54 protein-coding genes (2 of these 54 cut by a window edge) are annotated in these 55252 nt (G+C 69.6%); 26 read left to right on the forward strand and 28 right to left on the reverse strand.

What is annotated here, in order from left to right; genetic code table 11:
- A protein-coding gene (locus BLTE_RS16910; protein WP_126401783.1) for a YeeE/YedE thiosulfate transporter family protein crosses the window boundary here: on the forward strand, positions 1–18 show its 3' portion. Its footprint begins 531 nt before the window's first position; 18 of the gene's 549 nt are visible here — the last part of the coding sequence; its start codon lies off the left edge, out of view; it ends in the stop codon at positions 16–18.
- Positions 19–28: 10 nt separating this feature from the next.
- A complete protein-coding gene (locus BLTE_RS16915) occupies positions 29–574 on the forward strand; it encodes a YeeE/YedE thiosulfate transporter family protein (protein ID WP_244600036.1) in 546 nt (181 codons plus the stop codon).
- Positions 575–746: 172 nt separating this feature from the next.
- Here the strand turns inward: BLTE_RS16915 and BLTE_RS16920 are convergent, their stop codons facing one another.
- Positions 747–1781 carry an aspartate-semialdehyde dehydrogenase gene (locus BLTE_RS16920; protein WP_126401784.1) on the reverse strand — a complete coding sequence of 345 codons (1035 nt, stop codon included), beginning with the start codon at positions 1779–1781 and terminating at the stop codon, positions 747–749.
- Between the two features lie 132 nt (positions 1782–1913).
- Positions 1914–2129: a hypothetical protein gene (locus tag BLTE_RS16925; protein WP_126401785.1), complete on the reverse strand. Its 216-nt coding sequence runs from the start codon at positions 2127–2129 to the stop codon at positions 1914–1916.
- A 182-nt stretch (positions 2130–2311) separates the two neighbouring features.
- Between BLTE_RS16925 and BLTE_RS16930 the strand changes: the two genes are divergently transcribed.
- Positions 2312–2614 carry a hypothetical protein gene (locus tag BLTE_RS16930; protein ID WP_126401786.1) on the forward strand — a complete coding sequence of 101 codons (303 nt, stop codon included), beginning with the start codon at positions 2312–2314 and terminating at the stop codon, positions 2612–2614.
- Between the two features lie 108 nt (positions 2615–2722).
- On the opposite strand, the gene leuB is transcribed toward BLTE_RS16930, so the two are convergent.
- From leuB to BLTE_RS16950, 4 genes are all read right to left on the reverse strand, one after another.
- The gene (leuB, locus tag BLTE_RS16935; protein WP_126401787.1) at positions 2723–3835 is read right to left on the reverse strand and encodes a 3-isopropylmalate dehydrogenase; all 1113 of its coding nucleotides are present in this window, start codon (positions 3833–3835) and stop codon (positions 2723–2725) included.
- 294 nt (positions 3836–4129) lie between these two features.
- Positions 4130–5377, reverse strand: a complete 1248-nt coding sequence (locus BLTE_RS16940; RefSeq protein ID WP_126401788.1) for a lytic murein transglycosylase — start codon at positions 5375–5377, stop codon at positions 4130–4132.
- Between the two features lie 95 nt (positions 5378–5472).
- Positions 5473–5955: a cyclic nucleotide-binding domain-containing protein gene (locus BLTE_RS16945; protein ID WP_126401789.1), complete on the reverse strand. Its 483-nt coding sequence runs from the start codon at positions 5953–5955 to the stop codon at positions 5473–5475.
- 15 nt (positions 5956–5970) lie between these two features.
- On the reverse strand, positions 5971–6669 hold the full coding sequence (locus BLTE_RS16950; protein ID WP_126401790.1) for a response regulator transcription factor: 699 nt from the start codon (positions 6667–6669) through the stop codon (positions 5971–5973).
- A gap of 148 nt (positions 6670–6817) precedes the next feature.
- Here BLTE_RS16950 and BLTE_RS16955 point away from each other — a divergent pair, with 148 nt between their 5' ends.
- The 3 genes from BLTE_RS16955 to BLTE_RS16965 are packed head-to-tail and all read left to right on the forward strand — an operon-like array spanning position 6818 to position 9335.
- Positions 6818–7366: a L,D-transpeptidase family protein gene (locus BLTE_RS16955; RefSeq protein ID WP_126401791.1), complete on the forward strand. Its 549-nt coding sequence runs from the start codon at positions 6818–6820 to the stop codon at positions 7364–7366.
- Positions 7363–8049: a phosphatase PAP2 family protein gene (locus BLTE_RS16960; RefSeq protein ID WP_126401792.1), complete on the forward strand. Its 687-nt coding sequence runs from the start codon at positions 7363–7365 to the stop codon at positions 8047–8049. The genes BLTE_RS16955 and BLTE_RS16960 overlap by 4 nt, the downstream gene beginning before the upstream one ends.
- A gap of 53 nt (positions 8050–8102) precedes the next feature.
- Positions 8103–9335, forward strand: coding sequence for an argininosuccinate synthase (locus BLTE_RS16965; protein ID WP_126401793.1), 1233 nt, complete (start codon positions 8103–8105; stop codon positions 9333–9335).
- A 291-nt stretch (positions 9336–9626) separates the two neighbouring features.
- On the opposite strand, the gene BLTE_RS16970 is transcribed toward BLTE_RS16965, so the two are convergent.
- Positions 9627–9848: a DUF1674 domain-containing protein gene (locus BLTE_RS16970; protein ID WP_126401794.1), complete on the reverse strand. Its 222-nt coding sequence runs from the start codon at positions 9846–9848 to the stop codon at positions 9627–9629.
- Between the two features lie 182 nt (positions 9849–10030).
- On the opposite strand from BLTE_RS16970, the gene htpX reads away from it, so the two are divergent.
- The 4 genes from htpX to purH all read left to right on the forward strand — a co-directional run bounded on the left by htpX (position 10031) and on the right by purH (position 15890).
- Positions 10031–10990 (forward strand): zinc metalloprotease HtpX, encoded by a 960-nt coding sequence (htpX, locus tag BLTE_RS16975; RefSeq protein ID WP_126401795.1) that lies wholly within the window; start codon positions 10031–10033, stop codon positions 10988–10990.
- A 101-nt stretch (positions 10991–11091) separates the two neighbouring features.
- On the forward strand, positions 11092–12429 hold the full coding sequence (locus BLTE_RS16980) for an RsmB/NOP family class I SAM-dependent RNA methyltransferase (protein ID WP_126401796.1): 1338 nt from the start codon (positions 11092–11094) through the stop codon (positions 12427–12429).
- Between the two features lie 153 nt (positions 12430–12582).
- Positions 12583–14286: a heparinase II/III family protein gene (locus tag BLTE_RS16985; protein WP_126401797.1), complete on the forward strand. Its 1704-nt coding sequence runs from the start codon at positions 12583–12585 to the stop codon at positions 14284–14286.
- A 14-nt stretch (positions 14287–14300) separates the two neighbouring features.
- A complete protein-coding gene (gene purH, locus BLTE_RS16990; RefSeq protein WP_126401798.1) occupies positions 14301–15890 on the forward strand; it encodes a bifunctional phosphoribosylaminoimidazolecarboxamide formyltransferase/IMP cyclohydrolase in 1590 nt (529 codons plus the stop codon).
- A gap of 48 nt (positions 15891–15938) precedes the next feature.
- Here the strand turns inward: purH and BLTE_RS16995 are convergent, their stop codons facing one another.
- From BLTE_RS16995 to BLTE_RS17005, 3 genes are all read right to left on the reverse strand, one after another.
- Entirely contained in the window at positions 15939–17324 is a 1386-nt protein-coding gene (locus BLTE_RS16995; protein WP_126401799.1) for an MFS transporter, read from the reverse strand.
- The gene (gene ppa, locus BLTE_RS17000; protein WP_126401800.1) at positions 17321–17863 is read right to left on the reverse strand and encodes an inorganic diphosphatase; all 543 of its coding nucleotides are present in this window, start codon (positions 17861–17863) and stop codon (positions 17321–17323) included. Before ppa ends, BLTE_RS16995 begins: the two co-directional genes overlap by 4 nt.
- 347 nt (positions 17864–18210) lie before the next feature.
- Positions 18211–18720: a GNAT family N-acetyltransferase gene (locus tag BLTE_RS17005; protein ID WP_126401801.1), complete on the reverse strand. Its 510-nt coding sequence runs from the start codon at positions 18718–18720 to the stop codon at positions 18211–18213.
- A 235-nt stretch (positions 18721–18955) separates the two neighbouring features.
- Here BLTE_RS17005 and BLTE_RS17010 point away from each other — a divergent pair, with 235 nt between their 5' ends.
- The 3 genes from BLTE_RS17010 (at position 18956) to typA (ending at position 23474) form a co-directional block, all read left to right on the forward strand.
- Positions 18956–20053 carry a site-2 protease family protein gene (locus BLTE_RS17010; RefSeq protein ID WP_126401802.1) on the forward strand — a complete coding sequence of 366 codons (1098 nt, stop codon included), beginning with the start codon at positions 18956–18958 and terminating at the stop codon, positions 20051–20053.
- Positions 20054–20243: 190 nt separating this feature from the next.
- Complete coding sequence (locus BLTE_RS17015; protein WP_126401803.1) at positions 20244–21350, forward strand: site-2 protease family protein; 1107 nt, start codon at positions 20244–20246, stop codon at positions 21348–21350.
- Positions 21351–21641: 291 nt separating this feature from the next.
- Complete coding sequence (typA, locus tag BLTE_RS17020) at positions 21642–23474, forward strand: translational GTPase TypA (protein ID WP_126401804.1); 1833 nt, start codon at positions 21642–21644, stop codon at positions 23472–23474.
- 120 nt (positions 23475–23594) lie between these two features.
- Here the strand turns inward: typA and BLTE_RS17025 are convergent, their stop codons facing one another.
- Both BLTE_RS17025 and BLTE_RS17030 read right to left on the reverse strand, forming a co-directional pair.
- The gene (locus BLTE_RS17025; RefSeq protein ID WP_126401805.1) at positions 23595–25574 is read right to left on the reverse strand and encodes a protein meaA; all 1980 of its coding nucleotides are present in this window, start codon (positions 25572–25574) and stop codon (positions 23595–23597) included.
- A gap of 105 nt (positions 25575–25679) precedes the next feature.
- Positions 25680–25937 carry a GlsB/YeaQ/YmgE family stress response membrane protein gene (locus BLTE_RS17030; protein ID WP_126401806.1) on the reverse strand — a complete coding sequence of 86 codons (258 nt, stop codon included), beginning with the start codon at positions 25935–25937 and terminating at the stop codon, positions 25680–25682.
- A 297-nt stretch (positions 25938–26234) separates the two neighbouring features.
- Between BLTE_RS17030 and ccrA the strand changes: the two genes are divergently transcribed.
- A complete protein-coding gene (ccrA, locus tag BLTE_RS17035; RefSeq protein WP_126401807.1) occupies positions 26235–27506 on the forward strand; it encodes a crotonyl-CoA carboxylase/reductase in 1272 nt (423 codons plus the stop codon).
- A 255-nt stretch (positions 27507–27761) separates the two neighbouring features.
- On the opposite strand, the gene BLTE_RS17040 is transcribed toward ccrA, so the two are convergent.
- The gene (locus BLTE_RS17040; protein ID WP_126401808.1) at positions 27762–28088 is read right to left on the reverse strand and encodes a hypothetical protein; all 327 of its coding nucleotides are present in this window, start codon (positions 28086–28088) and stop codon (positions 27762–27764) included.
- A gap of 614 nt (positions 28089–28702) precedes the next feature.
- A complete protein-coding gene (gene phaR, locus BLTE_RS17045; RefSeq protein WP_126401809.1) occupies positions 28703–29272 on the reverse strand; it encodes a polyhydroxyalkanoate synthesis repressor PhaR in 570 nt (189 codons plus the stop codon).
- Positions 29273–29643: 371 nt separating this feature from the next.
- Here phaR and BLTE_RS17050 point away from each other — a divergent pair, with 371 nt between their 5' ends.
- From BLTE_RS17050 to yddG, 3 genes are all read left to right on the forward strand, one after another.
- Entirely contained in the window at positions 29644–30822 is a 1179-nt protein-coding gene (locus tag BLTE_RS17050) for an acetyl-CoA C-acetyltransferase (RefSeq protein WP_126401810.1), read from the forward strand.
- Positions 30823–30958: 136 nt separating this feature from the next.
- A complete protein-coding gene (gene phbB / locus BLTE_RS17055; RefSeq protein ID WP_126401811.1) occupies positions 30959–31684 on the forward strand; it encodes an acetoacetyl-CoA reductase in 726 nt (241 codons plus the stop codon).
- A 156-nt stretch (positions 31685–31840) separates the two neighbouring features.
- Positions 31841–32722: an aromatic amino acid exporter YddG gene (yddG, locus tag BLTE_RS17060; RefSeq protein WP_126401812.1), complete on the forward strand. Its 882-nt coding sequence runs from the start codon at positions 31841–31843 to the stop codon at positions 32720–32722.
- Here the strand turns inward: yddG and BLTE_RS17065 are convergent, their stop codons facing one another.
- The gene (locus BLTE_RS17065) at positions 32723–33175 is read right to left on the reverse strand and encodes a cupin domain-containing protein (RefSeq protein ID WP_244600037.1); all 453 of its coding nucleotides are present in this window, start codon (positions 33173–33175) and stop codon (positions 32723–32725) included.
- Positions 33175–33942: a hydroxyacylglutathione hydrolase gene (gloB, locus tag BLTE_RS17070; protein WP_126402279.1), complete on the reverse strand. Its 768-nt coding sequence runs from the start codon at positions 33940–33942 to the stop codon at positions 33175–33177. Before gloB ends, BLTE_RS17065 begins: the two co-directional genes overlap by 1 nt.
- Positions 33943–34032: 90 nt before the next feature.
- Here gloB and BLTE_RS17075 point away from each other — a divergent pair, with 90 nt between their 5' ends.
- Positions 34033–34797: a class I SAM-dependent methyltransferase gene (locus tag BLTE_RS17075; protein ID WP_126401813.1), complete on the forward strand. Its 765-nt coding sequence runs from the start codon at positions 34033–34035 to the stop codon at positions 34795–34797.
- 210 nt (positions 34798–35007) lie between these two features.
- On the opposite strand, the gene BLTE_RS17080 is transcribed toward BLTE_RS17075, so the two are convergent.
- Positions 35008–36138, reverse strand: a complete 1131-nt coding sequence (locus BLTE_RS17080; RefSeq protein WP_160140654.1) for a DUF2336 domain-containing protein — start codon at positions 36136–36138, stop codon at positions 35008–35010.
- A 266-nt stretch (positions 36139–36404) separates the two neighbouring features.
- Here BLTE_RS17080 and BLTE_RS17085 point away from each other — a divergent pair, with 266 nt between their 5' ends.
- Entirely contained in the window at positions 36405–36947 is a 543-nt protein-coding gene (locus tag BLTE_RS17085) for a MamS/MamX family magnetosome protein (RefSeq protein ID WP_244600038.1), read from the forward strand.
- 33 nt (positions 36948–36980) lie between these two features.
- Here the strand turns inward: BLTE_RS17085 and BLTE_RS17090 are convergent, their stop codons facing one another.
- The 3 genes from BLTE_RS17090 to BLTE_RS17100 all read right to left on the reverse strand — a co-directional run bounded on the left by BLTE_RS17090 (position 36981) and on the right by BLTE_RS17100 (position 40069).
- Positions 36981–37952, reverse strand: coding sequence for a prephenate/arogenate dehydrogenase family protein (locus tag BLTE_RS17090; RefSeq protein ID WP_126401815.1), 972 nt, complete (start codon positions 37950–37952; stop codon positions 36981–36983).
- Positions 37945–39045, reverse strand: a complete 1101-nt coding sequence (hisC, locus tag BLTE_RS17095) for a histidinol-phosphate transaminase (protein WP_126401816.1) — start codon at positions 39043–39045, stop codon at positions 37945–37947. The genes BLTE_RS17090 and hisC overlap by 8 nt, the downstream gene beginning before the upstream one ends.
- Before the next feature lie 154 nt (positions 39046–39199).
- Positions 39200–40069: a chorismate mutase gene (locus tag BLTE_RS17100; protein WP_126401817.1), complete on the reverse strand. Its 870-nt coding sequence runs from the start codon at positions 40067–40069 to the stop codon at positions 39200–39202.
- Between the two features lie 144 nt (positions 40070–40213).
- On the opposite strand from BLTE_RS17100, the gene metX reads away from it, so the two are divergent.
- Positions 40214–41401 (forward strand): homoserine O-acetyltransferase MetX, encoded by a 1188-nt coding sequence (metX, locus tag BLTE_RS17105; protein WP_126401818.1) that lies wholly within the window; start codon positions 40214–40216, stop codon positions 41399–41401.
- Positions 41398–42075, forward strand: coding sequence for a methionine biosynthesis protein MetW (metW, locus tag BLTE_RS17110; RefSeq protein ID WP_126401819.1), 678 nt, complete (start codon positions 41398–41400; stop codon positions 42073–42075). Before metX ends, metW begins: the two co-directional genes overlap by 4 nt.
- Before the next feature lie 44 nt (positions 42076–42119).
- On the opposite strand, the gene BLTE_RS17115 is transcribed toward metW, so the two are convergent.
- Together BLTE_RS17115 and BLTE_RS17120 are read right to left on the reverse strand one after the other, a co-directional pair.
- The gene (locus tag BLTE_RS17115; protein ID WP_160140655.1) at positions 42120–43838 is read right to left on the reverse strand and encodes a mechanosensitive ion channel family protein; all 1719 of its coding nucleotides are present in this window, start codon (positions 43836–43838) and stop codon (positions 42120–42122) included.
- A 351-nt stretch (positions 43839–44189) separates the two neighbouring features.
- On the reverse strand, positions 44190–45221 hold the full coding sequence (locus BLTE_RS17120; RefSeq protein ID WP_126401821.1) for a DUF2125 domain-containing protein: 1032 nt from the start codon (positions 45219–45221) through the stop codon (positions 44190–44192).
- A 106-nt stretch (positions 45222–45327) separates the two neighbouring features.
- Between BLTE_RS17120 and BLTE_RS17125 the strand changes: the two genes are divergently transcribed.
- Positions 45328–45951: a gamma-glutamylcyclotransferase gene (locus tag BLTE_RS17125; protein WP_126401822.1), complete on the forward strand. Its 624-nt coding sequence runs from the start codon at positions 45328–45330 to the stop codon at positions 45949–45951.
- 58 nt (positions 45952–46009) lie between these two features.
- On the opposite strand, the gene BLTE_RS17130 is transcribed toward BLTE_RS17125, so the two are convergent.
- The 4 genes from BLTE_RS17130 to ftsE all read right to left on the reverse strand — a co-directional run bounded on the left by BLTE_RS17130 (position 46010) and on the right by ftsE (position 49193).
- Complete coding sequence (locus BLTE_RS17130; RefSeq protein ID WP_244600039.1) at positions 46010–46768, reverse strand: lysophospholipid acyltransferase family protein; 759 nt, start codon at positions 46766–46768, stop codon at positions 46010–46012.
- A gap of 57 nt (positions 46769–46825) precedes the next feature.
- Positions 46826–47506 carry a YdcF family protein gene (locus tag BLTE_RS17135; RefSeq protein WP_126401823.1) on the reverse strand — a complete coding sequence of 227 codons (681 nt, stop codon included), beginning with the start codon at positions 47504–47506 and terminating at the stop codon, positions 46826–46828.
- 74 nt (positions 47507–47580) lie between these two features.
- Complete coding sequence (locus BLTE_RS17140) at positions 47581–48531, reverse strand: cell division protein FtsX (protein WP_244600040.1); 951 nt, start codon at positions 48529–48531, stop codon at positions 47581–47583.
- A gap of 2 nt (positions 48532–48533) precedes the next feature.
- A complete protein-coding gene (gene ftsE / locus BLTE_RS17145; RefSeq protein ID WP_126401824.1) occupies positions 48534–49193 on the reverse strand; it encodes a cell division ATP-binding protein FtsE in 660 nt (219 codons plus the stop codon).
- A gap of 240 nt (positions 49194–49433) precedes the next feature.
- On the opposite strand from ftsE, the gene BLTE_RS17150 reads away from it, so the two are divergent.
- Genes BLTE_RS17150 through BLTE_RS17165 form a run of 4 tightly spaced genes read left to right on the forward strand, consistent with a single transcriptional unit; the run spans position 49434 to position 51769 of the window.
- Positions 49434–50525: a zinc-ribbon domain-containing protein gene (locus BLTE_RS17150; protein ID WP_126401825.1), complete on the forward strand. Its 1092-nt coding sequence runs from the start codon at positions 49434–49436 to the stop codon at positions 50523–50525.
- Between the two features lie 6 nt (positions 50526–50531).
- Positions 50532–51137 carry a hypoxanthine phosphoribosyltransferase gene (gene hpt, locus BLTE_RS17155; RefSeq protein WP_126401826.1) on the forward strand — a complete coding sequence of 202 codons (606 nt, stop codon included), beginning with the start codon at positions 50532–50534 and terminating at the stop codon, positions 51135–51137.
- A complete protein-coding gene (locus tag BLTE_RS17160) occupies positions 51134–51364 on the forward strand; it encodes a hypothetical protein (RefSeq protein ID WP_126401827.1) in 231 nt (76 codons plus the stop codon). Before hpt ends, BLTE_RS17160 begins: the two co-directional genes overlap by 4 nt.
- Before the next feature lie 33 nt (positions 51365–51397).
- Positions 51398–51769, forward strand: coding sequence for a response regulator (locus BLTE_RS17165; RefSeq protein WP_126401828.1), 372 nt, complete (start codon positions 51398–51400; stop codon positions 51767–51769).
- A gap of 369 nt (positions 51770–52138) precedes the next feature.
- Here BLTE_RS17165 and BLTE_RS17170 read toward each other — a convergent pair whose 3' ends face one another.
- Both BLTE_RS17170 and BLTE_RS17175 read right to left on the reverse strand, forming a co-directional pair.
- Positions 52139–54694: a TIGR02302 family protein gene (locus BLTE_RS17170; RefSeq protein ID WP_244600041.1), complete on the reverse strand. Its 2556-nt coding sequence runs from the start codon at positions 54692–54694 to the stop codon at positions 52139–52141.
- A gap of 172 nt (positions 54695–54866) precedes the next feature.
- On the reverse strand, positions 54867–55252 hold the 3' portion of the coding sequence (locus BLTE_RS17175; RefSeq protein WP_126401830.1) for a hypothetical protein. 316 nt of this gene lie beyond the right edge of the window; only the last 386 of its 702 coding nucleotides appear in the window; the start codon falls outside the window, past its right edge — the gene reads right to left on this strand; it ends in the stop codon at positions 54867–54869.

The following is a 55252-nucleotide window of genomic DNA, read 5'->3' on the forward strand; positions in this document are numbered from 1 at the left end:
TTCCGCCAGCCGCGTTGAGGAGGCGCCGATGTTCCCGATGACCGGTACTGCCGCCCTGGTTCTCGCCGTGGCGTTCGGCTTCGCCTTCGGCTGGCTGCTCGACCGCGGCCGGGTGACGCACTACGACACCATCCTCAACCAGTTCCGCTTCAAGGACTTCACCGTCCTCAAGGTGATGCTGACGGCGATCATCGTCGGCGGCGTCGGCGTGCTGGCGCTGGTCGATCTCGGCCTCGTCAAGATGGCGGTGCGCGACGCCAATATGGGCGGCGTGCTTCTCGGCTCGGCGCTGTTCGGGGTGGGCATGGTGCTCTACGGCTACTGCCCGGGCACGGGTGTGGCGGCGATCGCCACCGGCAGCGTCCACGCTTTGGTCGGTGCGGCGGGCATGCTGGTCGGCGGCATGCTCTATGGCTTCAACTATCCCTGGCTCAAGGACACGGTGCTGGCGTGGTGGAACCTCGGCCGGGTGACGCTGCCCGACATCACCGGCGTGCCGGCGCTGGTGTTCTTCGCAGCGCTGGCGGTGCTGGCGGTCGCCCTGTTCTCGGTGGTCGAGTCGCGGCGGCTGTGATGCCAGTTTATACTGCCGCCTGAACGACGAAGGGGCGCCCGAGGGCGCCCCTTCGCGTATCAAGCGTCGTCAATATCAAGCTCAGCAGGGCGGAATAGCGTCAGCGTCTTCCGCCGCATGCTTGGCGCAATACGATTCGCTATTGCGCCCTACGACGCTTTACTACGAAGCCTCATGCCGCCTTCTTCTTCGGCTCGATCAGCCGGCGGTTGATCAGCAGCTCGGCGATCTGGACGGTGTTGAGCGCCGCGCCCTTGCGCAGATTGTCCGACACGCACCAGAAGTTCAGGCCGTTGTCGACCGTGCTGTCCTCGCGGATGCGGCTGATGTAGGTGGCGTCCTCGCCGGTCGCCTCCACCGGCGTGATGTAGCCGCCCGGCTCGTGCTTATCGATGACGAGGCAGCCCGGCGCCTTGGCGAGCAGAGCGCGCGCCTCCTCGGCCGTCACCGGCTTCTCGAACTCGACGTTCACGGCTTCCGAGTGCGACACGAACACCGGCACGCGCACGCAGGTGGCGGTGAGCTTGATCTTGGGGTCGAGGATCTTCTTGGTCTCGGCCACCATCTTCCACTCTTCCTTGGTCGAGCCGTCCTCCATGAAGACGTCGATCTGCGGAATGAGGTTGAAGGCGATGCGCTTGGGGAACTTCTTGGTCTCCATCTCCTGCGCGGTGAACACCGCGCGGGTCTGGCTGAACAATTCGTCCATCGCGTCCTTGCCGGCGCCCGACACCGACTGATAGGTCGCCACCACCACCCGCTTGATGGTGAAGGCGTCGTGCAGCGGCTTCAGCGCCACCACGAGCTGCGCGGTCGAGCAGTTCGGGTTGGCGATGATCTTCTTCTTGGTGAAGCCCACCACCGCGTCGGCATTCACCTCCGGCACGATCAGCGGCACGTCGGGGTCTGTGCGCCAGGTCGAGGAATTGTCGATCACCACGCAGCCCTGCGCGCCGATCCGCGGCGACCACTCCTTCGACACGGCGCCGCCCGCCGACATCAGGCACAGATCGTTCGTCGTGAAATCGTGGTTCTCGAGCGCTTTGACCTTCAGCGTCCGGTCGCCATAGGAGACTTCCACGCCCAGGCTGCGGCGCGAGGCGAGCGGTATGACCTCATCGGCGGGAAAGCCCCGCTCGGCGAGGATCGACAGCATTTCGCGGCCCACATTGCCTGTGGCCCCGACGACTGCGACCGAGTAACCCATCCTTGACTCTCCGGCGAACATCCCGGGCCGCGGCCAATCGGCGGCAACCTGGGAGTCCAGGCCTTCTCCGGGAGCCTCGGCTTCTATTGCACAAGCGGCGCGGAGACAACACGCACGCGCGCGATCGCCGCCTCACACCGCCCGGCCGCGCAGCCGCCGCTTCGCCTGGGCCCGGGCCACGAAGGTGGCGAACGGCACCAGCAGTCCGCGCTCCTCGGCAAGGGCCGTCTGCGGCGCGCGCAGGCTGCGCGCCTTGCGCAGCGCCGCCCGCCGGTCGAGCCAGATCACCTGTCCGCGCTCGGGCGGATCCGCAAACAGCGCGTCGAACCATTTTCCGGGCTGATACATGCACGCGTTCCCTAAGTATTTACTGGCAACGCGATAGAGTTTGCGTGGTTCCGCGGGCGGGTCGCCGCAGGCCGTTGCGCCGATGCAACTGTGGGGCCCGATCGGCGTTGTCTTGAGCAATCCGCCCTGGCGGCGGCATGCGAAGGCCATTAGTGTGTGATCAAATCGGGATCGAGGGTGCCATGCGGCTCGCCAGTCTTCTTGCCTCCACCGCCGTGCTCGCCATCGCGGCGACCACCGTTCTGCCGAGCGCGGCCGACGCCCAGAGCCGGCGGGGTCCGTCGCGGATCACCGTGACGAAGGATCAGTCCTACCTCTATCCGGGCACGGCTGTTCCGGCGCGCACGGCGGCCGACTATGCGACCGACCTGCGCTTCCGCCCGGGCGTGCCGATGTCGTGGAATACCGGCCCCGGCGGCGATGGCGGCCAGTTCAACCTGCCGCAGCCGTTCGAGCTGGGCGGCATCCGGCCGCTGCAGTTCTGACCGGACGGCGTTGGACGTCGACTTCGACTTGGATTTGGACTTGGACTTCGAAACGAAACGGCCGGGCAGGTGCCCGGCCGTTCTGTTTTTCGGGGTGGTTGATGACGCTCAGCCCGCCAGCGCGTCGAGTTCGGCGAGAATCGCATCGCCCATCGCCGTGGTGCCGACCGTCGCCTGACCGGGCGCGGCGATGTCGCCGGTGCGCAGGCCCTTGGCCAGCACATTGGCGGTGGCCTGATCGAGCAGGTCGGCAGCGTCGCTGAGATTGAACGAATAGCGCAGCGCCATGCCGAACGAGCCGATCATGGCGAGCGGATTGGCGAGCCCCTTGCCGGCGATATCGGGCGCCGAGCCATGCACCGGCTCGTACATCGCCTTGCGCTTGCCGGTCGCCGGATTGGCCTCGCCGAGCGAGGCGGACGGCAGCATGCCGAGCGAGCCGGTCAGCATCGCCGCGATGTCGGACAGCATGTCGCCGAACAGATTGTCGCAGACGATGACGTCGAACTGCTTGGGCCGGCGCACCAGCTGCATGCCGCAGGCGTCCGCCAGCTGGTGCTCCAGCTCCACGTCGGGATATTCGCGCTTGTGGACGGCGGTGACCACCTCGTTCCACAGCACGCCCGACTTCATGACGTTGCGCTTCTCGGTCGAGGTCACCTTGTTGCGGCGCTTGCGGGCGAGGTCGAAGGCGACGCGGGCGATGCGCTCGATCTCGTAGGTGTCATAGACCTGGGAATCGATGGCGCGCTTCTGACCGTTGCCGAGGTCGGTGATGGTCTTGGGCTCGCCGAAATAGACGCCGCCGGTGAGCTCGCGCACGATCATGATGTCGAGGCCCTCGACCAGATCGCGCTTGAGCGAGGAGGACTCGGCCAAGGCCGGATAGCAGATCGCCGGGCGCAAATTGGCGAACAGGCCGAGATCCTTGCGCAGGCGCAGCAGGCCCGCCTCGGGGCGCACCTCATAGGGCACGCCGTCCCATTTCGGCCCACCGACCGCGCCGAACAGCACGGCATCGGCGGCATGGGCCAGATCCATGGTCGAATCGGTGATGGCGACGCCGTCGGCGTCATAGGAGGAGCCGCCGACCAGCCGCTCGTCATAGTCGAAGGCGGCGATGCCGCGCTTTTCGAACCAGGCGAGCAGGCGTTTCACCTCCGCCATCACCTCGGGGCCGATCCCGTCGCCGGGCAGAAGCAGGAGCTTGAACGAAGGCATGGCGCATCTCGCAGGGCTGTCAGCGGGTGTGTTGGCGTCATCCCGGCCGCAGCGAGGACATCTGGTCCGAGCGGAGAGCCGGGATCGTCAGCAGGTCATTTGTCTGCATGCGGTCCCGGCTCTCGGCTCCGCCTCGGCCGGGACGACGAGAATGAGACGATTCCTCTAGAAGCTCGCGGGGCGGGCCGCAAGTATCAGCGCGGGCTGCACGTCACCCAGCGCTGCGGCGGCCATTAAGATTTTGTTGGAGCATGATGTTATCGCAAAACCGGTTCCCACTTTTGCGCATCATGCTCAGCGCCCGCGGCGGAGCGCCTCCAGCACGTCGGCGGTGGCGCGGCCGGTGACCGGCAGGCCGTTCTTCTGCTGCACGGTGCGGATGGCGGCCACCGTCTGACGGCCGATGACGCCGTCGGCGACGCCGCCGATATCGAAGCCCGCCCGCATCAGCAGCGTCTGCAGCTCGCGCCGGCCGGCGCGGTCGAGCGGGCGCTCGGTCGTCGGCCAGGGGGTGGCGATCGGGCCGCCGCCGCGCAGCCGGTCGGCGAGGTGGCCGATCGACATGGCGTACACGATGGTGGGATTGTATTGGTAGAACGCCTCGAAATTGCGGGTGACCAGGAAAGCGGGGCCGCGCCGCCCGGCCGGCAGGATGATGGCCGACGGGGCATCCGCCGGCAGGCCGCCGCCGACCAGCGGCCGGCCGTCGACCCGCCGAACGCCGGCCCCGGCCCAGCTCGACACCGGCTTGCGGTTCAGCCGCCCGGTCTGGCCCTCGCCGATGCTGTCGGGCAGCTCGACCTCGACGCCCCAGGGCAGGCCGGCGCGCCAGCCGTTCAGGCGCACGAAATTGGCGATCGAGGCCAGCACGTCCGGCACCGAGGTCGCGACGTTGCGCCGGCCGTCGCCGTCGCCGTCCACCGCGACGCGGAAGAACACGGTCGGCATAAGCTGCGGCCCGCCGAACGCGCCGGCCCACGAGCCGTAGAGCGCGTCGTAGGGAATTTCATTGGTGGCGGCGACCTTGAGCGCCGCGATCAGCTCGGTGCGGAAATAGTCGCGACGCCGGGGCGCGGTGCAGGCCAGCGTCGCCAGCGAGCGCACGATGTGGCGCAGCCCCACCGTCTTGCCGTAGTCGCTCTCGATGCCCCACACCGCGACGATGGTGGTGGCCTCGACGCCGTACTTCGCCTCCAGCCGCGACAGCAGCGCGGCGTGCTCCTTCAGCAGCCGCTTGCCGTCGGCGATCTTCTCGTCATCGACCAGGGCGGCGACATAGTCCCAGGCCGGGGTGCGGAACTCCGGCTGGTTCTGCAGGAAGCCGACGACGGAAGCGTCGGTCAGCAGGCCGCGGAATGCGCGATCCAGCACCGCCTCGGGCACGCCCTTGGCGCGGGCCTCGGCCTTGACCCCCTCGATGCAGGCGGCGGGCAGCGGCGGGCCGTCGACCGGGCCGACCGCGCGGGCGGGCGTGGAGCCGAGGAAGGTCGTGCCAAGGAGGGCGGCGAGGGCGAGCGAGGCGATGGGCGCGATTCGAACCATGCCCGCCAGTGTAGCGGACTGCCGGCGCTCTGCCGATCCTGGCGTGTGAGGCTGGCGTGTGATGGAACGTCCGGTTGGACCGAGTGGAAACCGGATCACGCCGGGCGCGGCTGGCCGGTCGCGTCGAGATCCTCCAGGCGCTGGCGCACCCGGGCGAGTTCGGCCACGGTGTCGGCCATGCGCTGGGCCAGCAGCGCCTGCAGCCGGCCGGCGGCGACCGGAAACCCTTCCAGCGTGCGCAGGAAGGTGTTGCGGGGGATGCGCAGCAGCGTGGTGCTCTCGCGCGCCGTGGCGGTGGCGGGGCGGCGCACCTCGGTGATCAGCGCGGTTTCGCCGATGAGCGTGCCGGGGCCGGCCGGCACCTCCGGCTGGCCGGAATTCTGCGCGTGTTTCAGGCCGATGCTGCCGTCCACCACCACATAGGCGCAGTCGGCGTCCTCGCCTTCGCGGAACAGCACCTCGCCGGCCTTGAGCCGGCGGGTCTCGGCGCCGATCGCCAGAATGCGCAGCGTGTCGCGCCCCAGAACCTGCAGCACTGCCACCCGTTCCAGCAGCGCGACGTCGTCATCGAGAGCCATCGGCCTGCCGAACCGTCATGGAATGAGCTTGTACCCGCCGCCCTCGGTCACCAGCAGCTGCGCATTGCCCGGATCCTTCTCGATCTTCTGGCGCAGCCGGTAGATGTGGGTTTCGAGCGTGTGGGTGGTGACGCCGGAATTGTAGCCCCAGACCTCCGACAGCAGCACGTCCCGCGCCACCGGCTTCTGGTCGGCGCGGTAGAGATAGCGCAGGATCGCCGTCTCCTTCTCGGTCAACCTGATCTTGGAGCCCTTGGCGGTGATCAGCAGCTTCTGGCTCGGCCGGAAGCTGTAGGGACCGACGGTGAACACCGCGTCCTCGCTGGCATCGTGCTGGCGAAGCTGGGCGCGGATGCGCGCCAGCAGCACGGCGAAGCGGAACGGCTTCACCACATAGTCGTTGGCGCCCGCCTCCAGGCCGAGAATGGTGTCCGAATCGGCGTCGTGGCCGGTGAGCATGATGACCGGCGACTTGAACCCGGCCTGCCGCAGCTCCCGCACCGCGTCGCGGCCGTCCATGTCCGGCAGGCCGACATCCATGATCACCAAATCGATGTGGCCGGCCTTGGCGGCCTCGATGCCGGCCTTGGCGGTCTCGGTGGCGACGGTCTCGAATTCCTTGTGCAGGTCGAGCTGTTCGACCAGCGCCGTGCGCAGATCCTCGTCGTCGTCAACCACGAGGATCTTGCGCGAGCCCGATATGGTCGTACTCATGGTGCGGCTCTTCTGTTCTTCTTCCCGTCGGTCGCGCCGGCGTCCACCATCGGCCGCGACCTCGACCTGTGCGTCGCGGACGATAAGCTGCCGGAGCCGGAGCGCAAGCGGAACCGCGCCGCGAGACGATCATCGGGTCTGGATAAACATGGTCATGACGAGCCTGAGCCGGGTGCGGGTGGCCCGGCGCCCCGGCTGCCGCAGCGAGGGGCTGCTGTTCGCGGGCGGGCGCATGCTGCGCTGCGCGCTCGGGCGCAACGGCATCCGCGCCCTCAAGCGCGAGGGCGACGGGGCGACGCCGGCCGGCCGGTTCCCGTTCGGCCGGGCATGGTGGCGGGCCGACCGCGGCCTGCCGCCCGCAGGCAACTTGCGGCAACGGCGCATCCGCCGCGACGACGGCTGGTGCGATGCGCCAGGGGCAGCCTGCTACAACCGGCCGGTCCGGCTGCCCTGCCGCGCCAGCCACGAGGAGATGTGGCGGGCGGACGGGCTCTACGACCTTGTGGTCGAGATCGGCTGGAACCTCTCCCCGCGCCGCAGCCGGCACGGCAGCGCCATCTTCCTCCACGCCGCCCGCCCGGGCTCGGGCTTCACGGATCTGGCGCCGACCGCCGGCTGCGTCGCGCTGCGGCCGGCCGATCTGCGCCGGCTCGCCGCCCGGCTCGGGCCGCGAACCCGGCTGGTCGTCTGCCTGTGACCGCCCGTGCCCGCCTGACGCTGCTGGTTGCGGCCCTCGGGGTCGCCATTGTGCTCGGGGTGTGGCCGGGGCTCGATCTCGCCGTCTCGGCGGCGGCGTTCGATCCTGCCGCGGGCCGCTTTCCCGCCGCGGTCGACCCAATGCTGAGGGGGCTGCGCGAGGTCTTCCGCATCCTGCCGCATCTGATCTTCTGGCCGGCGCTGGCGGCGCTGACGGTGGCGGCGCTGCGTCCGTCGCTGCGCCTGCCGCGCCGCGCGCTGATCTTTCTGGTCGCCACCTTCGCGCTCGGCCCCGGCCTGATCGTCAACGGCGTGGTCAAGACCGCCTGGGACCGGCCGCGGCCGCGCGACGTCGCGACCTTCGGCGGCACGGCGCCGTTCCAGCCGTGGTGGCAGCCGGGAGCGGGCTGGTTCGCCAACCGCTCGTTCGTCTCAGGCGAGGCGTCATCTTCGGCGTGGATGCTGGCGCCGGCCGCCCTGGCGCCGCCGCCGTGGCGGGCGCTCGCGCTGGCCGCTGCCGCAGGCTACGCCGTGGCCACCGCGGTGCTGCGGGTTCTGTTCGGCGCCCACTTCCTGTCCGACGTGGTGCTCGGCGCGCTGGTGTCGCTCGTCGTGGTCTGGCTCGGCTGGCGCTGGTACCGCCGGGTCGGGGCGGGCGCGCTTGGCAGCGCGGAAGGGCGCTGATACACCGCGCGCGATATTTGGGGGCAAAACGCCCATTCCTCCGGAGTGCCGACATGCCGAAAGGCGACGTGAAGAAGGTGGTGCTCGCCTATTCGGGCGGGCTCGACACCTCGATCATCCTGAAATGGCTGCAGACCACCTATGGCTGCGAGGTGGTGACCTTCACCGCCGACCTCGGCCAGGGCGAGGAGCTGGAGCCGGCGCGCCAGAAGGCGCTGCTGCTCGGCATCAAGCCGGAGAACATCTTCATCGAGGATCTGCGCGAGGAGTTCGTGCGGGACTATGTGTTCCCGATGTTCCGCGCCAACGCCCAGTATGAGGGCCTCTATCTGCTCGGCACCTCGATCGCCCGCCCGCTGATCGCCAAGCGCCAGATCGAGATCGCCCGCCAAGTCGGCGCCGACGCGGTCTGCCACGGCGCCACCGGCAAGGGCAACGATCAGGTCCGCTTCGAGCTGACCTATTACGCGCTCGAGCCCAACATCAAGATCATCGCCCCCTGGCGCGAATGGGACCTCACCTCGCGTACCCGGCTGATCGAGTTCGCCGAGCAGCACCAGATCCCGATCGCCAAGGACAAGCGCGGCGAGGCGCCGTTCTCGGTCGACGCCAACCTGCTGCACACCTCCTCCGAGGGCAAGGTGCTGGAGGACCCGGCGCTCGAGGTGCCCGACTACGTCTTCTCGCGCACGCTGAGCCCCGAGCAGGCGCCCGATCAGCCGACCTACGTCACCATCGGCTTCGAGAAGGGCGATGCGACCTCGATCGACGGCGTTGCGCTCACGCCGGCGGCGCTGCTCACCAAGCTCAACGAGCTCGGGCGTGCCAACGGCATCGGCCGGCTCGATCTGGTCGAGAACCGCTTCGTCGGCATGAAGAGCCGCGGCATGTACGAGACGCCGGGCGGCACCATCCTGCTGCTCGCCCATCGCGGCATCGAGTCGATCACGCTGGACCGCGGCGCGGCGCATCTCAAGGACGAGCTGATGCCGCGCTATGCCGAGCTGATCTATAACGGCTTCTGGTATTCACCCGAGCGCGAGATGCTGCAGGCCTTGATCGACAAGAGCCAGGAGATGGTGACCGGCTGGGTGCGCCTGAAGCTCTACAAGGGCGGCGTCCACATCGTCGGCCGCGACAGCCCGTATTCGCTCTACGACCAGGATCTGGTGACGTTCGAGGAAGGCGCGGTTGCCTACGACCACCGCGACGCCGCCGGCTTCATCCGCCTCAACGCGCTCAGGCTGCGGACGTATGGGGCGAGGAAGCGGAAGCTGGAGAACTGAGGCCAGTCATTCCGGTCTCGTCGCCCCGGCCAAGCGGCGAAGCCGCGCGAGCCGGGGCCGTGACCCGAATGGGACGCCTTATGGGACGCCTTTCCTGCAGACGGTCCCGGGTCTCGCTCCGCTCGCCCGGGACGACAGGAAACCGACGCTCAAGGAGCCGGGCAGCGCCCGGCTCCTGTCGTTGCGGCGGCTATCGCGACCCGATCTGACCGCATTGAATCGGGTGCTCCAAGTCCTTGAGCTGTCGCATTCTCTTGCGCAAAACCGGTCCCCACTTTTGCGGAGAATGCTCTAGAAATCCGCCGCGATCCCCTTGATCTCCCAGTCGCCATAGCGGACCGGCTCCAGGCCGCCGCGGCCGTGGTGCTCGGGCGGCAGCTTGGCGGCGTCGTCGATGGCGGCGCGGCGCGCGGCGGCTTCCGCCAGGGCGCGCTGGGCGGCCGGCGGCAGGTCGCGCTTCGAGTCCGGTTGCTTGGCCTCGTCTTGCGGTGTGGTGTCTGGCAAGTCGGTCATGTCCGCACCATGGCGCGGCTCCACCCGTCCGGCAAGACCGGCGGCGAACCGCCTTGGTGTCTCGCACCCTCCAGACGTCTCGCCGGCGCGAGAGTCTTGCCGGTGCCATCGTGCTCCCCCATCTTGTTGGGCGTCCGGGCCTTGGGCCGGAGACGGGGCGTCATCCCCGCGGGAGGAGACCGATGAATTATCTGAAGACCGCCATTCTGCTTGCCGGCATGACCGCGCTGTTCATGGCGGTGGGTGCCATGATCGGCGGCCAGCAGGGCATGCTCATCGCGCTCGTCGTCGCTGCGGCCACCAATCTGTTCGCCTACTGGAACTCCGACAGGATGGTCCTGAGCATGTACAACGCTCAGGAGGTGGACGAGACCACGGCGCCCGATTTCGTCCGCATGATCGCCGAGCTGTCGCAGCGGGCCGGGCTGCCGATGCCGCGCGTCTACATCATCGACAATCCGCAGCCCAACGCGTTCGCCACCGGCCGCAACCCGCAGAACGCGGCGGTTGCCGCCACCACCGGCCTGATCAACAGCCTGTCGCCGGAGGAGGTGGCCGGCGTGATGGCGCACGAGCTGGCGCACATCAAGAACCGCGACACGCTGACCATGACCATCACCGCCACCCTCGCCGGTGCGGTGTCGATGCTGGCCAATTTCGGCCTGTTCTTCGGCGGCAACCGCGACAACAATTCGCCGTTCGGGGTCATCGGCGTCATCCTGATGGCGATCCTGGCCCCGATGGCGGCGATGATCGTGCAGATGGCGATCTCGCGCTCGCGCGAATACGAGGCCGACCGGCTCGGCGCCGAGATCGTCGGCCGGCCGCTGTGGCTGGCCTCGGCGCTGAACCGCATCTCCGGCGCTGCCCACCAGATCGAGAACTACGAGGCCGAGCGCAACCCGGCCACCGCCCACATGTTCATCATCAACCCGCTGTCGGGGGCGCGGATGGACAATCTGTTCTCGACCCACCCTGCGACCGAGAACCGCATCGCCGCGCTGCAGGATCTCGATGCCGAGATGCGCGCCCATGGCGACCCGCGCCTGTTCAGCGGCTCCGCCGGGCGGGCCGGCGCGCCGTTCACCGGCGGCTCGGTGCCGGGCGTCCGAGGCGGCCGGCGCGGCGGGCCGTGGGGATGATACCGCGTATCGTACCGGACGGATGCGACGCGTCCGCCCAGGACGACGGCTGACGGTGCCGGCGCGTGCAAAGACCCGGCAAACGCGCTAATCGCCCGGGCATGAGAAAACCGAACCGTTCCGCCGGCCGGGCCCGCCCGCCCGCGCCACCGGCCGGGCTCGCGCCCCGCCGGGTTGCCGCCGACCTGATCGAGGGCGTGCTGTACCACGGCCGCCCGCTTGACGAGGCGCTGGAGGCGGCGCTCGGCGCGGTCGCCGAGCGCGACCGCGCCCTGGTGCGCATGCTGGCCGCCACCGTGCTGCGCCGCCACGGCACACTGCGGGCGGTGGTCGGCACCTTCCTTACCCGCGCGCCCAAGGGCGGGCCGCGGCTCGATGCGGCGCTGCTGCTCGGCGCGGCCCAGATCCTGTTTCTCGACGTGCCGGACCACGCCGCGGTCGACCTGTCGGTGCGGCTCGCCCAGGCCGACCATGCCGCCCGCCACTATGCCGGCCTCGTCAATGCCGTGCTGCGCAAGGTGGCGGCCGAGGGGCAGGCCGTGCTGGCCGGGCTTACCGACCCCGCCCTCGATACGCCGGACTGGCTGATGGCGCGCTGGCGCGCCGCCTACGGCGCCGAGATTGCCGCCACCATCGCCGAGGCTCACCGGCACGAGGCGGCGCTCGATCTCACGGTGAAGGCGGACGCCGCCGGTTGGGCCGAGCGACTCGGCGGGCGGTCGCTGCCGACCGGCACGGTGCGGCTTCTCGCCAAGGGGCCGGTGCCGCAGCTTGCCGGCTTCGCCGAGGGGGCGTGGTGGGTGCAGGATGCCGCCGCCGCCCTGCCGGCGCGCCTGCTCGGCGACGTGCGGGGCCTGCGGATCGCCGACCTCTGCGCCGCGCCCGGCGGCAAGACGCTGCAGCTTGCGAGCGCCGGCGCGCTGGTCACCGCGGTCGACCGCGCCGAGAGCCGGCTCGACCGGCTGGGCCAGAACCTCGGCCGCACCGGCCTCGATGCCGAGATCGTCTGCGCCGACGTGATGGACTTCGCGGGCGGGCCGTTCGACGCGGTGCTGCTCGATGCGCCGTGCTCGGCCACCGGCACCATCCGCCGCCACCCCGACGTCGCCTGGACCAAGCGGCCGCAGGACATCGCGTCGCTCGCCGAACTGCAGGCGGCCCTGCTCGACCGCGCGGTCCAGCTGGTGAAGCCCGGCGGGCGGCTCGTCTACTGCACCTGCTCGCTGGAGCCGGAGGAGGGGCCGGACCAGATCGAGGCGCTGCTGGCGCGGCGGCCGGGCGTGACGCGGCTGCCGATCGAGGCGGCCGCGATCGGCGCCGATCCGGCCTGGATCACCGCGGCGGGCGAGCTTCGCACTTTGCCCTGCCACCTGCCGGATGCCGACCCGCGGCTCGCCGGCCTCGACGGCTTCTTCGCCGCCCGGCTGGCAATCGGCTGATCGATCCTTCCGAGATCCGGGCAGAGGAGGGCCGGCCCGGTGGACGTCCGCACCGCTTTTGTGGTGAACAGCACGTAAAGGATCGCTTGCAGATTTGTCCGAACCTGCCATGGGATATTGAACGGTGGGGGATCCTGAGGGGGAAAAGCGAGCATGGCGCGAGCGCGCACCGGCCTGTTCGTCGCCGAGCGACTGGCGCGCGACATGCGGGCTTCCTGGGCGGCCTCGCGTCTCGTGCGCTGGCGCTATGGCGCGGGCTCGCTCGACCGGCTGGTGATCGCCCCGCAGGATCTGCGCACCGCTGACCCCACCAATGCCAGCGAAATTTACGCGGGCCATTTCGCCTTCGCCGGCAAGATGGTGGCGGTCAATGGCCGCTCGCCGTTCGAGATGCCGGCGCCCTCGCAGGAATGGGCCGAGGAGCTGATGTCGTTCGCCTGGCTGCGCCATCTGCGCGCCGCCGGCACCGCCATCGCCCAGCAGAACGCCCGCGCGCTGATCGACGAATGGATCCATGTCTGCGGCGGCTATGACCCGCGCTCCTGGGAGCCGACCATCCTGTCGCGCCGGGTCATCTCGTGGCTCGCCCACGCGCCGATGATCCTGGAGAATGCCGACCACGACTTCTACCGCCGCTTCCTGCGCAGCCTGCTGAAGCAGGTGCGCTTCCTTCGTAAGGTCTCCCGCGATGCCCAGGACGGCTATCCGCGCCTCGTCTCGGCCATCGCGCTGAGCTTCGCCGGCCTGTGCATGGCCGGGCAGGGGCGGCTGCTCAAGGTGGCGCAGCGCCGGCTGGCCCATGAGCTGGGCCGCCAGATCCTGCCGGACGGCGTGCATGTCAGCCGCAATCCCGGCGTGCTGGTCGAACTGCTGCTCGACCTTCTTCCGTTGCGTCAGGCATTCGCCGCCCGCAGCGTGCCGCCCGACGCGCTTATGAACGCCATCGACCGCACGATGCCAATGCTGCGCTTCTTCCGCCACCGCGACGGCACGCTGGGCAATTTCAACGGCATGGGCGCCACGGCGGCCGACCACCTCGCCACGCTGCTGGCCTATGACGACGCGCGGGGCCGGCCGATCGCCGCCGCCCCGCATGGCGGCTATCAGCGCATGGAGGCCGGCAGCACGGTGGTGCTGATGGATACCGGCCCGCCGCCGCCGATCGCGGTGGCCGGCGAGGCGCATGCCGGCTGTCTGTCGTTCGAGATGTCGGTGGGCCGCCACCGGCTGGTGGTCAATTGCGGCGTGCCGACCGCCAACCGCGCCGCTTGGCGCGCCGCCGCCCGGGCCACCGCCGCCCATTCCACCGCGGTGCTGGCCGACACCTCGTCCTGCCGCTTCCTCACCGGCGGCTTCGCCGAGAGCGTCTGCGGCACGCCGATCGTCGACGGGCCGCACGATGTGCGTGCCGCGCGCAGCGAACGTGCCGATTCCATCATGGTGCGCGCCAGCCATGACGGCTATGCACCGCGGTTCGGCGTCCTGCACCAGCGCTCGCTGCGGCTGACCGCCGACGGCAGCCGGCTCGACGGCGAGGACGTGTTCCAGGACGCTGCGGCGCACATCAAGGTGGAGGATGATGATTTCGCCATCCGCTTCCACCTGCACCCGGCGGTCAAGGTCAGCCCGATCGGCGCCGGCGAAAGCCTGCTGCTGGTGCTGCCCGACCGCGATTCCTGGATGTTCGCGGTCCATGACTTGAAACCGGTCCTGGAGGAAAGCGTCTATCTTGGCGCGACCGACGGGCCGCGCCGAACCGTCCAGATCGTGCTGCACGGCCGGCTCCGGACCAGCACGCGCATCCGCTGGACCTTCATCCGTACCGACGCCGGCATGGCTGCCGGCCGTCCCGCCTGAACAAGTGGTGTCTTATGCCTGACCGTATCCGCCCCATCGGCCGCGCTCTGTTGTCCGTCTCGGACAAGTCCGGTCTCGTCCCCTTCGCCCAGGCGCTGGCGTCGCGGGGCGTCACGCTGGTCTCGACCGGCGGTACGGCCCAGGCGCTGAAGGACGCCGGCATTCCGGTGATCGACGTCGCCGAGGTCACCGGCTATCCGGAGATGATGGACGGGCGGGTGAAGACCCTGCACCCCAAGATCCATGGCGGCCTGCTCGCCATCCGCGACGATGCCGCCCACGCCGCCGCCATGGCCGAGCACGGCATCCCGCCGATCGACCTCCTGGTGGTGTCGCTCTATCCGTTCGAGGAGACGGTGGCCAAGGGCGCCGGCTTCGACGACTGCATCGAGAATATCGACATTGGCGGGCCGGCGATGATCCGCGCCGCCGCCAAGAACCATCCCGACGTGGCGGTGGTGGTCGATGTGTCCGACTACCAGACGGTGCTGGACGAGATCGCGGCCCACGGCGGCACCACGCTCGAAACCCGCAAGAAGCTCGCGGCGCGCGCCTTCGCCCGCACCGGCGCCTATGACGCGGCGATCTCGACCTGGCTGCTGAACGAAGTCGGCGAGACCACCCCGCCGTTCCGCGCCGTCGGCGGCCGCCTTCTCCAGGGCCTGCGCTATGGCGAGAACCCGCACCAGTGGGCGGGCTTCTACCGCACCGGCGAGGTGCGGCCGGGCGTCGCCACCGCCCGTCAGCTTCAGGGCAAAGAGCTCAGCTACAACAACATCAACGACACCGACGCGGCCTATGAGTGCATCGGCGAGTTCGACCCCGCTCGCACCCCGGCGGTGGTGATCGTCAAGCACGCCAATCCGTGCGGCGTGGCCGAGGCGCCGTCCCTGCTGGAGGCCTACCGCAAGGCGCTGATGTGCGACCCGGTGTCGGCGTTCGGCGGCATCATCGCCGTCAACCAGCGCCTCGATGCCGAGACCGCCCGGGCGATCGCCGAGATCTTCACGGAAGTGGTGATCGCGCCGGAGGCGGATGAGGACGCCATCGCGGTGTTCGCCGCCAAGAAGAACCTCCGCCTGCTGATCGCCGGCGGCCTGCCCGACCCGCGCGCCCCCGGCCTCACCGCCAAGACGGTGGCCGGCGGCCTGCTGGTGCAGTCGCGCGACAATGCGGTGGTCGATGCCATGGATCTGAAGGTGGTGACCAAGCGCGCGCCGACCGCGGCCGAGTTCGAGGATCTGAAGTTCGCCTTCCGCGTCTGCAAGCACGTCAAGTCGAACACCATCATCTATGCCAAGGATCGCGCCACGGTGGGCATCGGCGCCGGCCAGATGAGCCGGGTCGATTCCGCCCGCATCGCCGCGCGCAAGGCGATCGACGCGGCCGAGATGGCGAAGCTTCCCGAGCCGCTCACCAAGGGCTGCGTGGTGGCGTCGGACGCCTTCTTCCCGTTCGCCGACGGCCTGATCGCGGCGGCGGAGGCCGGCGCCACCGCGGTGATCCAGCCCGGCGGCTCGATCCGCGACGCCGAGGTGATTGCCGCGGCCGATGAGCGCGGCCTCGCCATGGTGCTCACCGGCACCCGGCATTTCCGGCACTGATGGAACGTCGCTGCTCCGGGCGCGCCATCCGTGCCCGGAGCGGCGGGGCTACCCCCGCACCACGTCCGGCGCCTCGACCCGCGCCAGCAGCGCCATGCCGATCGCGAAGAACGCCACCAGCACCGAGATGCCGAGCCGCTGGCTCAAGGTGATCGCGGTGACGAGGCCGACCGCGGTCGGGCCGGCGAACGAGGTGAGCTTGCCCGACAGCGAGAACAGGCCGAAGAACTGGCCGATGTCGTGGGCGGGGGCGAGTTGCGCCAGGAGCGCCCGCGAGGAGGCCTGGACGGGACCTGCGGCGGCGCCGATCAGCAGGCCGAAGGCGACATAGAGCCGCTCGGGCAGCGAGTCGTAGAGGCCGTGGCCGGGGGCTGAGGGCTCGGCCGGGATGACGAACAGCACGAAGTCGCGGCCGACTGACAGCACCAGCACGCTGGCGAGCGCCAGCACCGCGAGGCCGCCGAGGATCACCGGCTTCGGCCCCAGCCGGTCGTCGAGCCAGCCGCCGACGAGCGCGCCCGCCGTTCCGGTGACGGTGAGCAGGATGCCGAACACCCCAAGCTCCACCGCACTCCAGCCGAAGGTGCCGGCGGCATAGATGCCGCCGAAGGCGAACAGCGCGATCAGCCCGTCGGTGTAGATCATGTTGGCGGCGAGGAAGGTCAGCACGTTGCGGTGGGTCCGTACGTGGCCGATCGTCCGGCGCAGCCCGATGAAGCCCTGGCGCACCGCGGCGCGCAGCGGCAGCTCGCGCGGCGCATCGGGCGTGAACAGGAACATCGGGATCACGAATACCGCGAACCACAGCGCCGCCAGCGGGCCGGTGAGGCGCTCGCCCTCGCGGGTGGCGGCATCGAGGCCGAAGGCGGGGGCGTGGCCGAGCAGGGTCTGGCCGGTCGTCGGGTCGGCGGCGAGAAAGCCCAGCGTCAGGAACAGGCTGACGAGGCCGCCGACATAGCCGACCGCCCAGCCGGTGCCGGAGAGCCGGCCGAGCTTCGAGGGCGGCACCACCCGCGGCATCTGGGCGTTGTTGAAGGTCTGGGCGAATTCGGCGCCGATGGTGCCGAGCGCGAACGCCACGAGCCCCAGCATCACCGCGCCGGGGGCGCCCGGCGCCACCCACCACAGCGCCACGCAGGCGAGGCACATCAGCCCGCCGAACGTCGCGATCCACGGCTTCTTCGGGCCGCCGGCATCGGCAATGGCGCCGAGCGCGGGCGACAGAAGGGCGATGCAAAGCCCGGCCGCGCCGGTGGCGAACCCCCACAGCGCCTGGCCGGCGGCGGGGTCGGGCGCCACGGCGGAGGCGAAATAGGGGGCGAAGACGAAGGTGGTGACGAGAGTGAAGAAGGGTTGGCCGGCCCAATCGAACAGGAGCCAGCCGAACACCCCGGCCGGGCCGGCATAGCCGTGCGCGGCCGGGGTTGCGGTCATTTGCCCGCCTTGTCCTGCTTGTAGCGCTCGATCGCCTCAAGGATCAGCTTGTGGGCTTCCTCGCGGTCGCCCCAGCGGCTGACCTTCACCCATTTGCCGGGCTCGAGATCCTTGTAGTGCTCGAAGAAGTGTTGGATCTGCTGGCGGGTGATGTCGGGCAGGTCGGTATAGTGGTGCAGATGCTGGTAGCGCGGCGTCAGCTTGGGCGTCGGCACCGCGATGATCTTCTCGTCGAGGCCGGACTCGTCCTGCATGAACAGCACGCCGATCGGCCGCACCGCCATGATGGCGCCGGGGATGATGGCGCGCTGGTTGGGGATCAGCACGTCGAGCGGGTCGCCGTCGTCCGACAGCGTGTGCGGGATGAAGCCGTAGTTTCCGGGGTAGTGCATGGAGGTGTAGAGGAAGCGGTCCACCACCAGCGTGCCGGACGCCTTGTCCATCTCGTACTTGATCGGGTCGCCGCCGGTCGGCACCTCGACCACGGCGTTGATTTCGTAAGGGGGGTTGTCGCCGATCGATATGGCGTCGATGCGCATGGGGAATCTCCTTGTCCGCGCCTCTTCTATGGGGACGGCCGGTTGCGGACAATCATCAAGAGGGAGGACGGGTGCTCGCCTTGGCGGCGAAACGTTCGCCAGCGGCCATGGGGACGCAAGCGTGGGCGATCGGGCCTGAGCGAATAGACGGTTTCCGGTTGATCGGCTCGATCACCCGGAATCCCTGTCAGCCCTGGTCAATATGACCGACGGCAACGGCCGGCGCGAAAACCGGGCGCGGGAAAACACCGGGACCGAACGACACACCGCCATTCGCCTGTTCGGCAGACGGGCCTTACGTTAGGAAATCACTCCCGGCCCGGATCGATGCCGGTCGGGAAAGCTGGTCAGCCGGCCCAGGCGAACGCCACCTTGTCGAGCACCTGGGTGCCGAAGGTCTCGGATGAGCGGGCCACGGCGCGGCCGCCGAGCGCCCGGTAGAAGCCCGTGGCATAGTCGTTGTCGGAGAGCGCCCACACCACTGTGGAGGCGAGCCCGTTGCTCGTCAGGTCGCGTCGGGCGTGGCTGAACAGCCGGCGGCCGAACCCCAGGCCCTGGAATTCCGGCTTCAGATAAAGCTCATAGACCTCGCCGGCATAGGGCAGGCTCTTGGCGCGGTTGCGGCCGTAATTGGCATAGCCGGCAACCGAATCGCCGAACATGATCAGCGAGATGCGCGAGCCCCGGCGCACGGCGGTCTCCCACCATGCCGGGCCGCGGCGATTGATGAGCCGCTCCAGCTCGATGCCGGGAATCAGCCCGCGATAGGCGGCCCGCCACGCCTCGTCGTGGGCCTCCGCCAGGGCCAGTGCATCCTGAGGACGCGCGCGTCGGATTTCGATGGTGCTCGTCGACATGGACAGATCGAAGCACGGCGGCCGGCGCTCTTCAAGAAGGATCGTTAACAGACAGTTAATGGTCGCAGGCCGTCCGAACCCGGCGGGAGGCCACTGTCTGCGGCCGGCCGGGCGCCGGCGCGCCGAAACCGGCCCTGCGCCCATCGCACAAATGCCGGACGTGCCTATCTATCGGCTATGGTTTGGACGCCGCCGCGGATGGGGAGGCAGCGGGCGGCGCAGCAGGAGGTTCGGCATGTCCTGGTCCATCCCGATCGGCACCATTGCGGGTACGGTGGTGCGGGTTCACCTGACGTTCCTGATCCTGCTCGCCTGGATCGGCATCGCCGGCTATGCGGCGGGCGGCTCGGCCGAGGCGCTGGCCTCGCTCACCTTCATCGTGCTGCTGTTCGCCTGCGTGGTGGCGCACGAGTTCGGCCACATCTTCGCTGCCCGCCGCTACGGCATCCGCACGCCGGACGTGACGCTGCTGCCGATCGGCGGGGTGGCGAGCCTGGAGCGCATCCCGGAGAAGCCGAGCGAGGAGTTGTTGGTGGCGCTGGCCGGGCCGGCGGTCAATCTGGTGATCGGCATCGTCCTGATGGTGGCGATGGGCTCGGTGACCGACCTCAGCCACCTCGCCAATATCGAGAATGCCGGCACGAGCCTGGTGGCGCGGCTCGCCGCCGCCAACCTTTTCCTCGCCGTGTTCAACATGATCCCGGCCTTCCCGATGGATGGCGGGCGGGTGCTGCGGGCGCTGCTCGCCAGCCGCATGGGCTATGCGCGGGCCACCGCCACCGCCGCCTCGGTCGGCCAGGGGGTGGCCTATCTGCTCGGCTTCCTCGGTTTGTTCTTCAATCCGCTGCTGATCTTCATCGCCATCTTCGTCTATCTCGCCGCGACGGCGGAGGCGCAGGACGTGGCGCTGCGCGATGCCACGCGCGGCCTGCCGGTGGCCGCGGCGATGATCACCAAGTTCGAGTCGCTGTTGCCCAACGCCACCGTCGACCGGGCGGTCGACGAGCTGATTCGCACCAGCCAGAAGGAGTTTCCGGTGGTCGACGGGGCGGGGCGCCTGCGCGGCCTGGTCACCCGCGAGGCGATGGTGGCGGCGCTGCGCGAGGGCGGCGGCACGACGCCGGTGATCGAAGTGATGATCGAGTTCCCGGTGGTCCATTGCCGGGCGCCGCTGGAGGCCGCCCTGCAGCGGCTGCGTCAGGCGCAGGCGCCGGCTTTGGGCGTGGTGGATGACGAGGGGCGGCTGGTCGGCCTCGTCACGCCGGAGAATGTCGGCGAGATGATGCTGATCCGCACCGCGCGGCCCGAGCGGCAATTGCCGCGGGCAGCGTGAGAGACTGTTTGGCGCCGGCCGCCAAGGCCCTGTTTCGGCTTGCATTCCTGAGCTTGGCCGGCCCCGGCGCCCCGGGATGCGGCAATTGTGCCGTTCCTTCAAGAAATTGTGCGCGGTCGATTCCGGGGCTCACCGGCGTTGCCAGTTTGGAATGAACCCGGCAAAGTATGGGTCACGGGAGAGACGAGGCATGGTCTGGTCTTTTGCGCTCGGCAGGATCGCCGGCACGGTCGTTCGGATCCATCTGACGTTCGTGCTGCTGCTCGCGGCTGTGGCCATAGCCGGCTATGTGGTCGGCGGCCTCGCCGAGGCGGCCGACGCGCTGGCCTTCGTCGTCCTGCTGTTCGCCTGCGTGCTGGCGCACGAGTTCGGCCACATCTTCGCCGCCCGCCGTTACGGCATCCGCACCCCGGACGTCACCATGCTGCCGATCGGCGGGCTGGCGATGCTGGAGCGCATGCCTGAGAAGTCGGGCGAGGAGCTGGCGGTGGCGCTGGCCGGGCCGGCGATCAATATCATCATCGCCGGCGTGCTGGTGTTGGTCATGATGGGGATGGACGATATCCACTCTGTCGACGAGATCCTGAGCCCCGGCGGCAGCCTGATCGGTCGGCTCACGCTGGCGAACCTCATCGTTGCCGGCTTCAATTTGATCCCGGCCTTCCCGATGGATGGCGGGCGGGTGCTGCGGGCGCTGCTTGCCACCCGCATGAGCTATCCCGGCGCCACCACGGCGGCGGCCTGGATCGGCCGGGTGGTGGCGGTGCCGCTCGCCATTTTCGGCGTGTTCCACAACCCGCTGCTGGTGGTGGTGGCGGTGTTCGTGCTGATCGCCGCCAAGGCGGAGTCCTACGACGTGACGCTAACCCACGCGGCGCGCGGACTGCCGGTGGAAGCCACCATGATCACCAAGTTCGAAAGCCTCGAGGCCCACGCCACGCTCGGCCGGGCGGTCGACGAGCTTCTGCGCACCAGCCAGAAGGAGTTCCCGGTGGTCGACGGGGCCGGGCAGCTCAAGGGCTTCCTCACCCGCAAGGCCATGCTGGGGGCGCTGCGCCGCACCGGCGGCACCGCCCCGGTGACCAGCGTGATGACCCAGGTGCCCACCGTCCACCACCGCGCGCCGCTCGATTCCGTGCTCAAGCGGCTGCGCCAGCGGCACATTCCGGCGCTCGGCGTGGTCGATGACGACCAGCGCCTGATCGGCCTCATCACCCCGGACAATGTCCGCCGGCTGATGCAGGTGCGCTCGGCGTGGCCCAAGGAGCGCCGGGCCGGGTGGCTGCACGCGGCGTAGGGGCTGCGGGGGGCCGCTCGGTCACCGGCAGCTTGGGTACCTGCAGCTTGGGCATGGCGAGCTTGGAAATAGCTGGCTTGGCGTGGAAAGCTTGGACACGGCCGCGCCCCGCGCGGTCGTGAGGGGCTGTTTCGGCACGCCGTCATTGAACCGTCGCCCGCGGTCGGCTAAGCCGGGCGGCGAAACTTCCACCTCGTCCGCCGCGACGCGCGCCCGTCGGCTCCGCCGACGCCGGTGCGGCCCGCCGCGTGTGCCGGGCGCCGCCATAAGCCCTTTGTCGAAAGACCTTTCATGAGCCTGCGCAACATCGCCATCATCGCCCACGTCGACCATGGCAAGACCACCCTGGTCGACCGCCTGCTGCAGCAGTCCGGCGCCTTCCGCGAGAACCAGCGCGTCGCCGAGCGGGTGATGGACTCCAACGATCTCGAGCGCGAGCGCGGCATCACCATCCTCGCCAAGTGCACCTCGGTCGAGTGGCACGGCACCCGCATCAACATCGTCGATACCCCGGGCCACGCCGATTTCGGCGGCGAGGTCGAGCGCATCCTCAACATGGTGGATGGCGCCATCGTGCTGGTGGACGCCGCCGAAGGGCCGATGCCGCAGACCAAGTTCGTGGTCGGCAAGGCGCTGAAGCTCGGCCTCAAGCCGATCGTGCTGGTCAACAAGGTCGACCGGCCGGACGCCCGCATCACCGAGGTGGTCAACGAGGTGTTCGACCTGTTCGCCGCGCTCGACGCCAATGACGAGCAGCTCGACTTCCCCATCCTCTACGGCTCGGCCAAGGAGGGCTGGATCGCCGCCGCCCCCGAGGGTCCCAAGGACCAGGGCATGGCGCCGCTGTTCGACCTCGTTCTGAAGCACGTCGCCGCGCCGGAGGTCGACGAGGGGCCGTTCCGCCTGCTCGGCACCATCATCGAGGCCAATCCCTATCTCGGCCGCATCATCACCGGCCGGATTCGCTCCGGCACCATCAAGCCGAACCAGCCGGTGAAGGTGCTGTCGCGCGACGGCATGGTGGTCGAGCAGGGCCGCATCACCAAGATCCTCGCCTTCCGCGGCATCGAGCGCACCGCCATCGACGAGGCGGTGGCCGGCGACATCGTCGCCATTGCCGGCCTGACCAAGGGCACGGTGGCCGACACCTTCTGCGCGCCGGAGGTGGAGGAGCCGCTCAAGGCCCAGCCGATCGACCCGCCCACGGTGTCGATGACCTTCATGGTCAACAATTCGCCGCTCGCCGGCACCGAGGGCGACAAGGTGACGAGCCGCGTCATCCGCGACCGGCTGTTCAAGGAGGCGGAAGGCAACGTGGCGCTGCGCGTCGCCGAATCGGCCGACAAGGATTCCTACGAGGTCTCCGGCCGCGGCGAGCTGATGCTGGCGATCCTGATCGAGACCATGCGCCGCGAGGGCTTCGAGCTCGCGGTGTCGCGGCCGCAGGTGGTGTTCCGCAAGGATGGCAGCGGCAGCGTGCTGGAGCCGGTCGAGGAAGTGGTGATCGACGTCGACGAGGAGCACGCCGGCGTGGTGGTGGAGAAGCTGTCGGCCCGCAAGGCCGAGATGATCGAGATGCGCCCGTCCGGCGGCGGCCGGCTGCGCCTCGTGTTCCACGCCCCCACCCGCGGGCTGATCGGCTATCAGGGCGAGCTGCTGACCGATACCCGCGGCACCGCCATCATGAACCGGCTGTTCCATTCCTACGCCGCGTTCAAGGGCGAGATGGTCGGCCGGCGCAACGGCGTTCTCATCGCCAATGAGCCGGGCGAGGCGGTGGCCTATGCGCTGTGGAACCTGGAGGATCGCGGCCCGATGATGATCGAGCCGGGCTGGAAGGTGTACGAGGGCATGATCGTCGGCGAGCACACCCGCGACAACGACCTCGAAGTGAACGTCATCAAGGGCAAGAAGCTCACCAACATCCGCACCACCTCCAAGGACGAGGCGGTGCGGCTGACGCCGCCGATCCGCATGACGCTGGAAAAGGCGCTGGCCTATATCGACGAGGATGAGCTGGTCGAGGTGACGCCGAAATCGATCCGGCTGCGCAAGCGCATCCTCGATCCCAACGACCGCAAGAAGGACCAGCGCGCCCGCAAGGATGCCGGCCCGATGGTGTGAGGCGGTTTCCGGCTCATCAAGCCTTCGAGCCGTATTCCGATCGCCGAAAATCCCGTTATCGAAAGCGGGTTTTCGGCGAACGTGTCTCCGGGATCGCGGCGGGATGGTTCCGAAGCCGGATTATGCCGCCCGCTGCGTGCCCGAGCCGACGATCTTCACGATGTCGGCCATGATGCGGTTCAGCTCATAGTCCTTGGGGGTATAGACCGCGGCGACGCCGGAGGCCTTGAGCAGCGCCTCGTCCTCGGGCGGGATGATGCCGCCGACGATCACCGGCACGTCGTCGAGCCCCTCCTTGCGCATGCGCTCCATCACGTCGCGCACCAGCGGCACGTGGCTGCCGGACAGGATCGACAGGCCGACGACGTGGACGCCCTCCTCCAGCGCGGCGTTGACGATCTCGGCCGGGGTGAGGCGGATGCCCTCATAGACCACCTCCATGCCGGCATCGCGGGCGCGCACCGCGATCTGCTCGGCGCCGTTGGAGTGGCCGTCGAGTCCCGGCTTGCCGACCAGGAATTTCAGCCGGCGGCCGAGCGTCTTCGACACGGTCTCGACATCGCGCCGCACCTCGTCGAGGCCGGTGACGTCGGCGCGGGCGGCGCGGCCCACTCCGGTGGGCGCGCGGTATTCGCCGAACACCTCGCGCAGCGTGCCGCCCCATTCGCCGGTGGTGACGCCGGCCTTGGCGCAGGCGATCGACGGCTCCATGATGTTGCGGCCTTCCGCCGCAGCCGCGCGCAGATTGGCGAGCGCGGTCTCGACCGCGCGGGCGTCGCGGCCGGCGCGCCATGCCCGCAGGCGCTCGACCTGCTCGGCCTCGACATGCGGCGGCACGGTGAGGATCGCGCCCTCGCCGGTGGTGAGCGGGGAGGGCTCGGTGCCGGTGAAGCGGTTGACGCCGACCACGATCTGCTCGCCGCGCTCGATCGCCTCCAGCCGCCGCGTGTTGGCCTCCACCAGCTGCTGCTTCATGTAGCTGGTGTCGACCGCGGCGATGGCGCCGCCCATGGCGTCGATCCGGGCGATCTCCTCGCGCGCCTCGGCCTTCAGCGCCTCGACCTTCGCCGCGATCTCGGTCGAGCCGTCGAAGATGTCGCCGAACTCCAGCAGATCCGTCTCATAGGCCAGGATCTGCTGCATGCGCAGCGACCATTGCTGGTCCCAGGGCCTAGGCAGGCCCAGCGCCTCGTTCCAGGCGGGAAGCTGCACGGCGCGGGCGCGGGCGCGCTTCGACAGCGTCACCGCCAGCGTTTCGAGCAGGATGCGGTAGACGTTGTTCTCCGGCTGCTGCTCGGTGAGACCCAGCGAATTGACCTGCACGCCGTAGCGGAACAGCCGGTGCTTGGGATTGGCGACGCGGTAGCGCTCGCTTGTGATCTCGTCCCACAATTCGCCGAACGCCCGCATCTTGCAGATCTCGGTGACGAACCGCATGCCGGCATTGACGAAGAACGAGATGCGGCCGACCACCTCCTCGAACCCGGCATGGTCGACCTCGCCCGAGGCCAGCACGGTGTCGAGGATGGCGATGGCGTTTGAGAGCGCGAACGCCAGCTCCTGCACCGGTGTCGCGCCCGCCTCCTGCAGGTGGTAGCTGCAGACGTTCATCGGGTTCCACTTCGGCATCTCGCGCGTGGTGAACAGGATGACGTCCTTGGTCAGCCGCATCGAGGGCGCCGGCGGGAACACGTGGGTGCCGCGCGACAGATATTCCTTGATGATGTCGTTCTGGGTGGTGCCGGCGAGCGCGGCGCGGTTCGCGCCCTGCTCCTCGGCCACCGCGATGTAGAGCGCCAGGAGCCAGGGGGCGCAGGCATTGATGGTCATCGAGGTGTTCATCTCGACCAGTGGGATGCCCTCGAACAGCATGCGCATGTCGCCGAGATGGGCGACCGGCACGCCGACCTTGCCGACCTCGCCCTTGGCGAGCACGTGGTCGGAGTCGTAGCCGGTCTGGGTCGGCAGGTCGAAGGCCACCGACAGGCCGGTCTGGCCCTTGTCGAGATTGCTGCGGTAGAGCTTGTTCGATTCGCGGGCCGTGGAATGGCCGGCATAGGTGCGGAAGATCCAGGGCTTGTCGCGATTGGGGCGGGTCATGCAACGGGCTCCGGCACGGCAGCGGAACGGAACGCCGGGATCGGCGTGGCGATTGTCCTACCCGGTCCGCTCGCGCGCAACCATGCCGCCTTTGGTCGGAGGAAGCTACCTTCGGACCAGCCGCAGCAAAAGGAGCAGCACGATGGCGCCGATCGTCGCCCGGATGATGGCGCCGACGATGCCGACGCCGAACAGAAGGCCGGCAGCGCCGAGAAGCCAGTTGCCGAGCGCCGCGCCGACGATGCCGACCGCAATGTTGCCGGCGAGGCCGAAGCCGTAGCCGGTGACGATGACGCCGGCGAGCCAGCCGGCGATGCCGCCGACCACGAGCAGGATGATGATGGCGGCGATCGAGAAGTCCATGCGTCTCTCCCGGGTCATGCGAAGGGTACGGCGACCCAACGCCGCAGCCACCCAATCGGTTGCAAAGCCGACCAAGGTCGAAGGCGGACGCTCTCGCGCCGCTGTCGGCGATTGGATATGTTGCGCCGCCAAACGGCCACCCATGACGGCCGCTTCTCATACGGTTTCCGGCCGATCAGGCCGGATAACCGTATGCCGTGCGCCGAAAATCCCGTTATCGAACAAGGGGTTTTCGGCGAGGCTGTTTCCGGTATCCCGAAGGGATCAATCGGAAACCGTATCACAAGGGAGACCGCGATGGCCGCTCCGGTTCCAGCCGAGGCCTCTGCCGCCAAGGATCTGTATGCGATCGGCGAAATCCCGCCGCTCGGACACGTGCCCGCCAACATGCACGCCTGGGTGATCCGCAAGGAGCGCCACGGCCCGCCCGAGCAGTCGTTCCAGCTCGAAGTGGTGCCGACTTGGCCGATCGGCGACGACGAGGTGCTGATCCTGGTGATGGCCGGCGGCGTCAACTACAACGGCATCTGGGCCGGGCTCGGCCAGCCGATCTCGGTGCTCGACGTCCACAAGCAGCCCTATCACATCGCCGGCTCCGACGCCTCGGGCATCGTGTGGAAGGTCGGCGCCAAGGTGCACCGCTGGAAGGTCGGCGACGAGGTCATTGTCCACTGCAACCAGGATGACGGCGACGACGAGGAGTGCAATGGCGGCGACCCGATGTTCTCCGCCTCCCAGCGCATCTGGGGCTACGAGACCTGCGACGGCTCGTTCGCCCAGTTCTGCCGGGTGCAGTCGCGCCAGCTTTTGAAGAAGCCGGCCCACCTCTCCTGGGAGGAAGCGGCCTGCTACACGCTGACGCTGGCCACCGCCTACCGCATGCTGTTCGGCCACCCGCCGCACACGCTGAAGCCCGGCGACAATGTGCTGGTGTGGGGCGCCTCCGGGGGCCTCGGCGTGTTCGGCGTGCAGATCTGCGCGGCCTCGGGCGCCAACGCCATCGGCATCATCTCCGACGAGACCAAGCGCCAGTACGTGCTCGACCTCGGCGCCAAGGGGGTGATCAACCGCAAGGACTTCAACTGCTGGGGCCAGATGCCCAAGGTCAACACGCCCGAATACGACGCCTGGCTCAAGGAGGCGCGCAAGTTCGGCAAGGCGATCTGGGACATCACCGGCAAGAAGGACGTCGACATCGTCTTCGAGCATCCGGGCGAGGCGACGTTCCCGGTGTCCTGCCTCGTGGTCAAGCGCGGCGGCATGGTGGTGTTCTGCGCCGGCACCTCGGGCTTCAACATCACCTTCGACGCCCGCTATGTGTGGATGCGCCAGAAGCGGGTGCAGGGCTCGCACTTCGCCCATCTGAAGCAGGCCTCGGCCGCCAACCAGTTCGTGCTCGACCGTCACGTCGATCCGTGCATGAGCGAGGTGTTCGGCTGGAACCAGATCCCGCTCGCCCACACCAAGATGTGGAAGAACGAGCACGCGCCGGGCAACATGGCGGTGCTGGTCAATGCGCCGACCACCGGCCTCAAGACGCTTGAGGACGTGGTGGCGGCGGAAGGGTGACGCGGTTTCCGGACGATCCCTCGAAGGATCGGATCCCTTGGAGCGTTATCCGATCTGACTGCATCAGATCGGACGCTCCAAGCTCTTGAGCCGTCGCATCTTCTTCCGCAAACCCGGTATCCGCTTTTGCGGAAGATGCTCCAGGGAGCGAAGGACACGGTCTCGAAGCGCACGGTCTCGCCGAGGACCCTTGCGGATGGCGGGTTTTCGGCGATCCGGCGCGGCAGCTCTGAGGCTCGTTCGGCCGGACGCCTCTCACGCCGCCGTCAGAACCCGGCTGCGCACGGGCGGGGTGGCGGAGCTGGCGCGATAGGCGGCGGTGGCGACGTCGGGCGCCGCGCGGCGCTTCTCGCGGGTCCACTCGAACCCTTCGCGGTGGGCGATGAGCTGGGCGATCAGCCCGGCCTCGGCGAGGCGGCGGATCTGCGGCGTCAGCGGCGTCGGATCGGCGGGCTCGACCGGCACCAGCGCGCCATAGACCACGGCGGCCGGTTCCTCATCCAGCCGGAACGCATCGTCCGCCGCAGGGTCGGCGGCCTTGTGATGGGCGGGCTTGTGGCTGGCGGGTCTGGCGGTCGTCATGGCGCGGCTCCTGTGCCAATTCGGGACGCCCGAACGGGTTCCCGCCCTCCGCAGTTCAAGCCGTGGGCCAAACGGCCTGGTTGATCGGCTGAGGCCCACAACCGGGCCGGCGCGCCGGCCGCTCGCGGCGCCTGCGCGCCACCGGCAACCCCTTGCGGCACGCGGAAAACTTGCGACGCACGGCAAGTTCGCGGGCGGGCGACGCCGGCTCGCGCCATCGGCCCCGCGGCCGACGGCACATCCGTCATCCGTCTCCATGCCCCCGGCCGAGGCTTCGCCGCGCGCATCGTTCCGCAGACTCCGTCCCAATTCGGCACCCGCGCCGCCCGGGCAGGGACGATTCGGGCGCGGGCTAAAATTCAACTCAAAATGTAGAATACACCCGCAAGAATAGCAACCGCCTTCGCTTTCGCGCGGCGTGCGAGGCGCTCGGACCCATCGCCGGTCCGGTCGCGGACAAAGCCGGCGGACATGGCGGCGTCCTGAAACGCCAACGCCGGCCCAGGGGCCGGCGTTCCGTTGCGCGCGAGGTCTCGGGATCGTGGGCTTGCGGACCCTTCAGGCCGGAACCCGTCGCGTGGCTTCCGGCGGATCCTTTCGGTCCGGAATCCGTCTCAGCCTTCCTTGTCGGAGAGCTTGTCGAGGCGTTTCTGCATGTCCGAGATCTGGCGCTTGAGGTCGCCGATCTCGTCGGTCAGCTCGGCCTTGGGGGTCTCGCTGGGCTCGCGCTTGGCGAAGGGCAGGAACATGGTGAAGGTGCGCTCGAACATCTCCATGTTGCGCCGCGCCTGCTCCTCGAGCAGGCCGCCGAACGGCCCGTGGCCGAAGCTCGACGTCATCATCTCGCGGAACTTCTCCTGCTCCTTCGACAGATTGTCGAGCGACATGTCGAGATAGCGCGGCACCAGCATCTGCATGCTGTCGCCGTAGAAGCGGATCAATTGCCGCAGGAAGGTCACCGGCAGGAGGTTCTGGCCTTCCTTGTTCTCCTGCTCGAAGATGATCTGCGCCAGCACCGAGCGGGTGATGTCCTCGCCGGTCTTGGCATCATAGACGACGAAGTCCTCACCGTTCTTGACCATGACGGCAAGGTCTTCGAGCGTGACATAGGTACTGGTGCCCGTGTTGTAGAGCCGCCGGTTTGCGTACTTCTTGATGGTGACCGGATCGTGCGTCTTGGCCATGTCGTAACGTGTCCCCCCAACTCCCGCCGCCTCCTGTGGCGGTTCTGCGCCAACAATATGGCGTTTGTGGCCGGGCGGCTAGAGCGACTTCCGATGCAGCCGCGCCGGACGGGCATCCGAAGTCCTTGCGCCGTCGCATCTCTTTCGCAGAGCCGGTATCCCGGTCTGTAGAGACGGCCGCCAGTGGCGCTTCGGCGGCGAAGGCGCGGCGAGGGCGCCCTTCGCCGGCCTACCCCTGTCCGAACGCATGAATTGACAGCGCAACGCACGGTAATGAAGGATGCCCGTGCTGGGCGGCGCGAGCTGCGGCGGCATGCCGGAAGAAGAGCCGGCCAAAGTCAATCAGGCGGATAACGTTACGGGAGCGGATTATGAAAGACGACGTCGTTATCGTCGGTGCAGCGCGCACGCCGGTCGGCAGCTTCAACGGCACGCTGTCGAGCCAGCCGGCCCATGTGCTCGGCAAGATCGCCATCACCGAGGCGCTCAAGCGCGCCAAGGTCGAGGGCGGCGAGGTCAGCGAGGTGATCCTGGGCCAGATCCTTGCCGCCGGGCAGGGCCAGAACCCGGCGCGCCAAGCTGCCATCGCCGCCGGCCTGCCGGTCGAGGTGCCGGCCTGGGGCATCAACCAGCTCTGCGGCTCGGGCCTGCGCTCGGTGGCGCTGGGCGCGGTGGCGATCGCCAATGGCGACGCCGACATCGTGGTGGCCGGCGGCCAGGAATCGATGAGCCAAGCCCCCCACGTCGCCTATCTGCGCTCCGGCGCCAAGATGGGCACGGTCGAGTTTCTCGACACCATGCTCAAGGACGGCCTGTGGGATGCCTTCCACGGCTACCACATGGGCAACACGGCGGAGAACGTCGCCAAGAAGTGGCAGATCACCCGCCAGGAGCAGGACGAGTTCGCGGTGGCCTCGCAGAACAAGGCCGAGGCGGCCCAGAAGTCCGGCCGCTTCAAGGACGAGATCGTGCCGGTGGTGATCGCCTCCAAGAAGGGCGACATCGTCGTCGACACCGACGAGTTCCCGCGCCACGGCACCACGCTGGAGGCGGTGCAGAAGCTGCGTCCCGCCTTCGAGAAGGAGGGCACGGTGACCGCCGGCAACGCGTCGGGCATCAATGACGGTGCGGCCGCCGTGGTGCTGATGCGCGCCAGCGAAGCCGCCAAGCGCGGCCTCACCCCGCTCGCCCGCATCGTGTCGTGGGCCCAGGCCGGCGTCGATCCGGCGGTGATGGGCTCAGGCCCCATCCCGGCCTCGCGCGCGGCGCTGAAGAAGGCCGGCTGGACGCCGGCCGACCTCGATCTGATCGAGGCCAACGAGGCGTTCGCGGCGCAGGCCTGCGCGGTCAACAAGGACCTCGGCTGGGATACGTCGAAGGTGAACGTCAATGGCGGCGCCATCGCGCTTGGCCATCCGATCGGCGCCTCCGGGGCCCGCATCCTGGTGTCGCTGCTGCACGAGATGCAAAAGCGCGACGCCAAGAAGGGCCTCGCCACGCTGTGCATCGGCGGCGGCATGGGCATCGCCATGTGCGTCGAGCGGGCTTGATCCTTCGTCGACTGCGACGGGACGCCACAGCGTCCCGTCGCGCGCTCCCGGCACAAAATGGTCAAGTTCGAGTTTTGCTCAAAGACGCCGGACAAGAACCTGCGCAAAACGTCCAATTTCAAAAGGGGAAACGACAATGGGGCATGTGGTTCTGGTCACCGGAGGAACGCGCGGTATCGGGGCTGCGGTGTGCCGCTCGCTGCAGGCCGCCGGGCACACGGTCGCGGCGAATTATGCGAGCAATGACGCCGCAGCGGCCAAGTTCAAGGAAGAAACCGGCATCCCGGTCTACAAGTGGGACATCTCGTCCTACGAGGCCTGCGCCGCCGGCATCAAGCAGGTCGAGGCCGATCTCGGCCCGATCGAGATCCTGGTCAACAATGCCGGCATCACCCGCGACGCCATGTTCCACCGCATGACGCTCGAACAGTGGACGGCGGTGATCAATACCAACCTGAATTCGCTGTTCAACATGTGCCGGCCGGTGATCGACGGCATGCGCGAGCGCAATTTCGGCCGCATCATCATCATCTCCTCGATGAACGGCCAGAAGGGCCAGATCGGCCAAGCCAATTATTCGGCGGCCAAGGCGGGCGAGCTCGGCTTCGTCAAGGCGCTGGCCCTGGAGAACGCCAAGAAGGGCATCACCGTCAACGCCATCTGCCCGGGCTATATCGGCACGGAGATGGTGCAGGCGGTTCCGAAGGACGTGCTGGAGAAGTCGATCCTGCCGCTGATCCCGGTCGGCCGGCTCGGCGAGCCCGACGAGATCGCCCGCGCCGTGCTGTTCCTGGTCGACGACAAGGAAGGCTACATCACCGGCGCCTCGATTGCGATCAACGGCGGCCAATACATGCCGTGATCTGTGAATTGCGCGGCCGCGGACGCCCTGGGACGGCTTTCCGGGCGCCTGCGGCTGCGTGCCCGTCACCGGCAGCCTTGACGCTTAGGCACCGTCCGGCGACACCGGGGCATCGGTCCGGTCTTCTCCCGCGGCCCGTTCCCCTGGCCCGTTTCCATGCCCGCACAGTCCGCCTCCACCCGCTCGGCCACGCTCGTCGGCCTCGCCGCCATCCTCCTGTGGTCGACGCTGGCGACGCTCACCGCCGCATCCGGCGGCGTGCCGCCGTTCCAGCTCGCGGCGATGACCTTCCTGCTCGGGTCGGCGGTCGGCGCGGTGCGCTGGCTCGCCCGGCCGCAGGGCGCGCGGGCGCTGATCCAGCCGCTCCCGGTCTGGCTACTCGGGGTCGGCGGGCTGTTTGGCTACCACGCGCTGTATTTCATCGCGCTGCGGCTTGCGCCGCCGGCCGAGGCCGGCCTCATCAACTATCTCTGGCCGCTGCTGATCGTGCTGTTCTCGGCGGCGCTGCCGGGCGAGCGGCTTCGCGCCTATCACGTCATCGGCGCCGTGCTCGGCTTTGCCGGCACGGTTCTGGTGGTCACCGGCGGGCGCGGCCTCGCCATCGACGACGCCTATCTGCCGGGCTATGCGGCGGCGTTCGTGGCCGCCTTTGTGTGGGCCACCTATTCGGTGCTGTCGCGCCGCCTGCCGGGCGTGCCGACCGACGCGGTGGCCGGCTTTTGCCTTGTCACCGCGCTCTTGTCGGCGCTGTTCCATCTGGCGCTGGAGGACACGGTGTGGCCCGCCTCGCCGGTCGAATGGGCGGCGGTCGTGGCCTTGGGCCTCGGGCCCGTGGGGCTCGCCTTCTATGTGTGGGACCACGGCGTCAAGCGCGGCGACATCCGGGTGCTGGGGGCGGTCTCCTACGCCGCGCCGGTGGCCTCGACCAGCCTGCTGGTCATCGCCGGCTATGCGTCGGCGAGTTGGACGTTGCTGTTCGCGGCGGTGCTGATCACCGCCGGGGCGGTGGTGGCGGCGCTGGATTTTTTCCGGAGATGATCACCCCTTGGGCGCCCAGCCCTTGGGGGCCAGCTCGAAGCCGGGGAACACGAAGGCCGGCGCCACGGTGCAGCCGACCAGGGTCCAGGCTCCGAGGCTCTCGGCCGCCTGCCACACGCCGGCCGGCACCACCGCCTGCGGCCGCTCGCCGGCTGCGAGATCGGGGCCGAGCACGCTGGTTCTGACTGGCCCGGCGTCGCTCTCCGCGGTCATCAGCGTCAGCGGCGCGCCGGCATAGAAGTGCCAGACCTCGGCGGCGTCGACCCGGTGCCAGTGCGAGCGTTCGCCTTCGGCGAGCAGGAAATAGATCGCCGTCGAGGCGCCGCGCCCGCCCGGAATGTCGCCAGCATCGCGGAAGGTCTCGCAATAGTGTCCGCCCTCGGGGTGGCGCTTGAGGCCGAGCAGGCGGATGACGTCGTGGGCCGACAGGCCGCGCAAGGCATTTTCGCTCATCAGAACCGGTCCTTTCGCCGCCGCAGCTCGGCGAACACCTCGACCGCCGGGGCGCCCGGCAGGCCGATGGCGGCGGCGAGTTGCGGCTGGTCGGCGCGCAGGAAAGGGTTGGTGGCCTTCTCGACGCCGATGGTGGTGGGAATGGTCGGCTTGCCGGCGGCAGCCTGCCGCTCGGCCTCGGCGGCGCGGGCCTGAAGCGCCGGATTGTCCGGCTCGACGGTCAGCGCGAACGCGGCATTGGCCAACGTGTATTCGTGGCCGCAATAGACCAGCGTGTCGTCGGGCAGCGCCCGCAGCTTCAGGAGCGAGGCCCACATCTGGGCCGGCGTGCCCTCGAACAGCCGGCCGCAGCCGAGCGAGAACAGCGTGTCGCCGACGAACACCGCCCCAGGATCCTTGAACCAGAAGGCGATGTGGCCGCCAGTGTGGCCGGGCGTCGCCATCACCAGGGCTTCGAGCGTGCCGACCGCGACGCGGTCGCCGTCGGCGACCAGCAGGGTGACGGGACCGATGCGGCCGGCGTCGGCGCGGGCCGCCACCACCCGGCAGCCGGTCTCGGCGGCGAGCTGACCGAGGCCGGCGATATGGTCGGCGTGGTGGTGGGTGATCAGGATGTCGGTGAGCCGCCAGCCCGCAGCGGCGAGTTCGGCGCGGATCGGCGCGGCGTCGGGCGCATCGACCGCGGCGGTGGCACCGGTCGCCGGGTCGTGAATCAGCACGCCGTAATTGTCGGTTCGGCAACGAAAAAGGCGGATGCTGGCGGGCATGGATGTGGCGGTCATGCTGTTTCCGGCCTATCTGCGGAAAGGCTACCATCAACCCGCCGCCGCCTGAAGCGGACAGGATCCGTCCCACCCATGGCGCTCGATGTCGTCGATCTGCGCAGTTTCTACGCCCAGCCGCTCGGCATGGTGGCGCGCCGCTTCGTGTCGCGGGCGATCCGGGCGCGCTGGGGCAACGTCACCGGCGACCGCATGGTTGGGCTGGGCTATCCCACGCCCTATCTCGGCGTGTTCCGCGACGAGGCCGAGCGCACGCTGGCCTTCATGCCGGCGCACCAGGGGGTGATGTACTGGCCGACGCGCGGGCCTTCGCTCGCGGCGCTGGTCGAGACCGGCGAACTGCCGCTGCCCGACGCCTCGATCGACCGGGTGCTGTGCGTGCACCTGATCGAGATGTCGGCCGACCCAGCCGAGGTGCTGCGAGAGGTGTGGCGGGCGCTCAGCGCCGGCGGGCGGCTCTTGGCAGTGGTGCCCAACCGCTCGGGCCTGTGGGCGCGCATCGATTCCACGCCGTTTGGCCAGGGCCGGCCCTATTCGAAATCGCAGATCATCCATCTGCTGCGGGAGACTTGGTTCACGCCGGTGGGCTGGTCGGAGGCGCTCTATCTGCCGCCGGTGCCGCGCGGCCTTCTCTTGCGCTCGGCGGTGGCGTGGGAGCGGGCCGGCGCCTCGCTGGGGCTGCCGTTCGCCGGGGTGCACATCGTCGAGGCGACCAAGCAGGTCTACCGGCCGGCGCCGGTGCGGCGGGCCCGGCTGATGCCGGCCCTGGAACCGGCGCTGGGGCCGGCCGCCGCCGGGGCGCGGGTCACCACCGGCGAAATGCGGTGCGATGCGGGCTGATTGGGCCGGAAGCCGTCTCGGTTTGCCACCGGAAACCCGACCCGCCGGTGATGAACGCGCCTCGCTGCCCGGAGCCGTTGGGGTGGGGTCGGCCCGGACAATTTCTGTTTAGAGCATTCTCCGCAAAAGTGGATACCGGTTTTGCGAAAGAGGATGCGATAAACCAAGAACTTAGAGCGTCCGCTTGATCCAATCAGATCGGCGGACGCTCTAAGCGTCGAGGCGGCTCGCCTGCGTGTGGCTCGGCGGGCCGTTGCGCGGGGGCGCGGCCTGTCCCGGGCGGTTGACGATGGCGCGCAGCCGGTAGAATCGCGTGACGCGCTGGGCGGTCTCGCGGCTGAGATGCATGTAGTTGATGCGGCAGTCCTCCAGCGTGCGCGGCGCGATCGGCCGGCCGCCGCTGCGCATCACCAGCAGCGCCTGCACGGTGGGCCAGGACATGGCGGCCGCCTTGCCGATGATCAGGGCCGGATCGCCGGCTTCGTTCATCATGGCCTGGCCGACCACGTCGGTGGACAGGCCGCTCAAGGCGGCGAGCCCGGCCACCGCCTCCTCGAACCGGCCTGCGCTGGCAAAGCCGCGCACGGTCTCCTCGTCGAGGCTGCCCTCGCGGGCGAGCGCCGACACCAGCCGTTCGGCAGCGGCATAGTTGCGCTGCGGCGTCGTCCGCCCGGCCACGTCCGGGACGATGGCGCCGATGGCGCGTCCGCGCGCCGGATCCTGGGCGGCGAGCTTCCTTCGCACCGGCTCGGAGGCCTGCCGCACCAGCCGCTGCAGGCTGGCGGGCGGCAGGTCGGCCCGCAGGCCCACCGTCTCGGCCAGCAGGTCGTCGTCGCCGGCACGGCTGACCAGCACATGGAAGCCGGCGTCCGAGAAGCGGGCGCCGTCATTGCCGGCCACCGTGCGCACCACCTGCTGGTCGCCGCGTGTCACCAGCACGTCTGTCACGCCCGGCCTGAGGAGGCGGCGCCGCGAGATGGCCATGAGATGGGCCTGGCTCAGCCGGGTGGCGCAGTCGCTGAGCGTGTGGTCGTCGAGGCGCTCGGAATATTGCAGTACCGGCGCGGCGACGCTGATCGAAGGGTCGCGGGCGAGATCGCCGACCAGCGCCAGCGGGGCGTTGGCGACCGGTGCCAGCGACCGCGCAAGCTCGGCGCGGGCGCGGCTCTCGATGCCCTCGGCAAGCCGCAGCAGAACCTGGTCGAACACCGCGACCTGGGCCTCGCCGGCCGCCCCGGCCCGCGCCAGGAACAGCTCGGTCACCCGGTCGAGCATGCCCAGGCGGCGCTCTCCCGACCCCGAGGCCAGCGCGGCTTCCAGATCCGAAATCAGCGATCGCACCGGTTCCTGCATTCGGGCCCCAATTCATCTCTCCGGCCGTGGCGCGCGATGCGGCCGATCCACTCCGGTCTTCCGAAGGGGTCAACCGGAACCCACATCAAGCGGTTGGGACGGAGTCTGACACGCAAGTGTTAATTTGTGCTGCAATGACTCTGCGGCCCGGCGTCAGCCGGGAAGGCGCCGGCCCCCGGGCGGTGTTGAACCTGCAATCGGGCGGCGTATGATCCCGCTTGGGCGACCAATCACAAGTCGCGGAGGGCGATCCCATGGCGAATCTGCCGACCAGACGGCCGACCGGTGTCAGCGCAGGATTCCGGCTCGGCGTTCTCGCCGCGTGCGCGGGGCTGGCGCTGTCCGGCCTGCCGGCCTCGGCCCAGAAGGGCATGGGCGATGCGACCGGCGTGGCGCGGCAGGCCGGCAAGCCGGCGGTCCAGTCCTTCTCCGGGACGGTGGAGAATATTGAGATCGCCCCGTGCAAGCGCACCACCGGGCGGTTCGTCGAGGGCGTGCATGTGAAGGTCCAGATGCCGGACCGGATCGTCGATGTGCATCTCGGCCCCTCGGCGGCGCTCGAGGACCTGCTCGATCAGATCACCACCACCAATCCGGTCAGCTTCGAGGGGTTCCGCACCGATCAGATGCCCGAGAACACCTATGTGGCCAAGACCTTCACGCTGGCCGGCACCACCTATGAGCTGCGGGACGATGCGTTGCGGCCGAGGTGGGCGATCGGCGGCCGGCGCGGCGGCGCGCCCAGCCTCGATGTCGGCCCCGGCTGGCAGGGCGGAAAGGGCGCCTGCTACTGGTGATGTGGCGTCCGGCCGGGTCGGCCGGGACCCGTCTCACTCCCCCCCGCCATAGGGGCGGGGGATGGGAACCGGCTTGCTCTCCGCCGCCGCGTGACGTCCGAAGTCGGGGGCGGCGGTCTCCTGGCCGCTCTCGATGATCGAGCGGCGGATGGCGCGGGTGCGGCTGAACAGATCGAACAGCTTGTCGCCCTCGCCCCAGCGGATGGCCCGCTGCAGATAGGCCAGATCCTCGGTGAAGCGGCCGAGCACCTCCAGCACCGCGTCGCGATTGGCCAGGAACACGTCGCGCCACATCGTCGGGTCGGAGGCGGCGATGCGGGTGAAATCGCGGAAGCCGCCGGCCGAGAACTTGATCACCTCGCCCTCGGTCACCGTCTGCAGGTCGTCGGCGGTGCCGACGATGTTGTAGGCGATCAAATGCGGCAGGTGGCTGGTGATGGCCAGAACGAGGTCATGATGCTCGGGCGTCATGATCTCGACCTTGGAGCCGAGACGCTCCCAGAACGCCCTCACCTTGGCCACGGCGGCCTCGTCGGCATCCTGGGGCGGGGTGAGGATGCACCAGCGGTTCTGGAACAGGGTCGCGAAGCCGGCGTCGGGTCCGGACTGCTCGGTGCCGGCCACCGGGTGGGCGGGCACGAAATGGACGTGCGCCGGCAGATGCGGCGCCATCGCCCGCACCACCGCGCCCTTGACCGAGCCGACGTCGGAGACGACGGCGGCGGTGCCGAGCGCCGGGGCGATCTCGGCCGCGACCTCCCCTTGCACCCCCACCGGCACGCAGACGATGACGAGGTCCGCGCCGACCACGGCCTCGGCCGCGCTGGTGGCGACGACGTCGGCGAAGCCGAGCTCGCGCACCCGTGCCCGCACCGTCTCGGACGCGTCGGTGACGACGACGGCCTTCGCCGCATGGGTGGCGCGGGCCGCCCGCGCCAGCGACGAGCCGATCAGGCCCGCGCCGATCAGCGCGACGCGCTCGAAAACCGGTGCATCTTCAGGCACCGAGGAACTCCGCCAGGGCGGCCACCACCAGCCGGTTGGCTTCCTCGTCGCCGACGGTCAGGCGCAGCGCGCCGGGCAGGCCGTAGGCGCCCACCCCGCGCAGCACCAGGCCGCGGGCGGTGAGGAAGGCGTCGGCGTCCTTGGCGGTCCGGCCGGGCTCGGACGGGAAGTGGACGAGCAGGAAGTTGCCGACGCTCGGCGTCACGTCGAGCCCGAGGCTGGCGATCTCGGCCGTGAGCCAGGGCAGCCAGCGGTCATTGTGGGCCACGGCGGCCGCGACGTGATCGGTGTCGGCGAGTGCCGCGACGCCCGCGGCAATGGCCGGCGAGCCGACATTGAACGGCCCGCGGATGCGGTTCAGCGCATCGACGACGTGGCTCGGGCCGTACATCCAGCCGATGCGTAGGCCGGCGAGGCCGTAGATCTTGGAGAAGGTGCGGCACATCACGACATTCTCGCTGGTCGCCACCAGTTCGATGCCGGTCTCGTAGTCGTTGCGCCGGACATATTCGGCATAGGCCGCATCCAGCACCAGCAGCACATGGCCGGGCAGGCTGCGCTGCAGCCGCTTCACCTCGTCGAACGGCAGATAGGTGCCGGTCGGGTTGTTGGGGTTGGCGAGGAAGACGATCTTGGTACGCGGCGTCACCTTGGACAGGATGGCGTCGACGTCGGCGGTGTAGTTGGTCTCCGGCGCCACCACCGGCACGCCGCCGGCGGCCAGGATCGCCAGCCGGTAGACCAGAAAGCCGTAGGTGCAGAAGATGCCCTCGTCGCCCGGCCCGATATAGGCGCGCGCCAAGAGGTTCAGGATCTCGTCGGAGCCGGCGCCGCAGACGATGTGGTCCGGATCGAGGCCGAAGGTGGCGCCGACCGCCTCGCGCAGCGCGGTGGAGGCGCCGTCCGGGTAGAATTCGAGCTTGTCGGCCAGCGCCGCATAGGCGGCGACCGCCTTGGGGCTCGGGCCGAGCGGCGTCTCGTTGGACGACAGCTTGAACACCTTGGCGGCACCGGGCGCGGAGCTCTTGCCCGGCACGTAGGGGGAGATTGCGAGCACGCCGGGACAGGGCAACGGGCGGACGGGCGCGTTCATGGCGCAAGAACTCCGAAATTGATGCGGGATCCGCGGGATCACGTCGTGATCCGCGGTTCCGAACTCGCCGAAAATCCTTTGCTGAAAAGGGGATTTTCGGCGACCGGAATACGGTTCTCCGGCCCTGCAGGCTGGAAACCGTATGACTGGAACCTCAGCGGCCCGCCGGCTCCGGCGCGGCCCCTTCGGAAGCCACGGTATAGCGGCTGGCGTGGCCGCCGACGAGGGCCGTATTGCGGACCGAGGCGCCCGCCTGCCGCATGGCGGCGAGCACCTCCTCCTCCGTCCGCCCCGGCGGCAGCGACACCAGCAGCGCTGCGCCGTCGAGTGCCGCATCCGGCGCCGCCACGGTGTCGGCCAGCGGCGACAGCGCCGCCGCCACCTGCGGCCCCCAGCCGGCAACCCGCACGCTGAGGGTGCGGACCTCGTTCGCCACCGCGTCGGGCGCCGGGCGCGCCACCACGAAGGTGGGCAGGCCGGCCGGATGGTCGGCGCGCTCGACGAACGGCAGGCGGGCGATGATCTTCGGCGCGCCCTCGGCCTCCAGCGCCCGCCACCACGCGCCGTTGCCGCCGAGACCCGCCGCCGGCACCAGCGCGAGGTCGCCCTTGGAGGCTGCAACCGCCGCCACCGCGCCGGCCGCCCCCATATGGGGCACGAACGGCACGGTGAAGCCGAAATGGAAGCGCACCACGTCGCGCATCACCGCCTCGCCGGCGGAGAAGTCGGCGTGCACGGTGTAGGGCGCCTGCACCCAGGTGAAGGTGGCGATGATCACCCGCCAGATGCTCTCCACCGTGTCGAGCGGCAGCCGGCCGTGGTGGCGTGCGACGAGCCGCCGCATCATGTCGGCCTCGCGGGCCGGGCGGAAGGCCGAGCCGCTCTCGTCGGTCTTCTTCACGGCGACCAGCCGGTCGATGATCTCGCCGCGCGCCATCAGCAGCCGGTGCATCTCGGCATCGAGGCGGTCGATCTCGGCCCGGAGCTGGGCCAGCGCGGGGGAGGGCGGCGGGGGCTTGGTCATGACGATGTGATAGGCCGGCGCGCGCCGGATGCAAAGCGGCCCCGCCTGCGGTGGAGGCCGCTTGTCCGGCCGTTTCGTTCGTTGTACCGAACGAAACGGCGCTTGACGAGAACGGAACGGTTCCACAAAGCTGTCAGGACCAGTATGACCAAGCACGAGAAAGCAAAGGCGTTCGACTTGGCGCGGCGTGAGGCCGACGAGCCGTCGTCGCCTGTCGTGCGGTTCGGCGCCGAGGCGCCGCTCAAGCTCGTCTCCGGCGCGGTGCTGGCGCCCTGGCAGTGCGCCTACCAGACCTACGGCACGCTGAACGCTGACCGCTCCAACGCCATCCTGATCTGCCACGCTTTGACCGGCGACCAGCATGTCGCCAATTCCCACCCGGTCACCGGCAAGCCGGGCTGGTGGCAGACCATGGTCGGCCCGGGCCGCCCGCTCGACACCGACCGCTTCTTCATCATCTGCGCCAATGTGCTGGGCGGCTGCATGGGCACCACCGGCCCGTCCTCGACCAACCCGGCCACCGGCAAGCCGTGGGGGCTCGATCTGCCGGTGGTGACCATCCACGACATGGTCGATGCCCAGGCGCGGCTGATCGACCATCTCGGCATCGACACGCTGTTCGCGGTGGCCGGCGGCTCGATGGGCGGCATGCAGGTGCTGCAGTGGGCGTCGAGCTACCCGGAGCGGGTGTTCGCGGCGCTGCCGATCGCCGCGGCCGCCCGCCACTCGGCCCAGAACATCGCCTTCGGCGAGGTCGGCCGGCAGGCGGTGATGGCCGATCCGGAATGGCGCGGCGGCCACTATCTGGAGGCCGGCACCCGCCCCGAGAAGGGCCTCGCGGTCGCCCGCATGGGCGCCCACATCACCTATCTGTCGGAAGCGGCGCTGCACTCGAAGTTCGGCCGCCGATTCCAGAACCGCAGCGCGCCCGGCTTCCATTTCGACGCCGACTTCCAGGTGGAGAGCTATCTGCGCCACCAGGGCCTGAGCTTCGTCGAGCGCTTCGACGCCAACTCCTATCTCTATGTGACGCGGGCGATGGACTATTTCGACCTCGCCGCCGACCATGGCGGAGTGCTGGCGCGCGCCTTCCGGGGCTCGAAGACGCGGTTCTGCGTCATCTCCTTCACCTCCGACTGGCTGTTCCCGACCTCCGAATCGCGCCAGATCGTCAAGGCGCTGAATGCGGCGGCAGCCTCGGTATCGTTCGTCGAGATCGAGACCGACAAGGGCCACGACGCCTTCCTGCTCGACGTGCCCGAGCTCACCACCACGGTGCGCGGCTTCCTCGACGCCGCCGCCAAGGCGCGCGGCCTGAAGGTGGCGTCATGACCTCGCTGGACAGACCTGCCGCGGACATCGCCACGGCGGCGCCGGCCAAGCCGTCGAACGGCACCCATGGCGCGCGCGTCGACCTCCTCACGGTGGCCGGCATGATCGCGCCGGGCGCGCGGGTGCTCGACGTCGGCTGCGGCGACGGCGCGCTGCTGCGCCTCCTGGCCGAGACCCGCGGCGCCGATGCCCGCGGCATCGAGATCTCGCGCGAGGGGGTGGCGGCCTCGATGGCCAAGGGGCTGGCGGTGATCCAGGGTGACGCCGACACCGACCTTGCCGACTATCCCGACGACGCCTTCGATTATGTGGTGCTGTCGCAGACGCTGCAGGCGATGCGCCGGCCGCGCTGGGTGATCGAGCAGATGCTGCGCATCGGCCGGCGCGGCATCGTGTCGTTCCCCAATTTCGGCCACTGGCGCATCCGCGCCCACCTTCTGCTGCGCGGCCAGATGCCGGTGACCGAGAACCTGCCGGACAGCTGGTACGACACGCCCAATATTCATTTCTGCACCATCCGCGACTTCGTCGAACTGGTGCACGAGCTCGATGCCGAGATGGAGAAGGCGGTGGCGCTCGACCGCTACGGCCGGCCGGTGCGGGTGGACGTGCCGTGGTGGTTCTGGAACCTGTTCGGCGAGCAGGGGGTGTTCCTGCTGCACCGGCGGGGGTGACACGAAATCCGGCCTGAAGGCCAGATTCCGCATCACCGCCCCCGTCACCGCACGGCTGCGCCCGGCGGTGGGTATTCGAGTGTGTTGCGCAGTTCGCGGATGCGGTCGGGGTGGAAGCGCGGCACCTGCAGCTCGCCGGCCTCCTGCCACTGCTTGACCGAGTCGCGCGCCGCCGTGGCCTTCTCGCCGTCGCGGACGGAATCGCGCGCGACATAGACGGTCTGCGACGGGAAGGCGAAGCCGCTGCCGCTCTTCGCGACGATCTCCATGCAGCGCAGCAGCAGATCCTCCTGCACTTCGAGATAGTCGTCCATATTGACGGCATAGACGTAGGCGAAGATCTCGATGTCGAGCGAGCTCGCGCCGAGCCGGATGAACCGCACCCGCGCCGGGTCGGGATCGACCCGCGGATGGGCATAGAGCATGGCGCGCAGCTCCTGCAGCAGGAAGCGCATCTGCTCGGGATCGGTGTCGTAGCGGACGCTGAGGGTGGGGTGGAACCAGAAGCGGTCGCGGCGTGAGAAGTTCTCGATGTGCAGCGCCGAGAACTCGCCGTTCGGCACGGTGAGCACGGTGCGGTCGAGGGTGCGGATGCGGGTGGAGCGCATGCCGATGTCCTCCACCGTGCCGAGCGCGGTGCCGAAGCGGCAGAAGTCGCCCACCCGCACCGGCTGGTCGAGGATGAGGGTCAGGCTGCCGATCAGGTTCTCGAAGAACTTCTGGGCGCCCAGCGCGATGGCCAGACCGCCGATGCCGAGCGCGGCCAGGGCGGTGGTGAAGTCGATGCCGAACACGTGCAGCAGCGCCGCCACCAGGGCGAGCGCGACGAGGCCCTGGAACACGCGCCGCAGGAAGCTGACGATGGCATAGGCGGACAGCTGGCCGCGCCGCGACATGCGGCCGAGCGCCACCTCGCCCGCCGCGCCCGACAGGCGCCACATCAGCCAGGCGAGGCCGAACCAGCTCGTGAGCTGCGCCCCGAATTCCGCGTAGTAGCGGATGACGACGGTGACCTCGATCCAGCGCAGGGCGACGACGAACAGCACCGCCGTGAGCAGCAGGCGGGCAGGTGCGGCGGCAGCCTCCATGAACCGGGTCACCGTCGTCTCGCCGTGGGCGCGCTTGATCAGCCGCACGATGAGGCGCACCAGCAGGATCACCAGCCACGCCGCCACATAGGCCAGCCCGGCGATGACCAGCAGCATCCCCCAGTGCACAACCGGGGCGCCGCCGACCACCGGGCCGGCCGGGACGTAATTGGTGAGCGCGGCGAACGACAGGCTGTCGGGATTCGTCCGCGCCAGAGCGGGGATGGCGGAGAGCGTCTTGGCCGAGATGACCCAGACCATGACGCCGTCGCTCTCGACCCGCTCGGCCAGAAGCTCGACCTTGCCGTCCTCGGTCTGGATCGTGCCGATGCGCTCCAGCCCTTCGCCCAGCCCGTCGTCGATACGGCCGTTCGGATCGGTGCTGAGCTCGGCCGGGGTGGTCAGCCGGCCGTTGCGGTCGAGAACCTGCTGGAACGTCTTGGCCAGCGCTGCCCTTGAGGCGGCCGTGCCGGCGTTGCCGGCAATCTTCTTGGTGGTGAAGAAGCGGGCGGCGCGGTCATAGTCGCCGGCGGCAAACGCACTGATCAGGCCGGTCACCAACCCTTGCGGCGTCTCGCGGCCGAGGGCGTCCTTGGCGGGGGCCTGTGCCGGGGCGGTCTGGGGGGCGGGGCTCGGCGCGGTCTGCGCCACCGCCACCGACACGCTCAAGGTCAAGAAGATCGCCAGCAGGAATCTGATGAATGCCGGGCGTTTGGTGCGTCTCCGCTGAACAGGGGCGGGCGCGGCAGGCAAATACATGCAGAACGGGTTCCGTGGGGCGCGTTTCATCGTGTCGCGAATGGAAATCGCCATCTTGATCCTTTGCGGCTGTTCGGCTCAACGATCGGAACGGACCGGTCCTGGTCGGCCAATCGGCGCCGCCGGTCAAGTCTTGGACGCAGAAGATGACAAGTCTCGGGCGCAGGAGATGATCCGAAGGGCCGAGTCCGCAGGGCGAGCGGACGCCGCCTTGCCGGCCACTCGCGCTCTGCAGTAAAGCGCCGGTCCGATCAGCCGGATCCCGCGTCAGAACACCGGCGGCAGGGCGCCGACCGGCATCGGGCCGATGCGGATCAGCCCCTCGCGCAGATTGACCGGCAGCACCATCGCCGGGCGGCCGTCGATGTCGCCCTTCTGGCTCAGCGCCGCCAGGGTCGGCACCATCGTCATCATCTCGCGCGGCATCAGGCGGCGCTCGATCAGGTCGCCGAGCATCTGGTCGATCCCGTGCACCAGAACCTTCAGCGCGCCATTGACCCGGCCGCGGGTGTCCAGCGCCAGCGTGCCCGAGGTCTCGCTCGCCGCGCCGGGGCTGAGAACGCGCAGCCGCGCAATCTCGGCGCGCCCGCCGGCTCCGGCCCAGCTCCGCAGCCGCTCGGCCTGGGTGGCGCCGTGCACCCGGTCGAGTCCGGAGACGGTCAGCTCGGCATCGAGGTCGATGGCGCCATGGATGCCGGGCAGTTGCAGCGGCCCTTCGAGGCGCGACACCGCGGTGGTGATCTCGACCGGGTGGCCGCCGTCGCCGTCCTGGGCCTTGCGGCGCATCACCAGCTCGGCGTGCGGGCTGCGATAGGGCTCGGCGGCGCTGGCGAGGCGGATGGCGATGTTCTGGGCCGAGGCGGTCAGACCGTGGCGGCCGCTCCAATCATAGAGGGCCTCGGCGGTGGCGGCCGAAAACGCGACCTCGGCGATCTCGCGCCCGCCTGGGCCTGGCTCGGCGACGCGCAGCGGGCCGGTGATGTCGATGCGCACACGGCGCGGCTGCCAGACCACGGCGTGCGCCGTCAGCCGGGCCGCGGTGACCTCCAGAAGCTGGCCGCGGCTCTGGGCGAACAGCGGCCGGGCGCAGGTCATCTCGATGCGGAACGGGAAGCCGGCGAGGGTGCGCTCGGCGCAGGCGATCTGCCGCCCGGCGCGGGCCTCGCGCGCCAGGGCGCGGTCGATCTCGGCCTCGACGCGGTCGCGCGCCGTGAACCACAGTGCCGACCAGCCGGCCAGGGCCAGCACCAGCAGCACGATGAGAGCGGCAAGAAGCTTGAAACGGCGGGAGGACGGCATCGGCAATCGCGGATCTGGGGCTGAGCGGGCTCGGTTCCCGGTCTGCGGCACTTCTTTTCCGCAAATCCGGTTCCAACATTCACCGAAAATGCTCTAGTCGGGAATCATGGCGAAAGCACCGGTTTACGACGCTGCTGTCAACGCATGTGCAGCGGACCCCAGCAATGCCGATCCGGCACCGCAGATCGACGTCTCGGGCCATTGGGTGTTCGGCTACGGCTCGCTGATGTGGCGGCCGGACTTTGCCTTCGTCGAGCGCCATCCGGCGCGCCTGATCGGCGCCCACCGCGCGCTCTGCCTCTATTCGCACGTCCATCGCGGCACGCCGGAGCGGCCGGGTCTGGTGCTCGGGCTCGATCTCGGCGGCCAGTGCCGCGGCGTCGCCTACCGCGTCGAGGACGGCGTCTGGCCGCAGACGCTGGCCTATCTGCGCGAGCGCGAGCAGACCACCAAGGCCTATCGCGAGGTGCACCGGCGGGTGCGGCTCGCCAGCCACCCGGCGCGCGAGGTGCTGGCGCTGGTCTATGTCATCGACCGCGCCCATCCGCAGTATGCCGGCAATCTGACGCGCGAGGAGCAGCTCCACCTCGTCCGCCAGGGCCACGGCCGCTCCGGCCCCAATCGCGACTATGTGCTGGCGACGGTGGCCGAGCTGGAGCGGCTCGGCATCCGCGACGACGGGCTGTCCTGGCTGGCCGAGCGGCTGTGGAGCAGCGCCGACAAGGCGTGAGCCGACAGGCGCTTTCCTTTCCGCGCCCCGCACCGACGGAGGAGAAAAACCCGGACGGTCAGCTTGCGGTCGTCTCCGCCACCGGCTGCGGGCCGATGGCGCCCGCCCGCCCCTCCGCCACCAGGGCGGTACTGGCGCGCTCGATCCCCTCCTGCAGGCGGGCCATGAACTCCGCCCGCGGCAGGCCGGGCGGGATCGGCGGCAGGAACTCGACGATGATGGTGCCGGGATAGCGGCGGAAGGTGCGCCGCGGCCACACCAGCCCGGAATTCAGCGCCACCGGCACGCACGGCACGCCGAGCTGACCGTAGAGCAGCCCGATGCCGGGCTTGTAGTCGGGAGCCGCGTCGACCGGCCGGCGGGTGCCCTCGGGAAAGATGATGATCTGCCGGCCCAGCGCCATGGCGCCGCGGGCATCCTCGGCGAGACGGCGCAGCGCCGCGCCGCCGCCCGAGCGGTCGACCGGGATCATGCCGGCGCGCCGGCAGTACCAGCCATAGAAGGGGATCCGCATCAGCTCGCGCTTCATCACGAACACCGGGTCGGTCAGGAACAGCAGCAGGCCGAAGGTTTCCCAGGCCGACTGGTGCTTGGCGGCGACCAGCAGCGGGCCGGGCGGAATGTTCTCCAGGCCGCGACACTCGATGCGCACGCCGACGACGGTGCGCAGCAGGAAATCCACGGTACGCGCCCAGCTCTGGGTGGCCCGGATCACCGCCTGCCGCGACATCGCCAGCGTCGGCATGAAGAGCACGGCATGGACCAGAACGCTGAGATAGAACAAGAAGTTGAAGGCGAGCGAGCGCAGCAGCAGCACGGGCGGGTTCCTTTGCCGGTTTGTCGGCCGGTCCTCTGGGCGGGGTTGTCGGAGCCTTCAGCGGGACTGGGCGGTCGCCAGCGCGGCGGCGTGCGCCGGCGGGTCGAGCCGGAGGCGGACATGGGCCATGAGAAACTTGACATATTCCAGCGCCACCAGCCGGGCGGTGCGCGGGCTCGTCCACCACGGCTCGGCGCGGAGCTGGTCGGAGATTACCGGGAAGGGGATCAGCGCGACGTCCGGCATGGCGCCGCCGAGCTCCACCAGCGCGCGCGGCATGTGGTAGGCCGAGGTGACGACGATCAGCGAGCGGAAGCCGTGCCGGCGGGCCCACACTCCGGTTTCGATGGCGTTGCCGTTGGTGTTGAGGGCGCGGCGGTCGATATCGACGCAGCAGGCGAACAGCGTCGCGTTCTGCGGGGCGAGCCGGGCCAGCTCCTCGGCCCGCGTCGAGCGGTTGACGCCGGTGATCAAGAGCCGCTGGCCGAGGCCGCGCCCCAGCAGCACCAGCCCGTCCTCGATGCGCGAGGCGCCGCCGGTCGGCACGACGATGGCGTCCGCCTTCTCGCTCAGCGGCCGCTCCTCCATGTCGATCCCGGCGGCGAACCAGAAGAACCCGCCGATGCCGGCGCACAGGCCGACGAGCGTCGCCAACCCCACCAGCTCCAGCGCCAGCCGGAACAGGTGGAACCGGCGCCGCGGCGGTATCGCCGGCTCTCGGTTCTGCCCTATGGTCATGCCCCTCTCCGGGGCGAATCATAAGCGCGCGGCATCGGCCTGTGAATCGGGTTTGCGCGGCGCCCCGGCCCGACTCAATCGAACGAGTGCAGCGTTGCGCGCACCGTGGCGCGGGTGGTCAGCGCGGTGACGGCCGCCACCACCAGCACCAGGGCGGCGATCAGGACATAGCTCTGGCGCGGCAGCGACATGCTGCCGAGCAGCGCCGCCGCGCCGCCCGCCCCGTCGGCGAGCCCGCTGCCGGCGATCAGGCTGACCGTCAGGAACAGCACGGTGGCGAGCAGGCCGCCGATCGCCGCGCCCTTCAGCCCCAGAAGCAGGAAGTGGCGCTGGAACTGGCTGGCGATGAACGAATCGCGGGCGCCGACCAGATGCAGCACCTCGACGATGTTGCGGTTGATCGACACCGCGCCGCGGGTGGCGAAAGCCACGCACAGCGCGGTAGCGGCCAGCACCAGCGCGGTGACGCCGATGCCGACGGCCACCACCGTGTCGGCCATCGTCACCAGATAGGCCGACCAGGTGCGGTGATCGTCGAGGCTGGCGTTCGGCACCTTCTCGGCCAGTTGCCGGCGCAGCGCCGCCGAATCGAGACCCGTCCCGCCGACGTGCAGGCCGATCAGCCGCGGCACCGGCAGGCCGGTGAGGTCGAGCCCCGAGCCCAGCCATGGCTCGAGCAGGCGTTCGGATTCCGCCTGGGCGTAGACGCGCACGCCGTCGACGCCGCGCGTGGCGCGGGCGACCTCGCTGGCGCGGCGCACGTCGTCATTGACGTCGCGCCCGTCCACCGGGCGGATCTGGATGGTCATCTCCCGCGCTACCTCGGCGCGCCAATCGGCGGCGGCGACATGCACCAGCCCCACCGCGCCGATGGCCAAGGCGGCGAGAAAGGTCATGATCGCCACCACCGCCACCAGCGCGTTGCCGGAGATGCTGCCCGACGGGATGATCGGACCGGGCGGCCGGATCGTGCTCGCGGGGTCCATCGCGTCGGGATCGGCGGACATCGGCTTCATCGTGGCCATGCTCAATCGTAGACGTGCAGCCGACCGCCGGCGAGCACGAAGCGGGTGGCGTCGAACTGGTCCATCAGGGCCAGATCGTGGGTGGCGATCACCACCGAGGTGCCGGACTTGTGCAATTCGGCGAACAGCTTGAGCAGGCGGCGGGCGAGGGTGGGATCGACATTGCCGGTCGGCTCGTCGGCGAGCAGCAGGTCGGGGCGGGCGATCAGCGCACGGGCGATGGCGGCGCGCTGCTTCTCGCCGCCCGACAGCGTCTGCGGCAGCGCCGAGGCGCGCTCGCCGAGCCCCACCCAGCGCAGAAGCTCGGTCACCTCGATGCGGTAGCTCGCCTCCTCCCGTCCCATCACCCGCAGCGGCAGCGCCACGTTCTCGTAGGTGGTCAGGTGGTCGAGCAGGCGGAAATCCTGGAACACGATGCCGATGCGGCGGCGGATCGCCGCCACCTCGTCGGGCGCCAGCCCCGTCACCTCGCGCCCGAACACCGACACCAGCCCGCGCGTCGGCTTGAGCGACAGGAACAGCAGCCGCAGCAGCGAGGTCTTGCCCGCCCCCGACGGGCCGGTGAGGAACTGGAACGAATGCGGCTCGATCGAAAAGGTGAGGTCGCGCAGAACCTCCGGCCCCATGCCGTAGCGCAGACCGACATTCTCGAAACGGATCACGCGCACCCCCCGGACCGGCTCAACGGATTCTTGAACGCCGCCATGTCATAACGCTGCCATGACATGATCGCCGCTGGAACTCCGCCACATCTCCGCCACGCAATTGCGGCGGCAGGCGGGCCGTGGCCCGCCCGCGGCGGTTCGAACCGTTCTGCCCGCGGTGGCCGAAAATTCGAAACGAGGTTTCCAATCCGTTAAGGGTCGCCGGGGCACAGTGGCGGCGAAACCCCTGGGTCGGCCATGCTGCTCGTCTGTCCTTCCTGCACCTCCGCCTTTCGCATTCCGCCGGCCGCGATCACGGCCGCGGGGCGGACGGTGCGCTGCTCGCACTGCCAGCACGTCTGGACGGCGATGCCGGCCGACCTCGTGCCCGAGCCCGACCTCGAAACCGCCGAGGCGGCGGGGCGGGCCGCGGGCAGGAACACACTTCCGACGGCCGCGGCCTCGGCCGCCGACGCTTCGGATGCCGACTCCCAGACGGCCGAATCCCGGGCCACCGAAGGCTGGGCCACCGAAGGCTGGGGCAATGAGCCCGAGGCCGACCCGCGTTTCCAGATCGACGGCGACGACATCATCGCCGTCGACCGGCCGCTCGATGCCGAGGAGGCGATGATCGACGCGGCCGATGCGCCGCCGCTGGCGCCGCAGGACGCGCTGCCGGCCGGCGATGCCTTCGGGGACGAGCCCAGGTCGCCGACGGGCGACGGGCCGGATGCGGACGATGCCGATGGCGTCGACGAAACCCGCTCACCGGCCGGGCGCGCGCTGGAGACCGCGTCCCTCGACGCCATCCGGCTCGACGGGCGCCCCTCGGATGGCGGCTCCAACGATGGCGAGGCGACCGCCCCACGGCTGCGCCGGCCCTCCGCACCGGCCAAGCCGGGCGTGCTGTCGCGTCTGCTGGGTGTCGCGGCGACGGCGCTGCTGGTGGCGGTCGCCGTGCTGTTCATCTGGCGCAGCGACCTCGTACGGCTGGCGCCGAGCCTCGCCGGCTTCTATCGGCTCTTCGGGATCGAGGTGAACCTGCGCGGGCTGCAGCTTCACGAGGTGCGGGCGATGCGCACCGCCGTGGACGGCGTGCCGGTGCTGTCGATCGAGGGCTTCGTGTTCAATCCCGGCCCCAAGGCGGCCGAGGTGCCCAAGCTGCGCATGGCGATTCTCGGCGCGGGCGGGCGCGAACTCTATGTCTGGACGGCGGAGCCGCCGCAGCCCATGCTGAAGGCCGGCGAGAGCTTCGCGCTGCGCAGCCGTCTCGCCGCCCCGCCGCAGGATGGCCAGGAGGTCGTGGTGCGTTTCCTGCGCAAGCGGGATCTGGCCAACTCCAAGCCCTGAGAGCTCATGTCGCCTTCGGACCACCCCCCCGCCGACACCCCTGACCCGAACCCGGCCGTGGTGCCGCCGCTTCCTTCCGTGCGCGTCCTCTACGACGCCGAGACCATCGCCGCCCGCAACCGCGCGCTCGCCCATGAGATCGCCGCCATCAAGCCCCAGCGGCTCCTGGTGGTGTGCGTGCTCAAGGGCAGCTTCGTGTTCGCCGCCGATCTGATCCGGGCGCTGCACGCCGCGGGCGTCGCGCCCGAGGTCGAGTTCATGATCCTGTCGAGCTACCGCACCTCGACCGTCTCATCGGGACGGGTGCAGATCCTGCGCGACGTCGAGAGCGAGGTGCGCGGCCGCGACGTGCTGCTGATCGACGACATCCTCGAATCCGGCCGCACGCTGGCCTTCGCCAAGGATCTCCTGGCCGCGCGCGGCGCCGCCCGGGTGCTCACCTGCGTGCTGCTGGAGAAGCCGGGCAAGCGCGCCGTCAAGATCGACGCCGACTTCCTCGGCTTCCGCTGCGAGGACCTGTTCGTGGTCGGCTACGGCATGGATATCGCCCACGCCTTCCGCCAGTTGCCGTTCGTCGGCGTGGTCGAGCACGATGAGGCCGATGCCGGGTGATTGCCGTTCCGGATTTCCTGCGGAACCTCGGAGCCGGTCTTGCCGAAAATCATCATTTTGAAAGGGAATTTTCGGCGAAATGGATGCGAAAAACCGGCGTGATGCGGTTTCCGGTTGATCCCTTCGGGATACCGGAAGCGGTCTCGCCGAAAACCCCTTGTTACACAACGGGTTTTTCGGCGAACGGAATACGGTTGTCCGGCTTGATCAGCCGGACAACCGTATGACCGGCTGGGTTCCGTGGGGGACGGAGTGAAGCGATGGCGCGTATCCTGATTGCCGAAGACGATTCCGAGGTTCGCGCCCTGGTGGTGCGGGCGCTCGCCGCCCAGGGGCACGAGATCACCGCCGCCGAGGACGGGGGTGCCGCGCTCGACATTCTGAGCCGCGAGGACGGCCATTTCGACCTGCTCCTGTCGGACATCCAGATGCCGGTGATGGACGGCATCGCGCTCGCTCTGGCGGCGGCGCGCGACTATCCCGGCCTGCCGATCCTGCTGATGACCGGCTATGCCGACCAGCGCGAGCGCGCCCACGGCCTCGATGCCATCGTGCGCGAAGTGCTCTCCAAGCCCTTCACGCTGCCCGAGCTGCGGGCGGCGGTGGCAGCGGTGCTGACGCCGACGGGATAAACGGCTCCGGTCGCGTCATCCCGGCCGAGCGTGCGCGAGAGCCGGGATCGTTCTCCGGAATTGGTTCCCCTTCCGGCCAACGGTCCCGGTTCGCGCAGCTTCGCTGCTTGCCCGGGACGACGACCTCTCCATCCTTTGTCATCCCGGACGGCGCGAAGCGCCGAGCCGGGATCGTCCTCCGGACGAGGGTCTCCCTTCCTGGAAACGGTCCCGGGTCGCGCGGCTTTCAGCCGCTTGCCCGGGACGACAGCCTGGGCCTCGCCGTCCTCTGAGCGTCCGCCAATCCGGTTTCACCGGGCGGACGCTCCAAGTTCTTGGTTTATCGCATTCTCTTTCGCAAAACCGGTGCCCACTTTTGCGGAGAATGCTCTAGAACTCCCGAAGCAGGCGCTCCAGATAGTCGAGCTCAAGGCGCGGACGCTCGGCCTCGCCGAGCCGGCGGCGCAGCTCCTCCAGCACCCGGCGGGCGCGCTGGGCGTCGATGGCGTCGGGGATGCGGTCCTGGCTGGTGGTGTCGAGGTCGCGGTTGCCGGCGCGCGGCCGTCCGAGCGGGTCGGTGTCATTTTCGCTGGCGGGGCCGCTGCGGCTGCCCATACGGCCCTGGCCTTCGCCCTGGCGGTTCTGCGCCAGACTCTGGGCGCCGCGGCGCAGATTCTCCAGCGCCTTGCCCTGCGAATCGACCGCGCCGTCGGCATTGCCGCCGCCGAGCCGGCGCTCGGCATCGCGCATCGCCTCGCGGGCGCGGCCGAACGCCTGGCCTTCCGGTCCCTCGGCGCTTTCGCTCTCGCCGGCCTCGCCGGTGCCCTGCTCGCGGCGCGAGCGCTGGAGCTGGTCGAGCAGATTGTCGAGCTTCTGGCGCAGCGCCTCCTGGTCGTGCTGCAGATCGTCCAGCCGGTCGCTGCGCTCGGGGTCGGCCTCGCCGCGGCGCTGGCGCTCGCGCTGCTCGCGGCCCTCGCGCCAGGTGCGGTCGCGCAGCTGCTGCTGGTTGCGGATCATGTCGCCCAGCTCGTCCAGCGCGTCGCGGTTGCCGTCCTGGCCTTCGGCCATGTCGCCGGAGCGGCGGCGGTCGATGCTGTCGAGCATCGCCTGCAGCTCCTCCAGCATGCGCCGGGCGGCATCGCGGGAGCCGGAGCGGGCGAGGTTCTCCAGCCGGTCGATCATGTTCTGCAGGTCCTGCGGGCGCAGGATGCGGGCGTTGCGGTCGGGCGTCGCCCTCTGGGCGTCCTGGCCCTGGTTGCGCCGCATGTCCTCGGCCAGCTCGCGCAGGAAGCGGTCGAGCGTCTGGCGCAGGGCGTCGGTGAGCTGCTTCAGCTCCTCGTCGGTGGCGCCGCGCTCCAGCGCCTCACGCAGGGCGTCCTCGGCGGCGCGCAGCTCGCGCTCGACGTCGGCGAGGTCGCCGTCCTCGACCTGGACCGCGATCTCCCACAGATAATCGGCCACGCCGCGCAGATCGTCGTCGTCGCGGGCATTGGCGAGCCGCCAGAAGGCGCTGCGCAGGCCGAGATAGAGGCTGGGGTCGGGCGTGAAGCGCTCGGGCGCGATCGCCAGGGCGTCGAGCGCGCGCTCGACCTGCGGCCGGCGGTTGGCGTCGAGCGCCAGGATGCGGCGCTGCTCGACCAGCGCCCGCGCCACCGGGTTTGCGAAGCTGCGCTGCGGCAGCACCAGCTCGGCCGGCTCGCTGCGGCCCTCATTGCCGGCGTCGTCGCGGGCGTGCAGCGTCAGCGTCACCTTGGCCCCGGCGAAGGGCAGGTCGGTGAGGTCCTTCACCGTCTCGCCGGTGCCGGCGCGGGTGCGGGCCTGCGGCAGCGCGAGCGGCAGGACCGGCAGCGCATAGAGCGGGCGGCCGGCCTGGACCTCGTCGCCGAGCCGCAGGCGGGCCTCGGCCGAGATCACGCCGTAATCGTCCTCCAACCGGTAGGCGAGCGACAGCGCCCCGCGCCCCACCGCATTGGGCGGGCGCGTCAGGCTGACGGCGGGCGGGCGGTCGGGCACGGCGGCGAACGACCATTTCAGGTCGGCCTCGCCGACATCGTGCAGCGACAACTCTCCGCCGCCGGTGATGGCGAAGCGCCGCTCGATGGTGCCGGCGGGTGGGGCGGGGGCGTCGCCCTGGCCGGAGAGGTCCTCCAGCCCGCCCTGGGTGCGCAGCGCCAGGGTGCCGAGGCCGGTCGCCCGCACCGTCACCACGCTGCCGGCCGGCACCTCGATCGGGCCGGAGCCGCGGGCCTCGCTCACCGGCTCGCCGGAGCGCACGCCTGACAGCAAGAGCGGCGGCCGGCCGGTGTAAGCGGGGGGCGTCACCCAGGCGTCGATGCGGTAGGGCGGCGCCGAGGCCGCGCCGCTCCAGTCGAACGCCGTCAGGATGCGGCGGCCGCGGTCGCCCTCGGCCATGAACCAGGTTGCGACCACCAGCAGCAGCACGAGCGCGCGCAGCGCCCACGGGTCGCGCTCCACCATGCGCGGGCTCGGCAGGCCGGCATCGAGCGTGCCGCTCTGTGCCAGCATGCGTTCGCGGTGCGCTTCCCACAGCGCCCGCGACATCGGGTCGTCGCGCCGGGTGGCGAGGCGGTCGTCGAGCGCGCTCACCGGCCGGTGCGGCTGTCCGGACACCGCGTCGAGCCGCCGCAGCGCCGCCGCGCGGTTGGGCCGGCGCAGCCGCAGCAGCGGCGCCCCGGCATAGGCGGCGAGCACGATGAAGCCGAACAGCACGAGCGGCCGGGCGAACGGCGGCATCACCGACCACAGATCGGCCCAGGAGGCGGCCAGGAACAGGCCGATCGCCGCGGCGAGGCGCACCAGCGGCGGCCAGACCTGCTCCCACAGCAGCACGCGGCGGGCATGATCCAGCGCCGTCGCCAGCGACAGGCTGGCGGGGGCCTCCGGCGGGCGGGGGTCAGGCGGTTCGTTCCGTAGGGTGTCGGTCACGCAAGCTCCGGGGACATCCCAAGCAAGCATAACACGGGCCGAATCGGCCGAAAGTGCGCCCGCGCACACGAGCGCGTCAGCGCTAGGGGAGGGACGGGGGGAAGGTGGGAGTGATTGCTTGGGTCCAATGAGCGCAATTAAATCAGAATCGAAAATCTTTGCGGCGCATAAATTAAGGTGAGAATAAATCCTTCTTGTGTCTCGTTTGGGGAGTTCGCGGGCCGTTAGCTCTATATTCTCGCCACGACTCGCGGAATAGTGACAAAAACTTCTCGAGATCGCCCTCATTCAGCGGTTTTAAGCGATCCCACCCGTATCGTTCAAATGTTCTCCTACTTAATAGGTCATTCTCGCTAATCGCTATCAAATCAATTTCAAGTCCAGATAGATCGCTGCGGCAGCATGATATTCCACCTTTGATTATTGCCCCCACCGCGCTTAATTGCCCTGAAGTGAGTTTTTTCTTCCAAAAATACAATGACAATACGCGAAAAATATTGCCTATCCTTCTAAGCCATATTGGAGATACGTTTATTTTCAACTCGCTGCCGATTGGCA

The sequence above is a fragment of the Blastochloris tepida genome (assembly GCF_003966715.1).
Lineage (GTDB): Bacteria > Pseudomonadota > Alphaproteobacteria > Rhizobiales > Xanthobacteraceae > Blastochloris > Blastochloris tepida.

Bases quoted from the DNA above. Each gene is read 5' to 3' on its own strand.
- BLTE_RS16915 (WP_244600036.1), top strand. From the start codon at position 29: ATGTTCCCGATGACCGGTACTGCCGCCCTGGTTCTCGCCGTGGCGTTC.
- BLTE_RS16920 (WP_126401784.1), bottom strand. From the start codon at position 1,781: ATGGGTTACTCGGTCGCAGTCGTCGGGGCCACAGGCAATGTGGGCCGC.
- BLTE_RS16925 (WP_126401785.1), bottom strand. From the start codon at position 2,129: ATGTATCAGCCCGGAAAATGGTTCGACGCGCTGTTTGCGGATCCGCCC.
- BLTE_RS16930 (WP_126401786.1), top strand. From the start codon at position 2,312: ATGCGGCTCGCCAGTCTTCTTGCCTCCACCGCCGTGCTCGCCATCGCG.
- leuB (WP_126401787.1), bottom strand. From the start codon at position 3,835: ATGCCTTCGTTCAAGCTCCTGCTTCTGCCCGGCGACGGGATCGGCCCC.
- BLTE_RS16940 (WP_126401788.1), bottom strand. From the start codon at position 5,377: ATGGTTCGAATCGCGCCCATCGCCTCGCTCGCCCTCGCCGCCCTCCTT.
- BLTE_RS16945 (WP_126401789.1), bottom strand. From the start codon at position 5,955: ATGGCTCTCGATGACGACGTCGCGCTGCTGGAACGGGTGGCAGTGCTG.
- BLTE_RS16950 (WP_126401790.1), bottom strand. From the start codon at position 6,669: ATGAGTACGACCATATCGGGCTCGCGCAAGATCCTCGTGGTTGACGAC.
- BLTE_RS16955 (WP_126401791.1), top strand. From the start codon at position 6,818: ATGGTCATGACGAGCCTGAGCCGGGTGCGGGTGGCCCGGCGCCCCGGC.
- BLTE_RS16965 (WP_126401793.1), top strand. From the start codon at position 8,103: ATGCCGAAAGGCGACGTGAAGAAGGTGGTGCTCGCCTATTCGGGCGGG.
- BLTE_RS16970 (WP_126401794.1), bottom strand. From the start codon at position 9,848: ATGACCGACTTGCCAGACACCACACCGCAAGACGAGGCCAAGCAACCG.
- htpX (WP_126401795.1), top strand. From the start codon at position 10,031: ATGAATTATCTGAAGACCGCCATTCTGCTTGCCGGCATGACCGCGCTG.
- BLTE_RS16980 (WP_126401796.1), top strand. From the start codon at position 11,092: ATGAGAAAACCGAACCGTTCCGCCGGCCGGGCCCGCCCGCCCGCGCCA.
- BLTE_RS16985 (WP_126401797.1), top strand. From the start codon at position 12,583: ATGGCGCGAGCGCGCACCGGCCTGTTCGTCGCCGAGCGACTGGCGCGC.
- purH (WP_126401798.1), top strand. From the start codon at position 14,301: ATGCCTGACCGTATCCGCCCCATCGGCCGCGCTCTGTTGTCCGTCTCG.
- BLTE_RS16995 (WP_126401799.1), bottom strand. From the start codon at position 17,324: ATGACCGCAACCCCGGCCGCGCACGGCTATGCCGGCCCGGCCGGGGTG.
- ppa (WP_126401800.1), bottom strand. From the start codon at position 17,863: ATGCGCATCGACGCCATATCGATCGGCGACAACCCCCCTTACGAAATC.
- BLTE_RS17005 (WP_126401801.1), bottom strand. From the start codon at position 18,720: ATGTCGACGAGCACCATCGAAATCCGACGCGCGCGTCCTCAGGATGCA.
- BLTE_RS17010 (WP_126401802.1), top strand. From the start codon at position 18,956: ATGTCCTGGTCCATCCCGATCGGCACCATTGCGGGTACGGTGGTGCGG.
- BLTE_RS17015 (WP_126401803.1), top strand. From the start codon at position 20,244: ATGGTCTGGTCTTTTGCGCTCGGCAGGATCGCCGGCACGGTCGTTCGG.
- typA (WP_126401804.1), top strand. From the start codon at position 21,642: ATGAGCCTGCGCAACATCGCCATCATCGCCCACGTCGACCATGGCAAG.
- BLTE_RS17025 (WP_126401805.1), bottom strand. From the start codon at position 25,574: ATGACCCGCCCCAATCGCGACAAGCCCTGGATCTTCCGCACCTATGCC.
- BLTE_RS17030 (WP_126401806.1), bottom strand. From the start codon at position 25,937: ATGGACTTCTCGATCGCCGCCATCATCATCCTGCTCGTGGTCGGCGGC.
- ccrA (WP_126401807.1), top strand. From the start codon at position 26,235: ATGGCCGCTCCGGTTCCAGCCGAGGCCTCTGCCGCCAAGGATCTGTAT.
- BLTE_RS17040 (WP_126401808.1), bottom strand. From the start codon at position 28,088: ATGACGACCGCCAGACCCGCCAGCCACAAGCCCGCCCATCACAAGGCC.
- phaR (WP_126401809.1), bottom strand. From the start codon at position 29,272: ATGGCCAAGACGCACGATCCGGTCACCATCAAGAAGTACGCAAACCGG.
- BLTE_RS17050 (WP_126401810.1), top strand. From the start codon at position 29,644: ATGAAAGACGACGTCGTTATCGTCGGTGCAGCGCGCACGCCGGTCGGC.
- phbB (WP_126401811.1), top strand. From the start codon at position 30,959: ATGGGGCATGTGGTTCTGGTCACCGGAGGAACGCGCGGTATCGGGGCT.
- yddG (WP_126401812.1), top strand. From the start codon at position 31,841: ATGCCCGCACAGTCCGCCTCCACCCGCTCGGCCACGCTCGTCGGCCTC.
- BLTE_RS17065 (WP_244600037.1), bottom strand. From the start codon at position 33,175: ATGAGCGAAAATGCCTTGCGCGGCCTGTCGGCCCACGACGTCATCCGC.
- gloB (WP_126402279.1), bottom strand. From the start codon at position 33,942: ATGCCCGCCAGCATCCGCCTTTTTCGTTGCCGAACCGACAATTACGGC.
- BLTE_RS17075 (WP_126401813.1), top strand. From the start codon at position 34,033: ATGGCGCTCGATGTCGTCGATCTGCGCAGTTTCTACGCCCAGCCGCTC.
- BLTE_RS17085 (WP_244600038.1), top strand. From the start codon at position 36,405: ATGGCGAATCTGCCGACCAGACGGCCGACCGGTGTCAGCGCAGGATTC.
- hisC (WP_126401816.1), bottom strand. From the start codon at position 39,045: ATGAACGCGCCCGTCCGCCCGTTGCCCTGTCCCGGCGTGCTCGCAATC.
- BLTE_RS17100 (WP_126401817.1), bottom strand. From the start codon at position 40,069: ATGACCAAGCCCCCGCCGCCCTCCCCCGCGCTGGCCCAGCTCCGGGCC.
- metX (WP_126401818.1), top strand. From the start codon at position 40,214: ATGACCAAGCACGAGAAAGCAAAGGCGTTCGACTTGGCGCGGCGTGAG.
- metW (WP_126401819.1), top strand. From the start codon at position 41,398: ATGACCTCGCTGGACAGACCTGCCGCGGACATCGCCACGGCGGCGCCG.
- BLTE_RS17120 (WP_126401821.1), bottom strand. From the start codon at position 45,221: ATGCCGTCCTCCCGCCGTTTCAAGCTTCTTGCCGCTCTCATCGTGCTG.
- BLTE_RS17125 (WP_126401822.1), top strand. From the start codon at position 45,328: ATGGCGAAAGCACCGGTTTACGACGCTGCTGTCAACGCATGTGCAGCG.
- BLTE_RS17135 (WP_126401823.1), bottom strand. From the start codon at position 47,506: ATGACCATAGGGCAGAACCGAGAGCCGGCGATACCGCCGCGGCGCCGG.
- BLTE_RS17140 (WP_244600040.1), bottom strand. From the start codon at position 48,531: ATGGCCACGATGAAGCCGATGTCCGCCGATCCCGACGCGATGGACCCC.
- BLTE_RS17150 (WP_126401825.1), top strand. From the start codon at position 49,434: ATGCTGCTCGTCTGTCCTTCCTGCACCTCCGCCTTTCGCATTCCGCCG.
- hpt (WP_126401826.1), top strand. From the start codon at position 50,532: ATGTCGCCTTCGGACCACCCCCCCGCCGACACCCCTGACCCGAACCCG.
- BLTE_RS17165 (WP_126401828.1), top strand. From the start codon at position 51,398: ATGGCGCGTATCCTGATTGCCGAAGACGATTCCGAGGTTCGCGCCCTG.